The following is a 53,639-nucleotide window of genomic DNA, read 5'->3' as shown; positions in this document are numbered from 1 at the left end:
AGAAGTTGCTTGGCCATCAGTGCGTTTCCCGGTCTGGAGGTACGGCCGGACCATACCGAACGGTCCGGCCGTTATTTCGTTAGGCAGGCCTTGCCTTGCCTTGCGCCTGGTCGAGTTCCCGGCGAACCGCAAAGTGGTCGTCATAGTTCTCGGGCTTCAGGGCGAAGGCTTTCTGGCGCGGGATGCGGTTGGCGTTGATTTCATCGTACTTGAGGTAATAGGCCTTGTGCATCCGGTAGAACGGGATTTCAGGCCAGAGGTGGTGGATCAGGTGGTAATTCTGATAAACCAGCAGCGGGTTGAGCAACCATTCCCAGCCGAACCGCATGGTTGTCGCCATGTAAGGGTCTTCGTCTTGCGCGATGATCGCGGGATGATGTGGCAGGATGACGAAGACGATGGCGATGATGAACAGCGTGATCCGTGACGGCACGAACCACAGCATGAACAGTTCCCAGCCGAAGCCGAAGTAAATTGCCGCAACGAACAGCAGCGCGAGGAGCGAATAGAAGACAAGCAGTTCGGTGCCATGTTTCTTGCGCACGTTCTGACCATATTTGACGAAATACCAGATGTAGGCACCATCGAAGAAGGTCCAGCGGAATGGAACCTGCCACCAGGGCGATTCATGCTCGAACCGGTCGGGGTCTTTGGGTCCATTGGTATGCGTGTGGTGCTTGTTGTGGACCCAGCGGAGCAGGACCATCGGGGCATAGGGAAAGAGGAAGAACAAGCCGATCGCGCCGATCGATTCGTTGATCCAGCCAACGCTCGACAGCGACTTGTGCGAGGCGTCGTGGATCACGCTGAAAAGCAGATAGGTGACGAGGCCGTTTGAGATCGCACCGACCCAAAGCGGAAGCATAGCGTTCAGCGCCAGGTACCAGGTCGTTGCGATCCCTGCCATGGAAACGACAAACAAGAGAGCTGTCGGCAGGGCGAGAACGGGCGCCTTTCGCAACTCTTCGAAATGCTCTTCGGACGATCTGGGAAACGCGATTGCAGCCATTACCCGACTTCCTTTCCTCTCACTGGTTTTTAAGCGCCTGGTTGGGTTGACGCTCGGCCTCTTTGTCGCAATTGACTCAGATCATCCCCTTGCACGCGTTTGCACCTTACACTATTCGTTGGACAATATGCAACTCCTTTCCCATAATGCAAAGGGGCTTTGGGGCCGGGGAGTGGCTGGTGAAGGGGAATACCGATGAACGCACGCAAGGCTAGCCAGCTTACAGCTAAAGGTGATGAAATCGAACATCAGGCTAACGAGCGCTTGCCTCCCGAAGATTTGAGCGCGAATGATTCGCCGCGCAAGGCTATCCAGTCCGTGGAAATTGGTGTTCGCGTCCTCAGGGCCTTGATGGATTGCCCAAGGGATGGCGCACATCTGCGTGAAGTTGCCGAGAAATCGGGTCTGTCACGCAGCCAGGCACACCGTTACCTGCTGGCTTTTGTCAATACAGGCGTGGTCGAGCAGAATGTCCAGAATGGCCGCTATGCACTAGGTGAGTTTTCAGTTCGTATTGGCATGGCCGCGCTGGCGCGGGTGGAGCCGGTACGGATCGCTGGCGATAATCTGGCGAGCGTGCTGGAAGAACTGCAAACGACAGGGTTGCTGGCGGTCTGGGGTAATTACGGGCCATCGGTGATTCGCTGGATCGATGGCGGTCTGCCCCTGTTTACCAGTTTGCACGTCGGCTCTGTTTTGCCATTGCAGGCTTCGTCGACTGGCATCCTGTATTTGACCCATTGTTCACGAACTTTGACCCAGCCCGTCATCGAGCAAGAGCGCGCCAGCGGGCTGGTGGTTTCCGACGACGAACTGGAAAGGCAGATAGTCCAAGCGCGCGAGCTGGGATACGCGACCACACAGGGTACGGTTGTGCCTGGTCTCTCTGCCTTGAGTGTACCTGTGTTTGATTCCGCGAACAGGCTTGTTGCGACGATGAGCGTTCTCTCGCGAGTTCAGGACAAGCATTCTTATTCGAAGACGAAGATCGAAAAGATCCTTTCGGCGGCCATAGCAGCGAGTCGTGCGATCGGCTGGCAAGGATAGCTCCTGCGGCTTTACATCAGAAGTGGACGGGCCTCCATATTGGTGGACCGGCTTCATGGCGGGGGCGCTGCCAGGCCCGACCATCCGGAAGGTATGAACGTTGTCGCTGTCCGATAAAGAGCCAATCGGCAAACGGGAGTTCATCGCCATGATGGCGATGATCCAGGCATTGCAGTCACTTGGGTTTACAACGTTGCTTCCGGCTTTGGGTGCCATGGCAACCGATCTGGGAGCAAGCGGTTCAAACCAGCGGCAATGGGTCATCGGCACCTTCCTGATCTGCTCGGGCCTGTTTTCGCTCGTCCCGGGGACGATCTCCGACCGGCTTGGGAGGAGGCCGGTCCTGCTGGTTTGCATGGTTCTGTTCGCCCTGATCAATCTGCTTTGTGCTTTCGTGGCTGACTTTTCGGTCCTGCTGGCGGCCCGCGCGCTGCTTGGCTGTGCCTCTTCCGCCCTGACCGTCCTTCCTCTGGCGATCGTTCGCGACCGCTATCAGGGCGAAGACATGGCCAAGCTGCAGGCCTTTGTCGCGATGCTGTTTATGGCAGTCCCGACCCTCGCCCCAAGTTTGGGTTATGTGATCTTTACAGCGCTCGGCTGGCGTGCCGTCTTCATCGTCATCGGGGTGCTGTCGATGGGAGTGTCAGCTTGGTATTTCTTCCGCATGGAAGAAACGCTGCCGCTTTCCCGGCGGCAGTCTCATGGTGCGAGTGAATTGTTCGGCAACATCCGCCTCGTTCTGACAAATCGCCGGTCGATCGGTTACGTCATTGGCATGGCCCTGATTTTCGGCGCTCACTTCGGCTTCATCAACAGCTCGCAGCAATTGATCGGCGAACATTTCGGGGCCGGTGGGGCCTATTCGGTAATCTTTGGCTTGATGGCGGGCTCGATGATGCTGGCCAGCATTGCCAATTCCGCTATCGTACACCGTTTCGGCATCCGAGGGATCGGCCATGCCGCCATCCTGTGCCATTTCCTTGTGTCGATCGGCCAGATCTATGTGGCATCCCGACCGGGCGAAACCCTGCTTCAGTTCGTGCTTCTGACATCCGCGAACATGTGCTTGCTGATCACGGTCTTCATCAATTTCACTGCGATTTCCCTGCAGCCATTCGGCAAGGTGGCCGGGGCCGCGGCCTCTGTTCAGACGTTCTTCCGTTTGGTGCTTGGCGCGGGGCTGGGCGCACTGATCGGGCAGGCCTACAATGGTTCCCCGCTGCCTCTGGCCTATTCGTTCTTCGGGGTGGCGAGCGTGACCATCGTGCTTGTACTGTTCAGCGAAGGCTGGCGATTGTTCGGGGGACCTATACCGGTTCAGGCTGCGAACTGACTGCGCCGCCTATTCGTCTCCGACCGACTCGGGACTTCCCGGCGCGGCCAGATCCGAAACCATTCGCACCCCGTCGATCACGATCGGGCTGGCGACGCCTTTGCGCCCTCCGGCCATTGCGGCGAGGCCCCTGGCGATGACCTGTGGATCGGCGAACACTTCGTCGAGTTCGTTGATTGGTCCGGCTGGCACGCCAACCTCCTCAAGCGCGTCGAACAGCGCTTGTCGGTTCCACTGGGCCGTGCGCCCCTCGACCGTTGTGACCAGTTCCGCCCGGTTCGAGAGACGGGCAGGATTTGTGGCGAAGCGTGGGTCTTCATGCAGTGAACACCGCAAAACGCGGCACAAGCTGGCGAACTGGCCGTCGTTGCCGGCCGCAATCACCAAGGGCCCGTCAAGCGTGGGGAAGGCTTGATAGGGTGCCAGATTGGCGTGACCGTTGCCGAACCGGCGCGGCACATTACCCGATGTCATCCAGTTCATCGCCTGATTGGCCATGACAGTCACCTGGGTGTCGAGCAGTGCCATGTCGATGTGGGCGCCGCTGCCGGTGCGGTCCCGGCGGTTGAGCGAAGCGAGGATCGCCACCGTGCTGTACATGCCCGTGAACAGATCGGCCACGGCGATGCCCGCCTTCTGCGGTTCGCCATCGGGTTCGCCGGTCATCGACATCATGCCGCCCATGGCCTGGGCGATGAAATCGTAGCCTGCGCGGTGGGCGTATGGCCCGGTTTGTCCGAACCCTGTGATCGAGCAGGTGATCAGGCGCGGATTCAGTGCGGAAAGCGCGGCATGGTCAAGCCCGTACTTCGACAGCCCGCCGACCTTGTAGTTCTCGATCACGATATCTGCGCCGCTTGCCAGATCGCGAATGATGGCCTGGCCCTCCGCGCTGGCGATGTCGATTGCGAAAGACCGCTTGCCGCGATTGGTCGAATGGAAATAAGCCGCTCCCAAATTGGTGCCATCTTCTGCTGTCACGAACGGCGGCCCCCAATGCCGCGTATCGTCTCCTACGCGGGGCCGTTCGATCTTGATCACTTCGGCGCCAAGGTCCGCCAGCAGCTGTCCGCACCATGGGCCAGCCAGGATGCGGGCTAATTCAAGCACCCGGACGCCATCAAGCGGTTTGACCGGGTCACTGGAACGAGGCGTCTGCCAAGCCGGTTTTGCCATAGCCTCAGTTGCCGCCCTGTGCCGCGATACGCTCACGCCAGACCCGGAGTCCGTCGCCCGCGCCCTTGGCCATCGTGAAGCTGTCGATCCCGTTGGCGATGAAGCGGGCACCGCCATCGAGGAACTGCTGGACGAGGCGTTCGTCGCGCGAAAGGATCCCGGCCGGTTTGCCGGTTGAGACGATCCGCGCCAGTGCTTCGCCGGTCAGCTTGAACAGGGCATCGAAATTGATTGCGCCCAGCAAACCTTCGGTCGCGGCCAGGTCCGCAGGTCCAAGGAACAGCGCGTCGATTCCGTCCACTGCGGCGATCGCCTCAATGTTGTCGACGGCGGTCGCGGTCTCGATCTGGGCGATGATGCAAACCTGCGCATTGGCTTCTGCGACATAGGCAGGATAGCCACCCCAGCGCGCGGCACGGGCGCCGCCGAGGCCGCGTTCGCCTGCAGGCGGATAGCGGGACGCAGTTACGATGGCCTGGGCCTGTTCGGCGGTCTCGACCATCGGAACCATCAGAGTCTGCGCTCCAAGATCGAGAACCTGCTTGATCGCTACCGGATCGTGGCCGGCAATCCGGACGATCGCCGAACACGGCGGCGTCGCCTCGACCGCACGCAGCTGCGCGACGATGCCGGGCAGGGTTTGCGGGCCATGTTCGCCATCGATCAGCAGCCAGTCATAGCCATGGCCCGCGCAGATTTCGGCAATGTCTGGATGGGCCAGGGCCAACCAGAAGCCAAGCTGGACCGGACCTTCGCGCAAGGCCGCCTTGAAGCGGTTGACCGGTGTCTGCATTTTCGCCCCTTAAACGAACCGGAACCCGATTGAACCAAACTCGCCAAAATCGGCGTTGAAGACATCGCCCGGCGCCGCTTCGACCGGGCGCGTGAACGATCCGCCAAGCACGACTTCTCCGGCTTCGAGCCCTTGCCCCCAAGGCGCGAGCCGCCGTACCAGCCAGGCGACGCCGTTGGCGGGGTGGTTAAGCACCCCTGCCGCAAGGCCGGTTTCCTCGATCACCCCGTTGCGGCTGAGCAGGGCGCCGATGCGGCGCAGATCGAGCCCGTCGGGTTTCGCCGGCAGACCGCCGACGATGATTCCGGCATTGGCGGCATTGTCGCTGATCGTATCCAGGACCTTGCGCGCCACTCCGGTTTCGGCATCCTTGGGATGCACCCGGGTGTCTATGATCTCGATTGCCGGAGCCACATAGTCGGTGGCGCTCAGGACGTCGAAAATCGTCGTCTGTGCTCCTTCCAGGCGGCGCCCGAGCACAAAGGCCAGTTCGACCTCGACCTTGGGCGTGATGAACCGGGCGGTCGGCACGTCGCTGCCCTGTTCGAACACCATGTCATCCAGCAAGGTGCCGTAATCGGGTTCGGTGATTCCGGCTGCCTGCTGCATCGCGCGCGAGGTCAGGCCGATCTTGTGACCAAAGACGGCCCGGCCGCGCTCTCGCTTGAGATCGACCCAGGCCTGGTTGATGCGGTAGGCATCCTCGATCTGCATGCCTGGATAGCGCACGGAGAACGGCCGGATCCGTTCGCGGGTCTGCTCGGCATGGTCGAGTTCCTGCGCCAATTGCGCGACCAGTCGATCGTCGAATGTCTCGCCTGTCATGTGTCCTGCTCCCAATGCGCAACACTTGGGAAAACTCATTGCACAATGTCAAACGATATCTTAGGCTCCGGCAAAATTGACTGTGAACTCCGGCAAGGAGTCGCGCGAATATATCGTCAGGATCACATGGGAGAATGTCATGGCTGCTGAAGGGGTTATCAGGGAAGAAAAGATCACGGGCCGCGGCTTGACCTCGCACACCCTCTTGGCGGGCGATCCGTCCAAGCCGGCAATTCTGCTGCTTCACGGTGCGGGTCCGGGCGCACATGCCGCATCCAACTGGTATCACCTGATGCCGGACCTCGCCGAAAACTTCTTCGTGATCGCGCCCGACCTGATCGGTTTCGGCCAGTCGGTGATTCCCGATCCGTGGCCTGACAGCGTGATGGGCTGGATCGGCACCCGGGTCGACCAGTGCTTTGGCCTGCTTGAGGCGCTCGGTGTGAAGAAGGCCCACGTTGTAGGCAATTCGATGGGCGGCGCGCTGACCCTGCAAATGATGAGCGAGGAGCCCGACACAATCGACAAGGTGGTGCTGATGGGTTCGATCGGAGCCCCCGGCCCGCGCACCCCGGAACTGATCCGCCTGCTCTCGTTCTATTCCGACCCACGATATGCCCGCTATCGCCAGGTGATGCACAGCTTCGCCTACGATGCCGAGAAGTTCGAAGGCATGGAGGAAATCGTCGAGAACCGTTACAAGATCGCCACCGATCCGGGAATCATGAAGACCGCGGTCAAGATGATCGATTCGATGAAGAACGGCATTGAGACGCTCAACATGCCGCCCGAACTGCTGGGCAAAATGCCGCACGAAGTGCTGATCTTCCATGGCCGTCAGGACCGGGTGGTGCCGCTCGACACCAGCCTATACCTGATCCAGCATCTCAAGCATGCCGAACTGTACGTTCTCGACCGTTCGGGCCACTGGTCGCAGCTGGAACGGTGGGATGTCATGCGTCCGATGATGGAAATCCATTTCGGCGCCCGCACGTTCTAGGCGGTTGGCCTCGTTGCATGTCTGGTCAGCATTTTCACCAAGGTCCGCGATTGGGTACTTCGGCACGGTCGGACCAAGGCCCGGCCGTGCCGCCAGTGGGTGATGAAGCTTCAATTCAGGTGGAGCAGCACGCGGCGGCGTTATGGGACTATTCCTTACACATTTATGCCAAGCCGGGCGTGGCAGCTTCCTGCCTTGCCTTGCAGGATCAGCATGGGTGTGACGTCAACACGGTGTTGCTTTGCCTTTGGTTGGCAGGGGCGCGTTGCACCATTCTCGCTGTTTCGGACATCGAGGCCGCGCAGCACTCGGCAGCAACTGCGAATGAACGCTTCGTGCAACCGGTCCGTTCGGTGCGGCGCTGGATGAAGCAGTGGTGCCAATGTACGCCTGAGTCGGAAATTAACGCCGCAGCCTATGCGGCGCTGAAGACGGCAGAGTTGCATGGTGAACGTCTGGTCCAGTCCCAAATGCTCGCTGGGCTGGACCTGGACCAGTTGACCCGTGCCGAGTCGTCCGAAGCAGCAGTCCAGGCAAGCTTTGCCAACTATTGTACCTTGGCGAGCACATCTGGCGGAGTGGCAGAGGAACTGGGTGAGCTTGTTGCCAGAGCCTGGCATTGAGCCAGTCCTGCCTGTCGGGCTAATTGCATTTGAGGAACGGGATATGGATCGGTGCCTGGATGGATCAGTTGTCGCGATCACTGGTGCCGGGCGCGGAATAGGTCGCCAACTGGCGTTGTATTGCGCCGCGCAGGGGGCGGCAATTATCGTCAACGATCCTGGCGTGGCGCAGGCGGGCAACGGCGGCGATACCGCATTCGCTCAGAACACCGCTAACGACATCATCGGTGCCGGGGGCAAAGCGGCGGCCAACTTCGGTAATGTTGCAGATCCGGCGGAGGCGCAGAGCATTATCGAGGATGCGGTACGGAAATTTGGCCGAATCGATGCGGTCGTGAACAATGCAGGCATCTTGCGAGACAGCATCTGGCACAAGATGAGTCACGCGGACTGGACCAGCGTCATCGCGGTCAATCTTACTGGTGTCTTCAACGTTTCCAAGGCCGCCACGCCCTATTTTCGTGAACAGAAGGCGGGCAGTTTCGTTCATTTCACTTCGACGAGCGGTCTGATCGGCAACATCGGGCAGGCGAACTATTCGGCGGCAAAGTTGGCCGTCGTCGCGCTTTCGCAGTCTATCGCGCTCGACATGGCGCGAGTTGGCGTCCGCTCGAACTGCATCGCGCCTTTTGCGTGGAGCCGCATGACCTCGTCAATTCCCGCGACAACGCCTGCCGAACACGAACGTGTCCAACGGTTGCAATCCATGTCGGCAGACAAGATCGCGCCGTTGGTTGCCTATCTGGCATCCGACCTATCCAAGGACGTGACCAACCAGATTTTCGCGGTTCGCAAGAATGAAATCGCCCTGTTTTGCAAGCCCCGGCCGATCCGGTCGATGACCAAGGTCGAAGGCTGGACGCCGGAGGCAATTGCCCACGAGCTTGTACATTCGTTTCGCAGCAGCTTCGCGCGCGCCGATGAAGTCTCGGCGCATGTCTTTCCTTATGATCCAATCTGACAGGTAACCGATGAGCAACGCCGGCATGGATGCAGAAGTCTTCGAACAATTCTTGATACAGCTTGAACGCTTCGTGCGCGACCGGCTCATTCCTGTCGAGCGCAAAATTATTGAAACCGACCTCATCCCCGAAAACGTCCTCGAAGCGATGCGCGACATGGGTCTGTTTGGATTGACCATACCGGAAGAGCATGGCGGCGCCGGCATGAACATCAGCCAGTATATCCGCACCATGCACACGCTAAGTTATGCGATGCCGGCATTCCGCTCGATCATCTCGATCAATGTCGGCATGTTCGCCTCAGCCCTCAAGAATGGTGGAACAGAAGCGCAGAAGGCTGCATGGCTGCCGCGCATTGCCGCGGGTGAAATCGCCGCTTTCGGCCTGACCGAACCGGGTTCGGGATCAGATGCGGCGGGTCTGCAGACGACTGCGGTGCCGACCGGCGACGGCTGGCTTCTCAATGGCACCAAGCGATATATTACCAACTCGCCCTTTGCGAAGGTTGGACTGATCATGGCGCGGACGGCCATGGAAAATCTGCCCAAAAACGCCCATATATCGGCATTCATCGTCCCGCTTGACATACCCGGCGTGACGATCTGCAAGTCGGACAGGAAGATGGGCCAGTCGGGTAGCCATATCGCCGATATCGGGCTGGAAGATGTCCACGTTGGCAGCGAGGCTCTGCTCGGCGGCGAACTTGGCAAGGGCTTCGCATTCGCGATGATGAGCCTCGACAACGGCAGGATGTCGGTGGGCGCCGCAGCGACCGCTTATGCCCGCCGGGCGCTGGATAGCGCCATCCGATACGCGACCGAGCGCAAGGCATTCGGCGAGCCGATTGCCAACTTCCAGTTGATCCAGCAGATGCTCGCCCAGAGCGAGATCGAAATCTATGCCGCCGAATGCATGATGGACGATGTCACTCGGCGCGCCGACGCAGGCGAGAACATCTTGCGCAAAGCAGCGGCGTTCAAGGTTTTCGCGACAGAAATGTGCGGCCGCGTGGTGGATGCCTGCGTCCAGATCCACGGCGGTGCCGGCTATCTTGCCGAATACGATGCCGAACGTTTCTTCCGCGATGCGCGCATATATCGGATTTATGAAGGCACGACCCAGATCCTGCAACTCCAGATCGCTAAGCACATGCTGCGTGAATTTGCGGCGGCGAATTGACCTTCGTGGGTTGCACTTCATCCGCAGGCTGCACCATGGGCGGCCAGGGGGTTCATTCCGCCCCGCCCTGGCGCATGGCCAATTCGCCTGCGGGCCGGATCAAACGCCATGTATAATTTTCTCGATGGCCTATCGATCATTGAGGCATCGTCATTCGTCGCCTCTCCCACGGCGGGCCTTTATTGCGCGCAATTTGGCGCACAGGTGATACGCGTCGACCAGATTGGCGGCGGCCCCGATTACCGGCGCTGGCCTGTGACGGCGGCGAATGATTCGCTCTATTGGGAGAATCTCAATCGTGCAAAAAAGTCAGTCGCGGTTGATCTTCGCAGGCCTGAGGGGCGTGAAATAGTGCAGGAACTCGTGAGGGCAACCGGCCAGTTCATCACCAATTTTCCGGTGGATGGTTTCCTGTCCCATGCCCTCCTCGCGCAGGGGTGTCCGGATCTTGTCACCTTGCGGATAATGGGATGGGCCGATGGCTCGCCCGCGCTCGATTACACCATAAACAATGCCGTGGGATACCCTATGCTGACTGGAACGGGCCCCGATCCGGTCAATCATGTCCTGCCCGCATGGGATCTCATTTCCGGCGCATACGGAGCATTCGCCATGCTTGCCGCGATGCAGTGGCGAAGCACCAGTGGCGAAGGATGCGAGATCCGGCTGCCGTTGTCAGACGTGGCGATTGGCACGGTCGCCAACCTCGGTGGACTTGCAGAAATGCTCTATACGGGCCGGGATCGTCCGCGCCTTGGCAATGCAGTTTATGGTTTGTTCGGTCGCGACTTCACCACGCGCGACGGGGTGCGGACAATGATTGTCGTTGCCACGCATCGCCAGTGGGCCCATTTGCTGGGGGCGCTGGGCCTTTCCGAAGATGTTGCGGCCATCGAACAAGAGCGCGGTGTTTCTTTCGAACAGGATGACGGCCTCCGATATACCTTGCGTGACATGCTCTATCCCTTGTTTGAACGGGCGATCCGGTCGCGTGATTACGCCGATCTGTCTACTGCCTTCGATGCGGGGGGAATCGTCTTTTCGCCCTATCGCAGGATGCTTGATGCGGTTCACGATCCAGCGCTGGTAGCGAACAATCCGATTTTCGGGATGGTGCCAAATCCCAGCGGCTTCGACTATCCCGCCGCGGGCACATTCGCCACCGTTCCCCAAATGCACCGTCGGGATCCTTGTCCCGCGCCGTGCAATGGCCAGCATACCGAAGAAGTCCTGGCGGATCTGCTCTCGCTGCCTGCCGCCGAAATCGCCCGCCTGATCGACGCAGGTATTGTGGGCAACATGGCGAGTGGAGACCCGAAATGACCCTTCGTCGCGCAGCCATTGTCATGCCGATCCGCACTGCGGTGGGCAAGTTTGGCGGCTCTCTTTCGCCGATGACTGCAGGCGAGCTTGGCGCAGTCATCCTCAAGGCCCTGATCGAGCGCACGAAGATCGATCCCGCCCGGGTCGACGATGTCGTGTTCAGTCAGGGATATGGCAACGGCGAGGCGCCGGCCATCGGCCACTGGTCATGGCTGGCTGCCGACCTGCCGCTTGAAGTCCCCGGCTATCAGCTCGACCGGCGCTGCGGTTCGGGGCTACAGGCGATCGTCAACGCCGCGATGATGGTGCAGACGGGGATGTCCGACGTTGTTGTCGCCGGCGGGGTCGAATCAATGTCCAACGTCGAACATTATTCAACCGACCTTCGCGGGGGCAAACGTTCCGGCAGTATCACCCTTCACGACAGGTTGACGCGCGGACGCCTTATGTCTCAGCCGACGGAGCGTTTTGGTGTTATCTCCGGCATGATCGAAACGGCCGAAAATCTTGCCAGGGATTATGACATCAGCCGGGAACAGGCAGATGCCTATGCCGTGCGCAGCCACCAGCGGGCCGCGGCCGCCTGGGCGAATGGAATGTTCGACGACGAAATCGTGCCGGTTGTGGTGCCGCAAAGAAAGGGCGCGCCTGCCATCTTCGCACACGATGAAGGTTATCGCGGCGACGCGACGATGGCTTCGCTCGGCGCGCTGAAGGCGATTGAGGGCGGCGTCGTAACCGCTGGCAACGCCAGTCAGCAGAACGACGCCGCTGCCGCTTGCCTTGTGGTGGCCGAAGACAAACTCGACGAACTGGGGGTGGAACCGATCGCCTTTTATCATAGCTCGGCCGCGGCGGGCTGTGATCCCAGTCGTATGGGAATTGGTCCCGTTCCTGCAGTGCAACGCTTGTTCGCCCGCAGCGGCCTTGGCTGGGGCGATATTGATCTGGTTGAGCTGAACGAAGCCTTCGCACCGCAAGTCCTGGCGGTTCTGAAAGGATGGGGCTGGTCGGATGACGACGGCCGGAACGAAATCCTCAATGTCAATGGTTCGGGTATATCGCTTGGCCACCCGATCGGTGCAACCGGTGGTCGTATTCTTGCCAACCTTACCCGCGAACTTGTGCGCACGAAAGGCCGCTACGGTCTTGAGACGATGTGCATCGGCGGCGGACAAGGCATCGCCGCAATCTTCGAGCGCGCGGCCTGAAGGTGGCTGATCTGCGCCAGGCCCTGAACGCCGCGAGAGACTATCGCGACTCGGTCAAGGCAGCGTTGGGCGCGCGCTTGGTGTCCGGAAGGATTGATGAGGAGCAGCGGGCCGCGCACGGTTATGCCTGGGTGGCCACGCTTGTGGCTGCGCTTGAAGCGGTGCTCGAATGGTCCGAAGCCAGGGGCAGCAAGAATGACTTTGACGCCAGGATCGCCACTCTGGCCTTCGCTGAATGCATTGGCCAGATCGGTGGCGGCCTGCCGATGGGCCAGAACGAAATCTTCCGCCCCGGCGACCTCGGACTTGGCAGCGCTGCCCGCACGCTTTTCGACCGGTGCGTGGACCTACTCGATGTGGACTATGCTGCAACCAGAGGCGAAGTGGCTGCAGCCCTGGCCCAGGGGCAATGGCCAAGCGAGTCGCTCGATGATGCCGAAGCCGACACGATCCGCGAGCAATACCGTCGCTTCACCAATGCTGTCATCGTGCCCCAGGCTCACGGATGGCATCTGGCGAATGATCTGATCCCCGAGGCAGTGATTCAGGCCATGGCCGATCTCGGTACATTCGGAGTCTGCATACCCGAAATCTATGGGGGACTTGGCCTCGGTAAGCTAAAGATGTGCATCATAACCGAGGAATTGTCGCGGGGCTGGATTGGCGCGGGCTCGCTTGGCACGCGGTCGGAAATCGCCGGCGAACTGATCGGCTTGAACGGCACCGAAGCGCAAAAGGCCTGGTGGTTGCCCAGGATCGCAAGCGGCGAGGTTTTGCCGTCAGCAGCCTTCACCGAACCCGACACCGGATCGGATCTTGGCTCCATTCAAACCCGCGCACGGCACGACGGCGATCACTGGGTCATCAACGGGGCGAAAAACTGGATTACCCATGCCAGCCGATCAGATCTGATGACGATGCTGGTGCGAACATTACCTGAAGCCAGGGGTTACGCCGGGCTGTCGATGTTGCTGGTGCCCAAGCCTCGGGGCACGAGCGATGACGGTTTCCCAGCCCCTGGCATGACCGGAAGCGAGATCGAGGTCCCCGGTTATCGCGGGATGCGCGAATATGCCCTGCAGTTCGATGCCATGACCGCGCCGGCAGACGCCCTGCTGGGCGGCGAGGAGGGGAAAGGGTTCAAGCAGCTCATGCGTACCTTCGAGGGCGCACGCATCCAGACCGCCGCGCGGGCTATCGGCGTCGCGCGGCGGGCCATCGAACTGGGCCTCGACTATGCCTTGGTTCGCAAGCAATTCGGCAGGGCCATCGTCGGGTTTCCGCGCGTGTCGGACAAGCTGGCGATGAGCCTTGTCGATTTTGTGATGGCGCGTGAACTCTGCTATGCTGCCGCGCGAGCCAGGGATTCGGACAAGCGCTGCGATATTGAGGCCGGCATGGCAAAGTTGCTTGCCGCTCGCGCCGCCTGGTCGAACGCCGACGCTGCGCTGCAGATCCACGGCGGCAATGGTTATGCCCTTGAATACGAGATCAGTCGCATCCTTTGCGATGCGCGCATCCTCAACATTTTCGAGGGCGCTGCGGAAATTCAGGCTCAGGTGATTGCCCGCGGCCTGACCGGGGATGATATATGACCACCCAGCCGTACGTACAATGGCAAAGCTGGATTGGTCGTGAAGAATTGCGTCACGACTATCTGGAACCCGCTGCCGCACGACGGTGGCTGGCGACTTTCGACCGCGTTGCGCCGGCAGATGGCAGCGTGCCGCAAGGCTATCATTGGTGCCTTTGCCTGCCAGACGCGCCAACAGCCGCATTGAGCGTGGATGGACATCCGGTGCGCGGCGGCGAAAGCAGCTTCATGCCACCACTTCCTCAGTCGCGCCGGATGTGGGCATCGAGCAGGATCGAATTTCTTTCGCCGTTGCTCATCGGCCAGAAGGTGCAGCGCAGATCGCGGATCAATTCCATCGCCGAAAAGCAAGGCGCGACCGGCAAGCTTGTTTTTGTCGAGATGGCACAGGAAATCCACTGCAAAGGCGAAATCTTCGTTCGCGAAACCCAAGCGATCGTTTATCGGGATCCCATGCCTTTGGGGCCCGCAGAGCTGCCGCGGCCGCCTGACATGACCTTCGACGGATCTCGATGGGTTGCGCACCGCGCGCTGGTCCCCTCGGAAGCCTTGCTGTTCCGATTTTCGGCGCTGACCTTCAACAGTCACCGGATTCATTATGATCGGGCCTACACCTGCGAAATCGAGGGGTATCGCGGCCTCGTCGTTCACGGTCCGTTGACGGCGACACTGCTGCTGGAACTCGCCCAGCAGCACTTCGGCGACAATGCGCTTCGGTGCTTCGATTGCCGAGCGGTGTCTGCCGCGATCTGCGGCGAGGAACTGCATTTGGCGCTTCGCGCGAACGGTAATAGTGTTCAGTTCGTCGCCCATGCGCGCGACGGCCGTCCGATCATGGTTGCCAGCGCCACCCTTTGACCACCTTCCAGGGAAATTGAAAGTGACAATCGATCCGCAAAAATTGCTCAACTTTCGTATTCCTGCGGTTCGTCAGACCGTCACTCCACGCGATGCTGCATTTTACGCCTTATCGATCGGGATGGGGCGAGATCCTACCGACCTCGCGCAGCTGCCATTCGTGGATCCCCTTCGTGGACCGGTTGCCATGCCCGGCATGGCGCTCGTTCTCGCGAGTCCCGGGTTCTGGCTGGGGCACCCTGATTCCGGTGTGGATCCGGTTTCCGTCCTGCATGCCGGTCAATCCATGGTACTGCTTGGCCCGGTTCCGGCAACTGGCGAAGTCGAAAGCACAACCCGCGTCACCCACATTGTCGACAAAGGCGTGGGCAAGGCCGCGTTGATATTCACCGAAACCAATATCCGCGATGATTGCGGCACCTGCTTTGCCTGTCTTGAACGTACGATCTTCATTCGCGGCGGCGGCGGGTTCGGAGGGGAAGGCGAAGCTCCGCGAAGTTCGCCGGTACCCGTGGCGGAAGGCAATGCCGCTCTTGTCATTGACCTGACGACCGGTCCCGAACAGGCCCTGATCTATCGTCTAAATGGAGATCTCAACCCGCTGCACAGCGATCCAGCAATCGCGGCGCGCGCCGGGTACAGGATGCCGATATTGCACGGCCTGGGCACGATGGGCATCATCGTTCACGCCATCCTCCGCGGGCGGCTCGGCTACCAGACCGAGCGCCTGCGCGCAGTGCAACTGCGTTTCGCCGCACCGGTGTTCCCTGGTGAAACCATCAGAACCGAAATCTGGAATAACGGCGCTTTTCGGGCATCGGTGCTCGAGCGCGACGTCATCGTTGCAGATCAAGGGTTTTTCACAATCTCTCCGGATGAGGGCGATGCAGTTTCTTAGTCCTTTCGAACCTCAACACTTTCACGAAATCCGCGACGGTGTGCGCCGGCTTTGTGAAAAGTTCCCGGGTGAATATTGGCGCAAGCTCGACGCTGATCGCGAATATCCGACTTCTTTTGTCGATGCGTTGACGAGCGCTGGCTATCTTTCGGTACTTATACCCGAGGAATATGGCGGATCAGGTCTGGGCCTTTCGGCTGCAGTTGCCATCCTTGAGACGATTCAAGCGATGGGTTGCAACGGAGCGGCATGCCATGCCCAGATGTATAACATGGCCATCATCCTTAGACATGGATCGGATGAGCAAAAGCGCCTTTATCTGCCCGCGATCGCAAGCGGCGCACTGCGCTTGCAGGCTTTCGGCGTAACCGAGCCGGGAAGCGGCTCCGATACCACTGCGTTAAGGACGACGGCAGTTCGCGATGGGGACTATTTCGTGGTGAGCGGCCAGAAAATCTGGACCAGTCGCGCCGAACACAGCGATCTCATGCTGCTGCTAGCGAGGACTTCGCCGCGCGATCAAGTGACGAAGAAAACCGACGGTCTTTCCATATTCATCGTCGATATGAACCAGGCTCGCACCGCGGGTTCGCTAACGATCCGGCCTATCCGCACCATGATGAACCATGCCACGACGGAACTTTTCTTCGACAGGATGCGCATCCCGGTCGCCAATCTCTTAGGCAAAGAAGGCAAGGGCTTTCATTGCATCCTTTCGGGCATGAATGCGGAAAGAGTTCTTATTGCTGCCGAATGCGTCGGTGATGCGAAATGGTTCACCCGAAAATCCATTGCTTATGCCAATCAACGGGTGGTGTTCGATCGCCCCATTGGCATGAACCAGGGCGTCTCTTTTCCGATCGCGCGAGCCCACGCAAATATGCGCGCTGCCGAGCTCATGGTCCATGAGGCCGCGCGCCTTTACGAAGCGGGGCTTGAACATGGACCCGAGGCGAACATGGCAAAAATGCTTGCCGCGGACGTAGCAGTCGAAGCGGGCAACGCCTGCATCCAGACATATGGCGGATATGGCTTTGCTGAGGAATACGACATCGAACGGAAATTTCGAGAGGCCCGCCTTTATCAGGTGGCACCTGTTTCGACCAATCTCATATTGTCATTCATCGCAGAGCATGTCCTGAAACTACCGCGAAGCTATTGAGGCGGCCACCACGCTCCGTCGTTTCCGCTCACTCGACACAACGACTGTTGCTGCGACCAGGCAGCGCAACACTGAAGAAGAAAGGTGGCCTACCCTAGAATGCGGCAATGCCAGTGAGTGCTCGACCAAGGATGAGCGCGTGTACATCGTGCGCGCCTTCATAGGTGTTGACGGTTTCCAGATTCACCATGTGCCGCATGACTTGATATTCATCGCTGATGCCATTACCGCCGTGCATGTCTCGGGCATGGCGCGCAATATCAAGCGATTTTCCGACATTGTTACGCTTGACGAGAGAGACCATCTCCGGCGCGAACCTGCCTTCGTCCATTAGGCGGCCGACACGCAATGAGGCTTGCAACCCTAGCGCAATGTCCGTTTGCATATCGGCGAGCTTCTTTTGATAAAGTTGGTTGGCGGCAAGCGGCTTTCCAAACTGGTGCCGATCAAGTCCATATTGGCGGGCTGCGTGCATGCAATATTCCGCGGCGCCGAGCGCTCCCCAACTGATCCCATAGCGTGCGCGGTTTAGGCAATCGAAGGGGCCCTTGAGACCCTGGACCCCGGGGAGCAAGGCTTCTTCGTCAACCTCAACCTCGTCCATCAAGATCATGCCGGTGGTCGAGGCACGCAGGCTGAGCTTGCCCTTGATCTTGGGAGCGGAAAGCCCCTTCAGGCCCTTTTCAAGCACGAAGCCGCAAATGGCCCCATCATGTGCTTCGCTCTTTGCCCAGACAACAAAGACGTCGGCGAAAGGAGCATTCGAAATCCATGTTTTTATGCCGGAAAGGACATAGCCACCATCAATCCTCTTCGCGATTGTGCGCATGCCCGCAGGATCAGATCCCGCATCAGGTTCTGTCAGGCCGAAGCAGCCGATCAGCGAGCCTGCGGCTAGGCCAGGCAGATATTTAAACCGCTGTTCTTCCGAGCCGAAAGCAAAAATCGGATACATGACGAGCGAGCTTTGCACCGATGCCATTGACCGATAGCCCGAATCCACGCGCTCAATCTCACGCGCGATCAGGCCGTAGGAGACATAGCCAGCTCCAGCACCGCCATAAGACTGTGGGATCGTCGCTCCAAGCAAGCCGGCTTGTCCCATGAGTGGAAACAACTCTGCTGCATTCAGCTCTTCGCGGAAGGCATTGATGACCCGGGGCTGAAGTTCCCCTTGCGCGAAGCCATGAGCCGCATCACGCACCATTCGTTCTTCTTCAGTCAGTTGATCGTCAAAGTTGAAGGGATCGCTCCAATTAAAGCGTGCCATTTCAGTCATACATTCAGCTCGTCATATAATGAAATTAAGTTCATATCCCGTAATGGCGAGGAGTTCTTCAACCGTTACCGCGAGTTTTGTGATTTGGGCGATAAGACTGAAAGTGAAACAATCCACGCAAATACCCGCATGCGGTTGTAGCGAGCTGAAATTCCCAGGAAGGCTACGCTGCCGAGCACAAGGCCAACCGGGCCAGCGAGGAAAGCTGGACCGAAAGCGCTTTTGTGGTGCGGCGAGCGGAACCAGACAACAGCGTAACTAAGCGATCACTTGTGTACCGTAGCTATCGATAATGACGACTATCAAACACAAGGTGCGTGCTCACCAAAGCAACCAGCTATCCGCATACTCCGTTGGCACCCTAGCAATTTCAGCCTTACGAACCCTGTCGACCTTTTCCGCCCAGCTTGATTTGACCTCAAAGTGCCTTGTTTTTGGCGGGTTCGGCCTTTGCGGGGGGAAGCTTCTGCGCCACGATGTGATCGTAGATCTGCTTGATCTCCGCGTCCGACAATTCGGTCGGTCGGAACGGCGGCATTTCGATCAGGCCCTGGCGAACGACCGAATGTAGGTAATCGTAATCTAAGTCCTTGCGACCGATGAGCGAAGGCACCGGAGCACCTTTTTCGGCCAGCAGCATGGTGCCACCGTGGCCCGGGCCGGGGTTGTGGCAACCTGCGCAGTAACGCTCATAATTCTCCGCACCGTCCACCACTGATTCGCCTTGTGCGGACGAACAGGCAGCAAGTGCAGCGAAAAGCGAAAGGGCGAGGAACTTATTCATTTTACCTCCGCAGGCATGGCGACGCATCGGCTCAGACCGAGGCAAAGATCGAGTTGGGATCAAGCGCCTGCTTGACCCGCGCATGCAGGGCCGAGCGGCCACCCTTTTCATAGGTCTTGGCAACCGCCGCCCCCAGCCCGGGGTCGGTCAGGATCTGGCCGAAGCCGGCCTCGGCCTGCGCGGCGATCAGGGCTTCGGCGCAGGTCTTGGCCCGTACCGCATCCTCGCCCTTCCCGGCGGCATGGGGCAGCACCTGGCGATGGTTGGCCGAACGCCAGATCGCGGTGGTTTCGCCAACGAAGTCGAAGCCGTTTTTGGCACAGATATCGCGCGACAGTTCATAGAGCTTGACGGCTTCCTCGCCATCCACAGGGCTGACCGGGTTGACCGTAAGCGCCATGTCGCCGCTCCAGCCTGCTGTCCTGGCCGGGGGATCGGCCACCACACCGGTCATAGTGCCCATCCGCCAGGCCCACAGCTTGGGATCGATGCCCTTGCCATCGGTAATCACCCTTGCGCCGCTGATCGACGAGAACGCGCCCTTGACCATGTCCCACAGGATCGCGACGTTGCCGGGCAGGCCATAGAGCGAGCCGTAAAGGTTCCAGTAGCCTAGTCCGAGCACCTCACCAGCGGCCTTGACCGCGCTTGCCGCCATCGGCCCCTGGCCCTCAAAATCGGCGCGGCGCTTGCCGAGCAGGGCCGCTTCGTGGAGCGCATTGCCCACCGCGACGCCATTGGCCACCACCATGTTGAGCTTGAGCGGCCCGAGCACGTCCAACAACGCGCCCAGATCGTCCTCCTTGGGGACCGAGACCATGAAGGTCTGGTGCGCCGGGGGCTGCGGCATCATCCACATGCCCACCTTGGTCACCACCCCGAAATCGGACTGGGTGAACAGGCCATCGACCCAAGGGCCATAGCCGAACTTGAACAGCTGCCAGCAGGTGCTCTTGGGCATGGCGCCCATGCCGGTGCGCACCATCTTGCCATCAGCCAGCATGACCTCGAGCCCGCACTGCATCAGGAAATGATCGGAATAGGGGGTGTAGCCGGGGCGGCGGTTGATGAAACTGGCGGCCACGCTTTCATCGGGATTGCCGGGAAAGTCGACCCACAACTTAATTCCCTTTTCCTTGATGTGGGCATCGAGCTGGCGGAAGGTGACGCCCGGTTCGACAAGGCAGGTGGCCAGTTCGTCATTGACCTCGAGGACCTTGTTCATCTTCTGCAGGTCAAGCACGATCACCTTGTCCTGTACGGCTTTTTCAAGTCCGTAGGCGCCGTTGCAGACCGTCTGGACCACACCGCCGCTGGTGCGCGCAGCTTCCAGCACCTTGGCGAGCTGGGCTTCATCGGCCGGAAGCACCACGCCTGCCGGTGCCATCCCTGGGACAGCATAGCGGGCCAGGGTCTGCGGGCTGGTATCGACGGCGGCCTTGCCGAGTGCCTGGGCGAGGGTGCCGAGCGTGGCCGTCTGGCGGGCTTGATCGATCATGGCGTTGGGAGCCTTATTGCTGGAGAATCTTGGGATAACGCTGGAGATCGCCGGCATCGACGGCGAAATCGGCCGAGCGCACAGCCGGGTCGATAGCGCGGGCCGGTTCGCTGTCGCGCCAGGAAAAGTTGCAGGTCGGGCAGCGCAGGATCGTCCACACGACCGCGCCGTCCTGCCTGCCCTGATGATCGGTGACAGCGCCGCTCGATTTGCAGCGCCCGCAGACGGTGGTGGTCATGACAGGGCTCCCAGCTGCATTTCGCGGATCCGCTTGCTCAGGGCGTCGATCTCGTCCCCGGTCGGCGGGGTGACAAGGTGCGCTTCACCCACCGGATCGGGCGGGAGATAGCTGGTCGCGTCGATGATCAGGCGGTGCCCCTTGCCCGGGACCACTGCCGAAGGATCGATCGGCACGGCAGGCATGTTGGGCAGCACGATGATATCGTCCGCACGGGTGCGGGTCGAAAGCGCCCACATCACCTGGTTGAGATCGAACGGATCGACATCGGCATCGACCATAATCAGGTTCTTGAGGTACATCACGCCGTGCGGCGTGCTCAGCGCGCGCAGCGCGACCGTCTTGGCAAAGCCGGCCATGCGGTTCTTGACCGAGATGATCCCGGTCAGTCCGTGCTGGTAAAGCGCGTTGACCGCGGTGACTTCGGGGAAGCTCTGGCGCAGCTGGGCATAGATCGGGGCGGAGGTGTGCAGGCCGATCAGCGTATCGTGCTCGGTCCAGCCGCGCCCGATGTAAATGTTCTCGAAGATCGGATCGCGCCGGTGCGACACCGCCGTGACCTTGAAGATCGGCGCCTTGCGCACGCCGCTGTAGGAACCGGGGAATTCGCCGAACGGCCCTTCCAGCTCGCGTTCACCCAGTTGCAGTTCGGCCTCTATCACGATTTCGCTGTCGGCCAGGATGTCGATCCCGTTGCCCGATTTGGTCAGCCGGATTGGCGCGCCCATCATCGCCGAGGCATAGGAATATTCCGATTCCTCGTAGCCGATCGGGGTGGCAGCAAACACCGCAAGGCCGGGATGATTACCCAGCATGACCGCAATCTTTAGCGGAACGCCTTCCCGTTCGGCCGCCATGATCTGACGTCCCATGTCGTGGGAGGGGATCGTCATCAGGGTGAAGCTGTCCGGCCCTTGGATCTGCAGGCGATAGATGCCGACATTCTGCTTGCCGAAATTGTCTGGATCGAGCGGATCGCGCGAGGCGACCGAGGCCTTGCCGATGTAGAACCCGCCATCATATTCGTTGATCCGATAGACCGGCAGGACATCGTAAAGGTTGATGTCCTGTTCGATCCGGCATTCGTGCACCGGGGCCTGGGCTTCTGGGACAAAGCTGATTTGCGCTTCCTGATCGCCCCAGCGGCCGGCGATCTCGAAGAAAAGCTCGCGGATGGTCGTGCCTTTAGGTCGGCCCAGCAGCAGGGCGATATTGTCCCACGAACCATGGACGCCCACCGCCAAGCGCTTGCCGGGGTAACCGGTGATATTGTCGAATACGATCGCCGGCGCGCCGTTGGCATCGCGCGATGCGGCGACGGCTATGTTGCGCACGCCGGGTTCGGGCATCACCGCATCGCTCCAGGTGATCGCCTGGCCGGCATCCTCGAGCAGTTCGAGGAAGTCGCGCAGCGACGAGATCGAGCGGGCGCGGTTAGGGAGATCGTTCATGGTCATTCGTTCCCGCCTGTCAGTGTCCGCCCTCAGTCGCCGACTGGATCGTGACCCATTTCCATTCGGTCATGATCTCGAGATCGGCTTCGGTCCCTTCGCGCCCGAAACCTGACGCTTTGGTTCCGCCGAACGGGACGTGGGGCTCGTCGTGAAGGGTCGGCGCGTTGATGTGGACCATCCCCGCTTCGGCACGTTGGGCAAAGGCCAGAGCCTTGTCGAGATCGCGGGTGAAGATCGACGCGCTGAGGCCGTATTCGGTGTTGTTGGCGAGTTCGAGCACTTCCTCAAGTGTGTTGAACGGAAAGAGCGAGGTGACCGGGCCGAAGGTCTCTTCCTCGAACACGGTCATTTCGGCTGTAACGCCGCGCAGTACCGTCGCTGAGCATACGTTTCCGTTCCACTCAGCACCGGCTAGCAGTTCTGCGCCCTTGGACCGGGCATCGTCGATGTGGCGGCAGACCCGGTCGCGCTGGCGTTCGGAAATTATCGGGCCCAGCATGGTGGTAGGATCGCGCAGGTCGCCGCTCTTGGCGCGGCCTGTCGCGGCGGCGAAGGCCTTGGCGAACTGGTCGAAGATCGACTGTTCCACATAGATCCGCGAAGCCCCCATGCAGACCTGGCCCTGGTACATGAAGATGCTGAACAGCGCGGCGTTGACCGCCTTGTCCAGATCGGCATCGGCGCAGATCACCAGCGGGCTCTTGCCGCCCAGCTCCAGCGTGTACTTCTTGAGGTTGCGGGCCGCGATTTCGGCGATGTGCTTGCCGACGCGCGAGGACCCGGTGAAGGTTATCGATGCGACCTTGGGATGGCCGGTCAGCACGTCGCCGATCTCCGCGCCATTGCCGTAGACCACGTTGAACAAGCCGTCGGGAACGCCGGCCTCCTTCCACAATTTAGCGAGCAGATCGGCGATCATTGGCGCGGCTTCCGAGGGTAGCAGCACGAAGGCGTTGCCTGTGGCCAGGGCCATGGCCGACTGTTTGATCCCCTTGATCAGCGGCACGTTGAACGGGGTAATCCCGGCGACCACACCGACCGGCTGGCGCAGGCTCATGCTGAACCGCCCAGGGGTGTCCGAAGGGATCGTTTCCCCCCGAATCCGGCGCGGCACGCCGATCGCCGCGCGCAGGAAGCTGACCGCGAAGCGGGTTTCGAACCCGGCCTTGGCGATCGGCGAACCGATTTCGTCGACCAGCACGTCGGCGAATTTGGCGGTATCGCGCTCCATGATTTCGGCGGCTTTCGCGATCCACCCTTCGCGCACTGCGGCGGGCAGATCGCGATGCTGGAGATAGGCCTGATGCGCGTTCTCCACGGCGCGGTTCACGTCTTCCGCGGTGCCGGCGGGGACCCGGGAATAGACCGAATCGTCGACCGGGTTGAGATCGTCGAAATAGGCCCCGCCCGTTGCAGCCACGGCGGTGCCGCCAATCCAGTGCTCAATTTGCGTCATGGTCGTCAATCCTTGAAGTCTTTGTTCAGCCGGCCGTGTGATTGCGCTTGGTTGCGCATCGCCTGGGGCCATATCCCCTGCTTGCCGGGGGAGAGGATGCCGTTGGGGTCTAGCACGTCCTTGAGACGGTGGTGCAGGTCCCACAGCGCCCCATCGTTGTGCTTATAGGTCTTGGCGATCTGGTCCATGAAGGCGAGGTGGGTGCGGTATTCGCCGAAGCCCGCACCGGCTGCCTCGTCTACCAGCTTGCCGAACAGGTCATAGGCGCTCTTGCGCATGCCGTCGTCGGCGCGATCGTACATGATCATCAGGATGTGGTGCATGTCGCGCCAGCCGACCAGGAATTCGCCGATATAGTCGAACCCGAAATCGTGGCAGCGTTGCTTGATCAAGTTGTATTGGCTCAGCGCTTCCTTGCCGTCGGGTGCCGAGATTGGCGAAAAGTTGATGTGCCCGCCGCCGCCGATCCAGTTCATGATGCTGAACTCGGTCATGTTGGGTTCACCGCGCATCAGCTGGACGCGATAGTCCCAGGCGGGGTCGTTCTCGCGGTCAAGGTGCAGTTTGGCACCCGGAATGCTCATCATCGCTGCCTCGACGAGCTTCCAGTTGTTCTCGATGATCGGTGGCGGGCCATAGAGCGCTGCGTAGAAGTTCCACATGCCTAACCCATGATCCGACGCGATCTTTTTGCGGATCGAATCCGGGATAGGGCCCTTGCCGTCGAAGTAATGGCGACGCGTGGTCTTGGCGGACACTTCCCACAACAGATCGACCGCCACAGCGGCGTTCGGGATAACCTGGTTGATTTTCAGCGGCAGCACCGCATCGAAGATTGCGGCAAGGTCTTCCTCGCGCTCGTAAGTGATCATGAACGGCTTGTAGCCCGGCGGTTCGGGCATCAACCAGATACCCATCTTGGTCACAATGCCGAAATTGGACTGGGTGAACATGCCATCAAAATGCGGACCGGCGGCATGCTTGGTGGATTGCCAATGCTGCGACCCCTCGATCGCGCCCTGACCGGTGCGGACGACCTTACCGTCGGCAAGGACCACTTCCATGCCGCACTGCATGACGAAGTGATCGCCGTAGGGGGTGTAACCCGCGCCATGTTCAAGCGCGTTGCCCATGACGCCGCCCCAACCTGGTGCCGCAGGATCGACCCAAAGCTTGCTGCCGATCTTGCGCAGATGGCGGTGAAGCTGAAAATAGGACACGCCTGGTTCGACCAGCGCATAGCCGTATTTCTCGTTGACTTCGAGAATGCGGTTCATCCGCTTGAGGTCGAACATGACATAACCGGACTGGCGCGGGGCCGGGCCACCATAAGCGAAATTGCGGCCGTTGCCGAATGTCCAGATCGGCAGCTTGTAAGCGTTGAATACCTTCAGCGCCTGCTGAATCTGTTCCATGTTGGCCGGTGCCACGGCAGCCGAGGGCAGCATCTCGCCATCGGCCAGCGGTGAATAGGCGTCGCGATAGGCCGACAGCGGCAGTTCATCGACGAAGACCCATTCCTTGCCGACGATAGCCGCTAATTCGTCCAGAGCCTTGGTAAAGGTTGCGGCGTCGACCCCTTGTGGCATGCGCGTACTCACGACTGCTGTACTCCCACTTCGAATGCCCATGAAACCAGCATGCCGGGGCTCTTGCCACCGAGGCCGCAATGTCCTGACTGGCACCGCAGTTCGGCATCCTGGCGATCGCCGACGAGCGCATCCTGCATGTGGTGGGCAAGAACGCTGGGCCAGCCGACGCTGGCCCGCGCAAGCAGCGTTGGCGCGCCGACAGTCTGGTGTTCCCAGCGCAGCTTGCGGTATTGATGGGTCCACTGCAGTAGCGGGCGGGCGCCGCCGGCCACAAGGATCTGCCCGGCGATCATCGCCGCGGGATCGGAAGTAAGGCCGACCAGCACGCCTTCAACCGCTTCAAGTTCATGCAGCAGGCCGTTGAAGCTCCGGTCGATCCGGACAACCTGCGCTGCGCGCCCCGAATTGATAAAGGTTTCGGCAAATAGTCGACTTTCGGGAACGTGCGTCTCTTCGATGACGATGATCTTGCGCGGCCGCTGAGCAAAAGCGCTGCGGCCGATTCCCAGACCGGCAACGACAGCACCCACGGCGCCACCGCTCACGACGGTGCGACGGCTGACATCCCACGCCATTCTCAATTCCCTTCCATTTGCCCAGCACCCGAAACAAGGCTTGCCGCCTCTTTGCTAAGGCCTTGCCAGCGTTTCTCCGACTTCAAATGAAGCCCGAACAGATCCAGTACCCGCATGCAGCTGTGATCGACCACGTCGGCCAGCGAGGTCGGCCGCGCATAGAAAGCCGGCACCGGGGGGAAGATCATCGCCCCCATTTCGGTGCAGGCCGTCATGTTGCGCAGGTGCGCCAGGTTGAGCGGCGTTTCGCGGGTGATCATCACAAGGCGGCGCCGTTCCTTCAGCATCACGTCGGCCGCACGGGTGATAAGGTTGTCGGACAGGGCGTGCGCCACCGCGCCCAGCGTGCGCATCGAACAGGGCGCGATCGCCATGCCTTCGCACACGAACGAACCGCTGGCGATCGAGGCGCCGACGTTGCGGACGTTGTGCACCACATCGGCCAGTGCTTCGAGCCGGGCCTTGCCTTCGGGCAGTTCCTCGCGAATGTTGAGCAGCGCCGCCGGAGACATCACCAGATGGGTTTCCCAACCGCCCGTCTCGCGCAGTAGCTCAAGCAGGCGAAGGCCATAGACCGAGCCGGTTGCGCCGGTCATCCCCACGACCATGCGCTTCACGGCAGGACACTTTCCTGCGCGTTCTGGGCGGTCAAGGTAGCATAAGGCCTAACCCTGACGGGCATGCTGAATTCCGTCTCCCACTCTTTTGCCGACATCATACAATGCATTCCGCATTGAGCAACGAAAATCTTGACTCCTCGGGACCGCATTCCGCTTACACCGGACTCTCGTTCCGGACCCCAACACTGATGGTCTTCATCTCCAAGAATTCTTCAATACCGTGTCGCGAACCTTCTCGGCCAAGTCCCGATTCCTTGATGCCGCCAAACGGTGCGGTCTCGGTCGAGACGATGCCGCTGTTTAAGCCGACCATCCCGGTCTCAAGTCCTTCGGAAACCCGCCAGGCGCGGTCAATGTCGCGGGTGAAGGCATAGGCCGCCAGCCCCGAGCGCGTGGCGTTGGCAAGCGTTAGCGCTTCGACCTCGGTTTCGAAACGGAACACCGGGGCAACCGGCCCGAAAGTCTCCTCGTCCGCTAGCCGCATCGCCGGGCTCGCTCCGGTCAGAACAGTTGGTTGGAAGAACAGCTCTCCGGCCTCGTGTCCCTTGCCGCCTGTGACCAGCTGGGCACCTTGCGCCACGGCGTCGGCGACATGCCCGTGAACCTTGGCCAAGGCTGATGCGGTGATTAACGGTCCCTGGTCGGTTGCACCTTCAAGGCCGTTGCCGACCCGGAACGCGGAGACCCTGGCGGCCAGCGCCTCGACGAAGCGGTCATGAATGCCGCTCTGCACCAGGATCCGGTTGGCGCAAACGCAGGTCTGTCCGGTGTTACGGAATTTCGATGCGATCACCCCCTCGACCGCCTGATCGAGATCGGCATCGTCGAACACTAGCAGCGGGGCATTGCCGCCCAGTTCCATCGAAACCCGTTTCAGGGTGGTGGCGCATTGCGCAGTCAGCAGCTTGCCAACCGCGGTCGAACCGGTGAAAGTGAACTTGGTGACATCGGGATGGCTGGTCAGGACCGATCCGATCGCGGGTGCATCCCCGCAGACCACGTTGAACACGCCGGGCGGAATGCCCGCTTCGAGAGCGAGCTTTGCCAGAGCGCAAGCGGTCAGCGGGGTGAGTTCGGACGGTTTGAGGGTCACGGTGCAGCCCGCCGCCAGTGCAGGCGCGACCTTGCGGGTGATCATCGCGGCGGGAAAGTTCCACGGCGTAATGGCGCCAGCCACGCCGACCGGCTGACGGATCACGATAATCCGCCGCTCGGAACTGGCCGGAATGACCTCGCCATAGACACGGCGCGCCTCTTCGGCGAACCACTGGATGAAGCTTGCGGCGTAATCGACCTCGCCCAGCGCTTCGGCCAGCGGTTTGCCCTGTTCGGCGGTCATCAGCAGGGCCAGATCCTCGCGATGCAGCTGGACCAGTGCTAGCCAGCCCTGCAGCAGTCGGACACGCTCTTGCGCGGATCGCTTTCGCCAATCGGCATAGGTGCGGGAATTGCTTTCGATCGCCTGGCGAGTTTCGGCTTCGCCCAGTAGGCCAACTGTTGCGAGCGTCTTGCCGGTGGCGGGGTTCGTGACATCAAAGGTGGAGCTGGCTTCTACTGATTTCCCGTTGATGATCGACTGGTTGGTCAGAAAATCGCTGCGGTGGAGTGGAGGGATTGTGACAGCCAATGTCTGAACTCCTGTGGCCGCAGGACCAGATGCCAAGCGGATGTTGGTCGGTTAGGCGGTGCTTCCGAAGCAAGCACGTCCGAAACGGTGAGGACGGCAGCGAACCGCCGCCCTCTGCTCTTGCGTTAGTACTTGTAGGCCAGCTTAAGGAACCATTCACGCGGACGTGAGTAAGTTGCCAGCGCTGTCCCCGCGACGTCACGGTCGACATATCCGCCCTGAATATACCGCTTATCGGTCAGGTTAGTTACACCAGCTGTCACTGTAAAATGCTCGCTACTCTCAGTAAATGATGCGCTTGCGCCGAATACGCTATAGCCAGGCTGCTTTAATTCAGAACTGTTTAACGCATCTTTGTACGTTGTGCTCTGGTACGACCAATCGCCACGAAGAGTCAGCTTGCCCCTGTCTCCTCGATAAACATCGGCGTTGAAAGAAGCCGAGCCAGTCCACTCCGGCACGAAGGCAAACTTCGAATTGAGGCCTATCGGGAATGCCGCCGGATCGATTTCACGAAAATAAGCATCCAGATAACCAACACCGAATGTCAGTCGCAACCAATCGGCAGGAGCTGCTTCGCCTTCAATCTCGAAGCCCTTAATTCGACCAGTGCCAGCATTGCGCGCCCTAGGCGCGATGCCTTCGTTTACAACAACTTGGATGTTGCTGTAGTCGGAAAGAAACGCAGCGATATTAACGCGAAGTCGACGATCAAAAATCTCTGTTTTAAGACCTATCTCATAAGATTCTACAAATTCAGGAGTGAAAGAAGGGGCAACTTGCTCAGCAGGAAATATTCGTTGAGTAAATCCGCCGTTTTTGAAGCCTTTAGAATATGATGCATATGCGAGAACATCATCGCTAATCTTATAGTCCATTGAAATTGCCGGTGTCCACTCCTTCGCCTTTACAGCAACTTGAACAGCCGGCATCGTGTGGTTTCCGCCAGGGTTGGTGGCGGCAGGAGCGCATCCACCAGGTAGTGGGAAACCAAATAGTGGGCTGGCTGGGTCGGTCACTAGCAATGGCGTGGGTTGGCCAGTAACGCATTGGCTGAAAGCGATGAATACACCATCTGGATAGGGAAGAATTCCTGCCTGCCCGAGAGGTGCCGTGTAATCACGGTTAATAGTCTGGAACGACGGGTCAAAACGCTTTGTTTCGTCCGTGTAACGAATTCCCGGTGTTATGGAAAATCGGTCGGTTACCTTGAAAGTGGCCTGCAGGTAAGCGGCATAGCTGTCGTTGTCAATCTTGCCACCACTGAAGAAATCCGCAAACCCGAAGCGCAGATCATTCTTGTCCTGTCCTTTTTCTTTCAGATAGTATCCGCCGAGCACAAACTTTAACCGGTCGTTCAACAAACTGCCGGTCAGCTGCAACTCCTGTGATGCCTGCCATAAGTCGATATTGTTGGTCAGCTGCAGATAGGGATGGGGCGTGCCATCAAAGTCGAACTGGATTGTTGCCTTTTGGTCGCGATAGGCGCTGATTGATTTGAGGTTAATGCCACCGAAATCATAGTCGAGTGTCAGGTTGGTGCCCCACAAATCGAAATCCGACTGGTTTTTCGTGCCCGACCAAGTCGAGTCGATATTGCCAGTTACCCATTGGGTAGTTGCACACAGGGGATTGTTGACTGGGGCAAGCTGACCGTCCGCGCCACAAACACCGGCCCCCCCCTGTAGCTTGTTCCATGCATATGTAGAGCTTGGGAATGCTAAGGTCCGCCCATTCCGATTGACGATCTGAAGCAGGTTGGGCGATTCAAAAAGGTTAACTAAAGTAGATGCGGCCATCTCCTCCCGGCGGATGTTGATGTCCCCACTGAGATTGACCGTGAGTTTGTCTGTCGGTTCCCATTTAAAGGCGACACGCCCACCAAAGCTATCTTTGTTACCCTGGCGACCGCCATCGAACAGACGTTTCTGATAGCCGTCGCGCGTTTCATAGGAAGCAACAGCCCGCATCGCTAGGTTGTCGTTCAGCGGTACATTGATAATGCCCTTGAAATCGGCGCGATTGAACCGGCCGGTTGCCGCTTCGAGCTTCAGGTCGAAATCCTTCTGCGGCTCAACCGAATTGACCACGATCGCTCCGCCGATCGTGTTCTTGCCAAACAGCGTACCCTGCGGACCGCGCAAGACCTGGACGCTTGAAACGTCTGCCATGTCGAGTAGCGCTCCGACGGAACGCGCGACATATACGCCATCTACATAGACGCCAACGCCGGGATCGACAGTGATGTTGAAGTCGGTCTGTCCGACGCCGCGGATGAAAGCGGTAATCGAGGCACTCGAACCCGAGATGTTAGCAACCGGCGAAATGTTGACATTGGGAGCGAACTTGGCAACTTCCGCTACGTTGACGATCTGCTTTTCTTCGAGCATCTCACCAGTCATCGCCGTGATCGCGATGGGTGTTTCCTGCAGATTTTCAGAGCGTTTCCGAGCTGTAACAATAATATCACCAAGTCCTGAAACTGCTGTCTCGGATTGTGGGTTACTATCCGATCTGTCTTGTGCATACACATGGGTCGGCGCTAGCAGTAAGAGCGCGAGCATCGGGGGCGCGTTCGACAGCAGTAGATTTTTTATTTTTGGATGATTAATTTTCTTCATGGCATCCTCCTTGATTAAAGTTATTGTTTAAATTTTCGTTTCTATAGTTATTCCAATCTTACGAGGTTGTTCATAGAACCCGTCGGTTCCCAACGTTCCGGGGCGCACGGTTTGCAGCACCTTCTCGTTGGTCAGGTTCGTCACCCACAGGCCGACCTTGAAGGCTTCGCTTCCAGGCTGCCAATTGATCGAGAGGTTAGACAGGGTGTAGGGGCGCTGCGAGAATATGTTGGCGAAGTCGTAGTATACCCTGGAACTCCACAGCAGATTTCCGGCCAGAGTGACGCGCCCGTTGCCGACGTCATGGCTCCAATCAAACCCCACATTGCCCGACCATTCAGGCGCCCGGGTCATGACCTTGCCTGAAGCATCGTAGGGAGCAGCCACGTTGCCGGCGTAGTTGCCGTTGCCATTCACGATCGGCGTAAAGCCCTGGGCGTTGGGGAAATCCTTGTAGCGGGCATGGGTATAGGCAACCGCCGCACGCAGCCTTAGGTCGCGGACCGGATTGATGATGGTCTCAAACTCGCCGCCATAGATTTCGGCGTTGGCTGCATTCTGCAGGATGTATCCGGGACCGGTCGGAGCCTTCGACTGAAGTTGGAGGCCCTTGTAGTCGTAATAATAGGCGGCAAGGTTGGTGCGCAGCCATTCCAATGGATCGGACTTGATCCCGAATTCAGCCGCCTTGATGTTCTCCGGATTGACCGGGGTGCCGCTGATTCCCGCCATGTTGTATACCCCGCTCTTGAACGCGGTGCTGTAGGTGGCGTAGACGTTAGTCTTGTCGGTCACCTCATAACGGATACCGACTTTGTAGTTAAACTTTTTGAACGTTTTTGAAACGTCATTGACCAGCAATACGCCATTGTTACTTTGGCTAAACCAGCGCGTCTCGGTAGTGTATCGGCCGCCGAGCGTGATGAACAGGTTCGGCTGAACCTCATAGGTGCCTTCGGCAAAGACCGCGAATGAGCGTCCATCAAGCTTGGGTGTCAACGACGGCCCTGCCAAGGGCAGAGCTGGGTTGGTGGTGGTCCAAGGCTCGAGGACCGGGGCACCACCGCCGAACTGGTAGAAGTACCCGCCGACCAGCCACTGGAAGCGGCCGGGATTGGCCGAACTCAGCTTGATTTCCTGACTGCCCGACTCCGATTCAAACACTGCCGGAAAGTTCGACAGCTTTATGTTCGAGGCATCGCCATCGGTCGTCTGCCGCCAGCGCAGGTTGAGAAAACCGGTGGTGGTTTCAAGCAGGACGCTACCCAGATCGAGCCGGGTGTGCAGTGCCGCGCTCCAACGTGTGAGGTTGAGCAACGGCACCTCGGTCAACGAGGCCTGCCAGGCACGGGTCGGTACGATCACGCCCGGCCAATTGTTGCCTGCGGTGTTGCCATCCAGCGGCTGCGGCGAATTGGTGGTGCTTTCCTGGTTGAAGTATTCCCCGGTCAGAACAACCTTGAAATTGTCGGTCGGCTTGAACAGCAACTTGCTGCGCAGGTCGATGACGCGCTGGTTGCCCAGAGTGCCTCCACGGACCAGATCGTCGATGTATCCGTCGTTTTTGCGGAAAAGCGCGGCAAAGTCAGCCGCGACCTTGTCGCCCATTGGCCCGGTAAAATAGAGCCGGGCGTCGTAATCGCCGGCATCGCGCCTCATCCGGCCCAAGCGCAGCGAAGCCTTGCCGCGGAAGTCGAAGCTGGGATCGGGGGTGATGACGTTGATCAGTCCGCCGGTGGCATTGCGACCGAAGGTCGTGCCCTGCGGCCCGCGCAGCACCTCGACCCGCTCGACCTCGACCAGGTCGATCCAGTTGGCGGCCGATTCCGGTTGGTAGACGCCGTCGACGTAGGTTGCGATATTGGGTTCATCACCAACCGAAATGCCGGTTGAGCCGACGCCGCGTACGACCGGCTGGAAGACACCCATATTACGGCTGCCGATGAAGCCTGGCACAACCTGAGTGAGGGAGCGGACCGTTGAAACATCGGCGGAAGCAAGAGCATCGCCGGTAACCGCAGTAACTGCAACCGGCACGGTTTGCAGCTTGGCCTCGTGCCGAGTGGCGGTGACGATAATGTCACCTAGACCCGTGCTGGCAGGCTGGGATTCGTCCGTTTCGCTTGTGAAGTCTTGTGCTAAGGCCATCTGCGGCGTCAGCGCGGTCACTCCCAACAAGGCGACAAAAAAGCAATCATACCTTTTCATGCATCCCCCCTTGTGTAATCGAATTTTTTATTTTGACTTGTTCAAATACTCGGCAAGAAAATCCAATCGGTCATTCCCCCAGAAAACCTGGTCGTCAACGAACATCAGCGGCGCACCGTACACGCCGCGCTGGATCGCCTGGCTCCGGGCCTTGCGATATTCGTTCTGGCCAGTCGGCGATTCAACGAAGGCAATCAGCGCCTCAGCGTCGAGACCCGCTGCTTTGGCGCATGCGGCCAGCTCGTTGCGGTCGCCCGGATCGATCCCCTGGCCCCAGATCCGGCGGTAGGCATCGGTCACAAATGCCTCGGCCTTACCGTGCTCGCGGGCGAACAGCACCGCGCAATTCCAGTCTGCGCAAGCGAAGCTCGCCGGGAAGGTGAGGGGCACCCCATAACGTTCGGCCCAGCGCTCAAGGTCTGCCTTCATGACCTTGATCTTGGGCAAGACTTCGCGATTGGACGGGCCATAGTTGCCGGCGGCAATTTTGGCTTCAGGAATGTCAATCGGCCAGTATTCCACCGTGCTTCCCGCTGCCCGCGCGATCTCCGGCAGCTTGAGCTGGGCAAGGTAGCTGAACGGGCTGATGAAATCGAAGTAGAAGTCGATCGTGCGGGTCATGCCGGTTCCACCTCAAAGCCGACCATTTTGCGATAATTGTCCCAGAACCCGATGATCGCGCCCTCGGTGACGAGATGGTCGGCATCCTCGGCTCGACCGCCACCCATCGCGATGTAGGACGTCGCGCTTGCCTCGCCGACGATGGCGTTCTGGACGATTTCCACCGCTTCGCCGTCTTCCATCGAAATGAGTCCTGCAGGTCCGATCAGGTTAGCCTGTTTTAGCCGGATGGCCTGCATTTCCTCGTCGTCGTCCTGGTAGCCGAAATGGGTCCAGACCAATTCGAATTCGTCTGGGCCGTAAGTCACGGTCTGGCGTACGGCGAGCGTGTTCTGGATCTGCTGGAGGACGAGGTTGGGGTAGACCGCGAGGATCACCAGAGTGACATTGTCCGCGAACTCCTGCCGACCTTTCAGCAGCGACATGTCCTGCAGCTTGAATTCGGTGTCGAAGGTGCGGGAATCGCCGTAGGCCTGCTTGTCGGCGGCATCGTCGTTGCTGGCCGCGATCGAATAGAGCAGCGAGTGGCGTTTGTTGGCATCCATAAGCGCCTTACCGGTCTGGGTTGAGCGATACAGACCGAACGTGTTGTGGAATAGGTGCAGCAGGCTCGCGTGGTAGGGATCGCGGGTGTTCTCCGCGTAAAGCTTCCAATTCCCGCGGATGCGCTGGCGCTGGTCGCCCAGAACGGTGACGGGTTTGCACATGATCCGCTCGATCTGCTCGACCACGATCGGACCGAGGAAATCACGGCAGGATTCAACCGTTTCGGAGAAAGAAGCGAAGACCAGACCGTTGACCGATTCGGTGCGTAACTGTCTCAGATTGTGCTGGCTCATGTCAAAATCGCCAGGCATCCCGCCTTGCCCCTTGAGGCCGCGGCGGAAGGGCACGCCGATCAGCTTACCCTTCAGGTCGTAGGCCCACTGGTGGTAGACGCATTCCAGACTTGAGCGGTTGCCGCGCATTTCGCGGCAGACCAGGGCACCGCGATGGGCGCAGCGATTGACCACGACATGCACCGAGCCGTCGCTGTCGCGCGTGAGGATCACCGGCGTTTCGCCCACGAAGGTCGATTTGAAATCACCTGCCTTCGGAACTTCAGCTTCAAGTCCGACGAAGGACCAGCAGTCACCCTTAAAAATTTTCTCCTGTTCGCGATCATAGTACTGGCGATCGGTGAAAACGCGGTACGGAACCCGGCATCCGGCAGTGGACGGGGCTTGATCCAAGGTGTCTTGTTGCTGGGCAATGGACATGATTGGGTGCTTTCAACTTTGCAGCTAGATCGGGCGGACCATCATCGTATCGATGAGGTGGGTGTCGAAGATTGCGGTCTTGGAAAGGAAGCGCGAGCCAGCGCCGGAAACGTCGATTTGATCGACATATTTTCCGGAATTGTAGATCGACGTCTGACCGTCGTTGCGCGTCATCAGGACCACATAGTTGGTCTGTGTGGTGACGATCTGCCCGCTGGTCGACTTCACGCGGGTCGGACCGAGAATATGCCGGTAGCTGTGCGCGGGAAAGATATTGGCGCGGCGCAAAGAGACGATGCGATCGACCAGCATGCCGCGGCTGTCGCAGAACACCGCAGCCAGGTTCAGCGAACGATTGTGGTTCTCCGCTGAGATCACACTGTACTGGCACTTTTCTTCAAACAGGTTAGGCCATTCTTCCAACCGGTCGTCATCGATCAGTTCCGCATGAAGCGCATTAAGTTGCGCAGCGGCATGCTGAAACTGCATCTGCTCAAGGGTGGGAAGGCCCATCAGGCTGCTCCTTCGGGCTTCGTGATGCAGACCCAACCATCCTCGATTTCGACCGGATAGGACGCGATCGCCACTTGGCAGGGAAAGGCCTTGGCTGCGCCGGTCTTGATGTCGAACGAGCCGCCATGGAACGGACACTCGATGATGTCGCCATCCTGATATCCGTCGGTCAGCATGGCATTGCCGTGAGTGCAAAGATTGTCGGTAACGAAAATCTCGCCATCAACATTATATACTGCGAGGGCGGGCATTCCTTCGGCGAACGCCGCGACCGGCTCGCCGTCTTTTACGCCGGCAACTTCACAAAGGCGCAATTGGTTCGACATGATGGGGTTGTTTTCCTGTCAAGAATTGATTTACACGAAGATTGTCACAGCAGCGGAACGTCCATTCCGTAACCAGCAGCCTCGTTGCCATGACCGAAGATGTCACGGGTGTAGTATTCCTGCTGGCTCGGCGCCTGGCGCGCACCCCAGCCAAATTCCCACAGCCAACCCGACGGGTTAGCGCAGTAAAACGTCAGGGCCTGGTCGTTGGCGTGCTTGCCCAACTGGAGCGCGACGTCAATCTTCTTCGCACGCACAACGTCATGGGCCATGCCGAGATCATCGAGTTCGGTGTATTCGAACATCAGGTGATTGATGCGCTTTTCCATCGGCCCAAGACCGAAAGCAACAGAATGCTGTCGTTCGTTGCAGTGCATGAAGTAGGGCTGGGCAACCATGCCGTTCGGCAGATGAAGGTGGTATTCGACTGAACCGCGCAGACCCAGCAGTTCATAGAAACGAGCCGCCGCCTCGACATCGTCCTGGCGCAGAATGCAGTGCCCAACGCCTTGCGATCCGGTCAGGAACTTGCCGAACATCGGACGGCCAGGATGAAACGGCTTGTGCGTATCGACCTGGGGGCCGAAGAAGATCTCGGTCGGATTGCCGCCCGGATCGGCCAGCTTGAGTAGCCCGAGAACGCGGCGCTCGCGCGCTTCGGCTTCGGTGCCCACGGTGAAGGGGATTCCCGCCGCGCTCAGCTTTTCCTGCATCGCGGCGAATTCCTGCGGCCCGGCCACGCGCCAGCCCATGTAGGCCAGGTCATCGCTGCCATCAGCGTGCAGAACGATGCGGTGATGCCAAAGGTCCATCCGCAGATAGAGCCGATCCCCTTCGCCTTCATCGACGACTTCCATGCCGGCGACTTCGGCGGCGTAAGCGCGCCAGGCAGCGAGATCGGAAACGGAAAGACCAAGATAGCCGAGTTCGGTGACGACCGACATAGTTCAAACTCTCCCAATTCACCCCAAAACAGGGCCATTTTGCGATTTGCTGGCAACCTTGCTTCGATTCGAGCCGCCGGTTTCAGCCATTTCTGACCCACTACCTACCAGAACGTTTTTCATTGTGCAATACGTTGCACGAAATGATGGGATGAGGTAATCACCGTGTGCCATCTGCGGTTGATTCGCGGATGGTATTGGGTGCCCGACGCACAGAACGGGAGAGGATCGATGGAACTCAATGATAAAATCGGCGGCAGGATTGCCGACTTGCAGGGCTTGAAAGGGCGCATGCGCGCTTGGCTCAAGAAGGATCACGAGCGCGGGATCTTCCAGCTGGACCGCGCCGCTTTCACCGAAGCTGCGCTGTTTGAGCTCGAGATGAAGTACATCTTCGAACGGAACTGGGTCTACCTCGCGCACGAGAGCCAGGTTTCCAAGCCGAACGATTTCATCACCACGAAAATCGGCCGCGTCCCCATCCTTGTAACCCGGGACAAGTCCGGCGATGTCGGCGCCTTCGTGAATGCCTGTTCGCACCGTGGCGCGCGCCTGTGCCGCGAGCGGGCCGGCAACAAGCGCAACCACATGTGCCCGTTTCATGGTTGGACGTTCTCGTCCGGGGGCGACCTGCTGGACGTCACCGATGAGAGCATCGGGGGCTATCCGGAGGCATTCAATCGCGCCGATTTCGGGCTTCAACCGGTCGCCCGGGTGGAAAGCTACCGCGGCTTCATTTTTGCCAGCCTCTCCGCCGATGTCGTCCCGCTGGTCGATCACCTCGCCGGCGCGCGGGATTTCATCGATATCCTGGTGGACCAGTCGAAGTCCGGCGCAATGGAAGTTTTGCCCGGAACCAACCGCTACCGCTATCACGGCAACTGGAAGATGCAGGTCGAGAACGGGCTCGACGGCTATCACGTCATGACCACGCATGCCAACTACTTCATGACGGTTCAGCGCCGCGTCGAAGGCATTTCGAAGAACGAAACCAAGGCGATTAGCTTCAATGGCTTCACCGCGCGCGATGGCGGGTCGTTCTCGTTCCACAACGGACACACGGTGTTGTGGGCCGACTATGCCAACTTCATGGATCGCCCCAATTTCGAGATCATCGACTGGCTCGAAGAGTCCTACGGCGCCGAAAAGGCCAAGTGGATGAACAAGCGCATCCGTAACCTGCAGCTGTTTCCCAACGTCTTCCTGATGGACCAGACCAGCACGCAGATCCGCATCATCCAGCCGCTGGCCCTGGATGAGACCGAAGTCAGCACGGTGTGCATCGCCCCGGTCGGCGAAAGCCCCGAGGCGCGGGCCCTGCGGCTGCGTCAGTATGAGGATTTCTTCAATTCGACCGGCATGGCGACCCCGGACGACCTGACCGAATTCAACAACTGCCAGACCGGGTATGGCGCCGGCGAAGGCCGCTACAACGAGATGTCGCGCGGTTCGACGCGCTGGGACACCGGCCCGGGCAAGTTCGGCGAGCCGCTCGATTTCAATGTGGTGCTGAGCAGCCCGGCGGTTGCCGACGAAGGCCTCTATGTGGCGATCCATGACGAATGGCTCACGCTCATGGAAAAGGCCATCGACAGCGAGTGCAGCGAGCTTGCCGCCTTCCTTGAGCGTTCACTGGAGAAGGCACGATGACCGCATTCCATTCGCGCTGGCTGGCGGTTTCCCGCTTCATCGGTCAGGAAGCCATGGCGCTTGACGACAAGGACTGGGATGCCTGGCTGGCGCTCTATCACGAAGAGGCGGAATACTGGGTTCCAGCCTGGGACGATCACGAACGGCCGACTGCGGATCCGCAGAACGAAGTCTCGCTGATCTACTATCCCAACCGGGGCGGGCTTGAGGATCGGGTGTTCCGGATCAGGACCCGGCGCTCGGCGGCGAGCACGCCGCAGCCACGCACGGTTCACCAGTTCTCCCTGCTGTCTGCTGAGGAGAGCGATGACCAGGTGCATGCGCGGACGTCTTGGACCACGGTTTCGGTGCTGGAAGGCAAAGTCGCCACTCTCAGCGGGTGGGCCTTCTATGATCTCGAACCTCGGGATGATTCGTTCGTGATCCGCCGCAAGAAGACGGTTGTCGTCACCGATCTGTTCCAAGAAGTAGCCGATGTCTACAGCCTCTGAGCGGGTGCGCCCCGTCGTGGGGACGATGATCGGTGATCCCGCCGGGATCGGACCCGAAGTGGCTGTCAGGGCGCTGGCCGACGGTGCCGTACACACGGATTCGATCCCCGTGCTGGTCGGGTCTGCTGCGGCGGTAGAGCGGGCGCTCGATTTCACTGGCACCAAGGCACGGCTGCGGGTGATGCGCGGCTTCGAAAAACCCAGCGACGATCCCGCGATCATCGACGTCATCGATACCGGCGCGCTGCCCGATGGCGTTCTGCCCCTGGGCGAGGACACCGAGGCCGCCGGGCACGCCACCGCGCAATGGCTGGATGAGCTCGACGCGTTGGCCCGCGACGGTTCTTTCGCCGCCACGATCATGGGGCCGATCAGCACTGGTTCGCTTAAACTTGCCAAGAAGCTCGACAGGGTCATCAGCCCGACCCCGGGCGAAAGCTATCTGGTGCTGCTGACCGGGCCGCTCAGGGTTGCGCATCTCACCGACCACATGTCGCTGCGGCAAGTGATCGACGTCATTTCAGCCGATCTCGTCGCCACGGCGGTGGGGCAACTGCACGAGGCCATGCAATCGTGGGGCATCGCCCAACCGCGGATCGCGGTTGCCGGTCTCAACCCACATGCCATGGGCGACGAGGATCGCCTTGAAATTGCGCCTGGGATTGAAGCCGCGCGGGCAAGGGGCATCGATGTCGAAGGGCCTATCGCGCCTGACTCGGTCTTCCGCCACTGCATCGAGGGTCGCTACGACATGGTCCTGGCGATGTTCCACGATCAGGGCCACATCGCGGTCAAGACCTGGGGCTTTTCGGGCAATAGCGTGATCATCATGGGGCCGCCGTACCTGCACATGTCGGTGGCCCATGGCACCGCCTACGACATCGTCGGTACCGGCAAGGCCGATGCCGCGATGATGCTGAGCGCGATGCGCACTTGCGGACGACTCGCTTCGGGCCGCGGTTTCGAACAAGCTTAGGGAGAAGACCATGAACGCCGAAACCATGCCCGTCGCCGCGGGGTCGGAGCCGACTGCGGTCGATTACGCAGTCTATCACAGCCAAGCGATCTTCACTGCCGAACAGGAAAACATCTTTCGCGGACAGACCTGGTGCTACCTCGGCCTCGAAGCCGAGCTGGCCAACAGCGGCGATTTCCGTTCGACCCATGTCGGCAATACTCCGGTGGTGGTGACGCGGGCAACCGATGGCACCATCCATGCCTGGGTAAATCGCTGCGCCCACAAGGGCGCAACCGTGTGCCGCTCGCTGCGTGGCAACCAGGCCGACGGGGCGTTCGTCTGCGTCTATCACCAGTGGGCCTACGACGCGACCGGTGCGCTTGTCGGCGTGCCGTTCCGGCGGGGGCTGAAAGGCGTGGGCGGCTATTCGAAGGAATTCAATATGGCCGAGCATTCGCTGGAGCGGTTGCGGGTCGAGACATTCGGCGGCCTCGTGTTCGGCACCTTCAACCCGACCATCGCCCCGCTCGACGACTTTCTGGGTCCAGTGATGCGCAAATACATTCAGCGCGTCTTCCAGCGCCCGGTCAAGGTTCTGGGCTATGCGCGACAGTTCATGGCCGGCAACTGGAAGCTCTATTCGGAAAACAGTCGTGACAGCTACCACGGCGGTCTGTTGCACCTGTTCTATCCCACTTTCGGCATCTACCGCCAGAGCCAGGAAAGCGCGGGTCTGGTTTCGGACGAGGGCTACCACACCGTCTTTACCGTGTCTAAGCCCAAGGGCGATGTCGACTACGGCTCGTTCGGTGACGAGGCCAACCGCGAGATGCAGGGTGAGGCCAAGTTGCAGGACGAGCGCCTGCTGGCATTCCGCCCGGAGATCGCTGATGATGTCGGACTGCACATCCAGTCGATCTTCCCGTCTGTCGTTGTCCAGCAGATCCAGAACACCCTCGCCACCAGGCAGATCGTGCCCCACGGGACCGACAAGACCGAGCTGGTCTGGACCTATTTCGGCTATGCCGACGATGATGATGAAACGACTCGCCACCGCCTTCGCAACCTCAACCTGGTTGGACCGTCTGGGTTGATTTCGATGGAAGACGGCGAAGCGGTCGAACTGTGCCAGCAGGGCACGATCGGTGCCGAAGGCAAGCGCAGCTTTGTCGAGATGGGCGGGGACGATGTCCGACCGTCATACGCCCCGATGGGTATGGATGAAAATTCCGTGCGCGGGTTCTGGAAGGGCTATCTCGGGCTGATGGGCAATGCCTTGGCCGATCTCGCAGCGGAGGGCCGGGCATGAGCGTTGCAGCCGAAGTAGCGCAAGTCGCGCAAAGTGCGATCGACGATTTCAACGCGGCTTACGGGCTTTGCCTTGATGATGACCGGCTCGAGCAATGGCCTACGCTGTTCGTTGACGATTGCCTGTACCAGGTGATCGCGCGCGAGAATGTCGATAACGGCTTGCCCGCAGCTGTGATGTATTGCGACAGCAAAGGGATGCTGGCGGATCGGGTTGTCGCGCTGCGCAAGGCAAACGTCTTCCCCGAACATTTCAACCGGCACCTGATCGGGCGTGCGGTGATCACCGGCGCGGAAGGCAACCAGGTTTCTGCTGAAGCCAGCTATGTCGTCTTCCAGACCCGTAACGATGGTGAAACGCGTATCTACAATGCCGGCAAATATGTCGACTGGTTCGATCTTAGCGGTGGAACCGTTCGTCTGAAGAGCCGGACCTGCATCTACGACACGCTGCGAATCGCCACCCTGTTGGCGACCCCGATCTGAGCCGATCCCGCATTTCCTGGTTTGCCCAAAAGGAGACTATCCATGAAGCTGTTCATTAGCCCTGGTGCCTGCTCGCTCGCACCGCATATTGCCCTGCGCGAAACCGGTGCGGCGTTCGATGCGGTGAAGGTCGATCTGGCGACCCGCAAGGTAGAGACCGGAGACGATTTCCTGACGGTCAATCCGTCAGGCAAAGTTCCTGCGCTGACCCTCGACAGTGGCGAAACCCTGACTGAAAATCCTGCGATCCTGCTCTACATCGCCGATCAGAAGCCAGACGCGGCCCTGGCGCCTCGTGATGGCACGTTGGAGCGTTACCGCCTGATCAGCCGACTGAGTTTTCTGGGGTCGGAATTCCACAAGGCGTTCGTACCGCTTTTCACACCCGGCAGCAGCGACGAAGCAAAGCTCGCGGCCTCGACCGCCGTCAAGAATCATCTGGGTGCGCTGGACAAGGAACTTTTGGACAAGGAACACTATGCCGGTTCTGAATTCAGCGTCGCCGACATCTATCTGTTCGTGATGCTGGGCTGGCCGGCCCATGTCGGGATCGACATGAGCGCCTATCCCAACCTTGGTGCTTATTGCGGCCGGATCGCGCAGCGCCCGTCGGTTGGCGCAGCACTCAAGGCCGAAGGGCTCGTCTGATCGGGCATGCGCGAGGCGGCGATTTCTGCCGCCTCGCCGCATTCTTTATTTGCCAATGCGTTTGAAATAGTGCAATGAAAGCTACTGTAAGGTGTCAGTTCGCCGACTCGGTCCCGACACCATGTGGATACAAAATCAACGAAGCGGGAAAGGACTGGTTGGCTATCATGGCAAGCGCGACATTGGACACGAGCCGACCGGAAATCGCCAATTCGTTCGTCATCGGCGGAAGCTCGACCAATTATCATGACGTCGGCGAGGGCGATCCGGTCCTGTTGGTTCATGGTTCCGGGCCTGGCGTGACTGCATGGGCCAACTGGCGCCTGAACATTCCGGTTCTTGCTCAGGATTTCCGGGTCATCGCGCCCGACATGTTCGGTTTCGGCTATTCGGACAGCAAGGGCCGGATCGAAGACAAGCAGGTCTGGGTCGATCAGCTCGCCAGTTTTCTCGACGGATTGGGCATCGACAAGATTTCGATGGTCGGCAACTCGTTCGGTGGCGGGATCACGCTGGCATTCATGATTGCCCACCCCGATCGGGTGGAACGCGCCGTTCTGATGGGGCCTGCAGGGCTCAACTTTCCGATTACTCCTGCGCTCGACAAGGTTTGGGGCTACGTGCCGTCAGTTGAGGCCATGCGCGAATCGCTCAAGTACCTTGCCTGGGATCACAGCCGCCTGACGGAGGATCTGATCCAGTCGCGCTATGTCGCCAGCGCCCGGCCCGAAGCACATGAACCCTATCATGCAACGTTCGGCGGCGCCGACCGCCAGGCCAACGTGGCGATGCTCGCCAGCCGCGAGGAGGACATCGCCGCAATCGCGCACGAGACCTTGATCCTGCACGGGATTGCCGATCAGGTGATCCCGCTCGATTCTACCGTACGCTTGGCCACGCTGATGCAGCGGGCCGATCTGCACCTGTTCGCCGAATGCGGACACTGGGTGCAGATCGAGCGGATGGCAAGTTTCAACCGGATGGTTGCCGAGTTCTTTAAGCATGGCCTCAAGGCCTGATCGGAGAGGAGATTCTTCATGGCTTTGACTGGTGTAATTCGTCCTGGCTATGTCCAGCTCAGGGTTCTGGACTTGGACGAGGCCATTATCCACTACCGCGACCGGATTGGTCTAAACTTCGTCAATCGCGAGGGGGATCGGGCCTTTTTCCAGGCGTTCGACGAATTCGATCGTCACAGTATCATCCTTCGCGAGGCCGATCAGGCGGGCATGGATGTGATGGGCTTCAAGGTCGCCAAGGACGCGGACTTGGACCATTTTACCGAGCGCTTGCTCGATATCGGTGTCCATGTCGACGTGATCCCGGCGGGGGAAGATCCCGGTGTAGGCCGCAAGATTCGGTTTAACACGCCGACACAGCACGTCTTCGAACTTTACGCCGAGATGGCGCTGTCGGCCACCGGTCCGGCCGTCAAGAACCCCGATGTCTGGGTCGTGGAGCCACGTGGCATGCGTGCCACCCGCTTTGATCACTGTGCGCTCAACGGCGTGGATATAGCCAGTTCGGCCAAGATTTTTGTCGATGCGCTTGATTTCTCAGTCGCCGAGGAACTGGTCGATGAAACCAGCGGCGCCCGGCTCGGCATCTTTCTTAGCTGCAGCAACAAAGCACACGATGTCGCCTTCTTAGGCTATCCCGAAGACGGTAAGATCCACCATACCTCGTTCAACCTGGAATCCTGGCACGATGTTGGCCATGCCGCCGACATCATCAGCCGCTACGATATTTCGCTGGATATCGGGCCGACCCGTCATGGGATCACCCGCGGGCAGACGATCTACTTCTTCGATCCCTCGGGCAACCGCAACGAAACCTTCAGCGGCGGTTACATTTATTATCCGGACAATCCGCAGCGCCTGTGGCAGGCAGAGAACGCCGGCAAGGCCATCTTCTACTACGAAAAGGCGCTCAACGACCGCTTCATGACGGTGAACACCTGATCATGGACGGGGTGGTTTCGGTCCGGACAGTAGGCCACGAATTGGCGCTCAAGGCAGCGGCTGCCGCCGTTGCCATGGGTGCGGCGGCGGGCTGTCCGGTCGTTGCCGCGGTGGTCGGCGCGGGGGGAGACCTGGTCGCGTTCGTGCGCGCCAGCGGCTCCCCTTCGCCGTCTGCAAAGATCGCGCAGGACAAGGCTTACAGCGCCGCCAGCTTCCGCGTCCCGACGCCGGATCTCTATGCGATGGTTTCGGGCAATCCGGCCTTGCGCGACGGGATCGTCGCGCAGCCGGGAATAGCGATGTTCGGCGGCGGCCTACCGATCGAAATTGCCGGTGAATTCGTCGGTGCGATTGGTATTTCCGGCGGGAGCGAAGCGATGGACGTCGAGTACGCCAACGCCGGCCTCGCTGCGATCGGCGCAAGGCAATTCTGACGCCCCATGGGTTCTGGCAAAACGTAGGTAATATGCACCAATGACTTCCGTCTCCTCCTCTCCAATCACGGATACTATCCTGAACTTCATCGACGGGTCCTATCGCGAAGGCAGCGAGGGCAAGTCGTTTTCCAACGTCAATCCGGCCACCGGGGCCGAGATCGGGGTTGTGCACGAAGCAAGCCAGGCAGACGTCGCCGACGCCGTGGCTGCGGCCAAGGCCGCGCTTACCGGGCCGTGGGGCAAGATGACCACGGCCGAACGGGTCAAGCTGATCACCGCCGTGGCGACCGAGATCGAACGCCGAGCGGATGATTTCCTGGCTGCCGAAGTGGCCGACACCGGCAAGCCGCGTCATGTTGCGTCGCATATCGATATTCCGCGCGGAGCCGCTAACTTCCGCATGTTCGCCGATGTCGTCTCGACGATGCCGGGCGAAAGCTTCAACACGCCAACCCCCGATGGCGGCCAGGCGTTCAACTATACCGTGCGCAAGCCCAAGGGTGTGGTCGCCGTCGTCTGCCCGTGGAACTTCCCGCTGCTGCTGATGACCTGGAAGGTTGGCCCGGCGCTTGCCTGCGGCAATACCGTGGTGGTCAAGCCGTCCGAGGAAACGCCTCGTACCGCTGCCCTACTGGGCGAAGTGATGAACGCGGTGGGCATGCCCAAGGGTGTCTACAACGTCGTCCATGGATTCGGTCCGGGTTCGGCCGGCGAATTCCTCACGTCCAACCCCGATGTCGATGCCATCACCTTCACCGGCGAAACCGGCACCGGACAGGCCATCATGCAGAAGGCCGCGACCGGCGTTCGCGACATCTCGTTCGAACTCGGTGGCAAGAACCCGGCGATCGTGTTCGCCGATGCCGACCTCGACAAAGCGGTCGAGGGTCTGTCGCGCTCGGTCTTCCTGAACACCGGGCAGGTCTGCCTCGGAACCGAGCGGGTCTATGTCGAACGGCCGATCTTCGATGCCTTCGTGGCGCGGATGGCGGCGGCGGCGCAGGACTTCAAGCCGGGCGTGACCGGTGATCGCGCCTATCTCGGCCCTCTGATCAGCGCCGAGCACCGCGAGAAAGTGCTGGGCTACTATCGCCGTGCGGTCGAGGACGGGGCCACCGTGGTCACCGGCGGCGGCGTTCCTGAAATCTCGGGCGCGGAAGCCGGCGGCTTCTTCGTGGAACCGACGTTGTGGATCGACGTCGCCCACGGCGACACCGTGATGCGCGAGGAAATCTTCGGGCCGTGCTGCGGCATCTTACCGTTCGACAGCGAGGACGAGGTGATCGCGCTGGCAAACGATACGGTATACGGCCTGTGCGCCTCAGTCTGGACCGAAAACCTGTCCCGCGGACACCGCGTGGCGGCGGCGATGGAGGTGGGGGTGTGCTGGGTCAATTCCTGGTTCCTGCGCGATCTGCGCACGGCTTTCGGCGGGTCCGGCCATTCCGGCATAGGCCGGGAAGGCGGGGTGCACAGCCTCGAATTCTACACCGAGATCACCAACATCTGCGTAAAGCTTTAAGACGATGACTATCGACCCTAAAACCATCGAACAAGCGGCTCTGGCGCTGCGCGGCGCCGCCGAAAGCGGCACACCGGTCAGTCCGATCCGAGACCTGATTGCCGCCGGTGGCGTTGAGGCCGCCTATGCTGTGCAGGAATCCAACACCCGGCACTACCTGGCTAGCGGGCGGCGGCTCGTAGGGCGCAAGATCGGCCTGACGTCGCTTGCAGTCCAGCGCCAGTTGGGGGTGGACCAGCCCGATTACGGGATGCTGTTCGCAGACATGGACGTGCCGGAAGGTATCCCGGTGTCGCTTGATCAGGTCATCCAGCCCAAGGTCGAGGCCGAGATTGCGATCGTCGTTGGGCGGGATTTGCCCCACCCCGACATGACCACCGCCGAGATGATCCGCGCGGTCGAATATGTCGTTCCGGCAATCGAGATCGTCGACAGCCGCGTCGCCAACTGGGACATCAAGATCTGGGACACGATCGCCGACAACGCGTCGAGCGGACTGTTCGTGCTCGGCGCGGTGCCGCGCAAGCTAGATAGGCTGGATTTGCGCACGTGCGGCATGGTTATGGAGGTAAAAGGCGAACCGATTTCGGTCGGCGCCGGGATCGCCTGTCTTGGTAGCCCAATCACCTCTTCCCTGTGGCTGGCGCGGGTCATGGCGAATGCCGGGCGGCCCCTGCTGGAAGGCGACGTGATCCTTTCGGGCGCGCTCGGCCCGATGGCCGGGGTTTCTCGCGGAGATGTCGTTGAAGCGCGGATCAATGGGCTTGGCACTGTCCGAGCTACGTTTGCTGCTGACTGAATTGGAAGTGGAGGTTGGTCAAATGGCCAGGATGAAGTGCGCAATTATCGGTTCCGGCAATATCGGCACTGATCTGATGATCAAACTGCTCAAGGGCTCGGACACTCTGGAGCTGGCAGCGGTAGTCGGGATCGATCCGGCCTCGGAAGGCCTGGCGATGGCCCGCGAAAGGGGCGTGGCCACCACTCACGAGGGGATCGAGGGCCTGTGTCGGATGCCGCAATATGCCGATATCGGCATCGCCTTCGATGCGACTTCGGCCTATGCGCACAAGGCGCATGACGAGATACTCGCCCGCGACGGCAAGCTGATGGTCGACCTGACACCGGCAGCGATCGGTCCGGCGACCATCCCGCCTGTCAACCCCGCGGTCGATGCGACCGTTCGCAACATCAACATGGTGACCTGCGGCGGCCAGGCTACGATTCCGATCGTCGCGGCGGTCTCGCAGGTGGCCAAGGTGCACTATGCGGAAATCGTCGCGTCGGTTTCGTCGCGCTCCGCCGGTCCCGGCACCCGTGCCAACATTGATGAGTTCACCCGCACCACCGCGCGGGCGATTGAGACTGTCGGCGGTGCGGCCAAGGGCCGGGCTGTGATCATTCTCAATCCCGCCGAACCGCCGATGATCATGCGCGATACGATCTTCACGCTGTCGGAAATGGTCGATGAGGAAAAGGTGCGCGATTCGGTCCTGGCGATGATTGCCAGGGTGCAGTCATACGTGCCGGGCTACCGGCTCAAGCAGGACGTGCAGTTCGAACGCTTCGGTTCGAACCGGCCGCTCAAGATCCCCGGCTACGGTGAATTCGAAGGCCTCAAGACCAGCGTGTTCCTCGAGGTCGAGGGCGCGGGCGATTATCTGCCCAACTATTCCGGTAATCTCGACATCATGACCGCTGCCGCCAAGGCGGCAGGCGAGAGCTTGGCCAAGACTCATATGGAAAAGATCGCAGCATGACCTTTGATCCAACATCTGATCGGCTCTACATCCAGGACGTGACCTTGCGCGACGGGATGCACGCCATCCTGCATATGTATGGCACCGACAGCGTGCGCACGATCGCCAAGGCGCTTGACGAGGCAGGGGTGGATGCGATCGAGGTCTCGCACGGCGATGGCCTGAACGGTTCGACCTTCAACTATGGGTTTGGCGCCCATACCGACTGGGACTGGATCGAGGCTGCCGCTGATGTCATCCAGAACGCGGTGCTGACAACGCTTCTGGTGCCCGGCATCGGCACCGCCGAAGAACTCAAGCGCGCCTATGCCATGGGGGTGCGCTCCGTGCGCGTCGCGACCCACTGCACCGAGGCCGACGTCGGCAAGCAGCACATCGGCATCGCGCGCGATCTGGGCATGGACGTATCGGGCTTTCTGATGATGAGCCACATGATCGAGTCCGAAGCGCTCGCGCAGCAGGCGCTGCTGATGGAAAGCTATGGCGCGCATTGCGTCTATGTCACCGACAGCGGCGGGGCGCTCGACATGGATGGCGTGATCGCACGTCTCCAAGCCTATGACCGGGTGCTCAAGCCTGAAACCCAACGCGGCATCCATGCGCACCACAATCTGTCCTTGGGCGTGGCCAATTCGATCGTCGCCGCGCAGACGGGCGCGGTGCGGATCGACGCGAGCCTTGCCGGGATGGGTGCGGGAGCCGGTAACGCACCGCTCGAGGTGTTCATCGCCGCCGCCAACCGCAAGGGCTGGAAGCACGGCTGCGACGTGATGGCGCTGATGGACGCGGCGGACGACATCATACGCCCGCTTCAGGACCGTCCGGTGAGGGTCGATCGCGAGACGCTCAGCCTGGGCTATGCAGGCGTCTATTCAAGCTTCCTGCGCCATGCGGAAAAGGCAGCGGAACAGTACGGAATCGATACCCGCGAGATCCTCGTCGAATTGGGCAACCGCCGGATGGTCGGAGGCCAGGAAGACATGATCATCGACGTTGCGCTTGATCTGATCAAAGCTAAGGCCAACTGAGATGGACAGGCTGGCGAAATACGCGGAAATGCTCGACTCTGCACAGCGTGAAGCAACAGCTACCCCGCAAATCACCCCTGTGGACACCGCTTTCACGGTGGAAGAGGCCTATCAGGTGCAGAAGCTCTCGGTCGATCGGCGCCTGTCGCGTGGCGAACGGCGCATCGGCGTCAAGATGGGGCTGACCAGCCGGGCCAAGATGTTGCAGGTCGGCGTCGACGAAGTGGCCTGGGGCAGGCTGACCGATGCGATGCTGGTCGAGGAAGGATCCGCCCTTTCGCGCGCGCGCTACGTCCACCCCCGGGTCGAACCGGAAGTCGCCTTTCTGATGAAGGCCCCGCTGGTCGGTAAGGTGACTGCCGCCGCTGCGCTGGCAGCAGTCGAAGCGATCGCCCCGGCGATGGAGATCATCGACAGCCGTTACGAGAACTTCAAGTTCGCGCTCGAGGACGTGATCGCCGACAACACTTCCTCGTCGGGGCTGGTGATCGGATCCTGGCACGATCCCCGGATCGATTTTTCGAATCTGGGCGTGATCCTCGAAATCGATGGCGAAGTGGTACAGGTCGGGTCGACCGCGGCGATCCTTGGCCACCCCATCCGTTCGCTGGTTGCTGCGGCCCGGCTGGTTGCCGAAGCGGGCGAACAGATCAACGCGGGTGACATCGTCATGGCTGGCGGCATCACCGCCGCGCCCAACCTGGCTCCCGGCCAGACCGTGCGGACGACCGTGCAGAACCTTGGCGCGGTCATGTTCCAGGTGGAGGCCTGATATGCCGATCATCGAGGTCAACCTGCTCGAAGGGCGCCCGCCGGAAGCCAAAGAGCGGCTGATCCGGGCGCTGACCGATGCTGCCATCGGTGCGATCGGGGCGCCGCGTGAGTCAGTTCGCGTCATCCTTCGCGAGATGGACCCAGCGCATTTCGCGGTGGGGGGGGTAAGCTTTGCGGCGAAGGCCGCTGCCGCGCAGCCCCGAGTCGAAGAAGATTGGTCGAATGAGGCTTGAGCCCTACCAGATCCGGATCCTCGGAGGGGGGCAGTTCGCTTGCCCCGAGGGTGAACGCGTACTGATCGCGATGGAGCAGTTTGGTTCCAGCGATATAGGAGTGGGCTGCCGTGGCGGTGGTTGCGGGTTTTGCCTGGTTCGAGTTGTTGAAGGCGAATACCGGACCGGCAAGATGAGCACGGCCAAGGTTTCTGTCGCCGACCAGGCAAAGGGATACGCCCTGGCCTGTCGGATCTATCCGATGGATGACCTAGTCATCGAAGTTCTATGAAAACCAAGGGAGAGTTGTCATGGCTACGCAGTTGAAAAGTACAGAAAACGACTACGGCATTAAGTCCGAGTACGGCCATTATATCGGCGGCGAGTGGATTGCCGGGGACAGCGGCAAGACCATCGATCTACTCAATCCCTCGACCGGCAAGGTGCTGACCAAGATCCAGGCCGGCAATGCCAAGGACATTGAGCGTGCGATTGCCGCTGCCAAGGCTGCTTTTCCCAAGTGGTCGCAAAGCCTGCCCGGCGAGCGCCAGGAGATCCTGATCGAAATTGCGCGCCGGCTGAAGGCACGCCAGTCGCACTACGCGACGCTCGAAACGTTGAACAACGGCAAGCCGATGCGCGAATCGATGTTCTTCGACATGACCCAGACTATCGGTCAGTTCGAGCTGTTCGCTGGCGCGGCCTATGGCCTGCATGGCCAGACGCTCGATTATCCCGATGCGATCGGCATCGTTCACCGCGAACCGCTCGGTGTCTGCGCGCAGATCATCCCGTGGAACGTACCGATGTTGATGATGGCGTGCAAAATCGCACCAGCGCTGGCATCGGGCAACACTGTCGTTCTGAAGCCGGCCGAGACGGTCTGTCTTTCGGTGATCGAATTCTTCGTGGAAATGGCCGATCTGCTGCCGCCGGGTGTGATCAACGTCGTCACCGGCTATGGTGCGGATGTGGGCGAGGCGCTGGTCACCAGCCCCGATGTCGCCAAGGTAGCATTCACCGGTTCGATCGCCACTGCCCGCCGTATTATCCAGTATGCCTCCGCAAACATCATCCCGCAGACGCTCGAGCTGGGCGGCAAGTCGGCGCACATCGTGTGCGGCGATGCCGATATCGACGCGGCGGTGGAAAGCGCTACGATGTCGACTGTGCTCAACAAGGGTGAGGTCTGCCTGGCCGGTTCGCGCCTGTTCCTGCACCAGTCGATCCAGGACGAGTTCCTGGCCAAGTTCAAAACCGCGCTTGAAGGCATCCGCCAGGGCGATCCCCTCGATATGGCAACCCAGCTTGGCGCCCAGGCGTCGAAGATGCAGTTCGACAAGGTAGAAAGCTACCTGCAGCTCGCAACCGAGGAAGGGGCCGAAGTTTTGACCGGCGGCACCCGCGCCGATGCTGCAAATCTGGCGGGTGGCAACTTCATCAAGCCGACGGTGTTCACCAATGTGAAGAACACAATGCGCATCGCGCAGGAGGAGATCTTCGGGCCGGTGACCACTGTAATCAGCTGGAACGACGAAGCCGACATGATGCAGCAGGCCAATGCCACCACCTACGGCCTGGCCGGCGGCGTGTGGACCAAGGATCTTGCCCGCGCCCACCGGATCGCGCGTCAGCTTGAAACCGGCACGGTCTGGATCAACCGCTACTACAACCTTAAGGCCAACATGCCGCTGGGCGGTTACAAGCAGAGCGGCTTCGGGCGTGAATTCAGCCATGAAGTGCTGAACCACTACACCCAGACAAAGTCGGTCGTGGTCAACCTTCAGGAAGGCCGCGTCGGGATGTTCGATCAGTGATCGAGAACCCGCGATCTTCGGGAGGAACGATGTGACTGCAAGGCTCGAAGGACAAGTGGCGCTGCTAACCGGCGGCGCCACAGGGATCGGTGAGGCGGTCGTCGCGCGCTTTATCGAAGAAGGTGCCAAGGTTGGCGTCCTGGTCAGGGATGCCGCTCAGGCCGACTTGGTGCGTACGCGGCATGGCAACGCAGTAGTCGTGATTGAGGGCGATGTCCGCAATTATGTCGACAACGAAAAGGCAGTCGTCGCAACCGTGGCTGCATTCGGCAAGCTTGACGTGTTCGTCGGCAATGTCGGGATCTGGGATTTCATGACCCCGCTTGCGGACATGGAACCCGAAAAGCTCTCGGAAACGCTGGACGAGATCTTCGGCGTCAACGTAAAGGGCTACTTCCTTGGCGCCCGTGCCGCAATTCCGGAGTTGCGTAAGACCAAGGGCAGCATCATCTTTACTGCCTCGACTTCAAGCTTCTACACCGGCGGTGGCGGTACGCCCTATGTGGCGTCGAAGCACGCCGTGCTGGGCCTGATCCGCCAGCTCGCCTGGGAACTAACCCCCGACGTCAGGGTCAACGGCGTGGCGCCAGGCGGCACCCGAACGCCGCTGGGCGGTACCCATGCGGGCGGAACAGCCGATGTTCACATGGAAGATATGGAAGGGCTCGACGCGATGATTGCCGGGATGACGCCGCTCGCGCGGATCGCCGAACCGGATGATCACTCCGGCCTCTATGCCTTGCTCGCCTCGCGTCGGGACTCGGCCTACATGACAGGAACGGTTTTGCTCAGCGACGGTGGAATCGGCATCGGCAAACGCCCCGGAAGCTGAAGCGGCTTAGATCTCTCCACCCTTGGCGGGTGCTCGATTCGTCGAGCGCCCGTCTTTTTTTACGTGCGATTGCTGCGATCAAGAAAGCGGTCGGCCGAAATGACCGAACGTGAGAGGCCGGCGGCAAGCAATTGCGCTTCGGCAAAGTCGATCATCGCCGGTGGGCCACACAGATAGGCTTCGTGCGCCGCCAGGTCTGCAACGCCCGCAATCTGCTCGGTGATCAGCCCACGCGCTCCTGCCCAGTCGCTGTCTGGCTCTTCATCCGACAAGGCCGGGACGAATTCGAAAGGGGCCATCCAGCGTTGACGAAGGGCCGCAATTTTGTCGAGGGCATAGAGATTGGACTTACGGCGCGCACCGTACAGCAGGTGCACCGCCCGGTCTGCGCCCCGGTCGAGCGCCTGCTCCAGAATCGAGATGATCGGCGCTAGACCACTACCCCCGGCGATGCAAAGAATGGGGGCAGTGCTGTCCTTGAGGGCGAATTGCCCATAGGGGGCGGTAACCTTCAGCTCCATTCCGGTGCGATCGGTGCAGAACAGCCAGTCGGTAAATGCGCCGCCCGGAACGTGCCGGATGTGAAAATGCAGTTGCTGGGTGGGTTCACCAACCGTCGCGAAGGCGAATGAATAACTGCGTGCACCTTCGATGCCGGGAGCGGTCAGATCAGCGTATTGTCCGGGAGTGAAGGCCAGTGGCCGATCCAGTTCGATGGTCAGCCCGATTATATCCTCGCATAGCCGTTGTGCGGCGACGATGGTGCCGCGATATGTAGCAATGGCGATCCCTTGCGAGAGTGGCGCATCAACCGCGATTGTCAGATCCGAGCGCGGAATGGCCTGGCAGGCGAGGCGAAAGCCGCTGCGCAGTTCGTCGCCCTCAAGTGCAAGGGCCGACGGGCTCAATTCGCCGATCTTGCCAGACACGAGCTTGAACTTGCAGGTACCGCACGAGCCAACCTTGCAATCGTGCGGCATGGCCAGACCCGCGTCCAGCATCGCTTCAAGAAGTGTCTTGCCCGCCGGTATGTCAAGCGTGGTCGGCGATCCTTCCACGGTTACGGTGTTCATCTTGGATTTGCGCAGGAAAGAAAACATTGTCGGGTTTTTCCGAAATGGGCGGGCGGAATCTGCAGTTGCAGATT

At 60.2% G+C, this 53,639-nt stretch carries 52 protein-coding genes; 30 read left to right on the top strand and 22 right to left on the bottom strand.

Features of this window, described 5'->3' with window-relative positions; all coding sequences use genetic code 11:
• Positions 1 to 79 precede the first annotated feature (79 nt).
• Positions 80 to 1,009: a fatty acid desaturase gene (locus SAB01S_RS16660; RefSeq protein WP_008828096.1), complete on the bottom strand. Its 930-nt coding sequence runs from the start codon at positions 1,007 to 1,009 to the stop codon at positions 80 to 82.
• Positions 1,010 to 1,204: 195 nt separating this feature from the next.
• Between SAB01S_RS16660 and SAB01S_RS16655 the strand changes: the two genes are divergently transcribed.
• Together SAB01S_RS16655 and SAB01S_RS16650 are read left to right on the top strand one after the other, a co-directional pair.
• A complete protein-coding gene (locus SAB01S_RS16655) occupies positions 1,205 to 2,056 on the top strand; it encodes an IclR family transcriptional regulator (protein ID WP_083951411.1) in 852 nt (283 codons plus the stop codon).
• A 100-nt stretch (positions 2,057 to 2,156) separates the two neighbouring features.
• Positions 2,157 to 3,389: a multidrug effflux MFS transporter gene (locus tag SAB01S_RS16650; RefSeq protein WP_024018974.1), complete on the top strand. Its 1,233-nt coding sequence runs from the start codon at positions 2,157 to 2,159 to the stop codon at positions 3,387 to 3,389.
• Positions 3,390 to 3,398: 9 nt separating this feature from the next.
• On the opposite strand, the gene SAB01S_RS16645 is transcribed toward SAB01S_RS16650, so the two are convergent.
• Genes SAB01S_RS16645 through hpaH form a run of 3 tightly spaced genes read right to left on the bottom strand, consistent with a single transcriptional unit; the run spans position 3,399 to position 6,183 of the window.
• Positions 3,399 to 4,565: a CaiB/BaiF CoA transferase family protein gene (locus SAB01S_RS16645; RefSeq protein WP_024018973.1), complete on the bottom strand. Its 1,167-nt coding sequence runs from the start codon at positions 4,563 to 4,565 to the stop codon at positions 3,399 to 3,401.
• 4 nt (positions 4,566 to 4,569) lie between these two features.
• Positions 4,570 to 5,358, bottom strand: coding sequence for an HpcH/HpaI aldolase family protein (locus tag SAB01S_RS16640; RefSeq protein WP_008828100.1), 789 nt, complete (start codon positions 5,356 to 5,358; stop codon positions 4,570 to 4,572).
• 9 nt (positions 5,359 to 5,367) lie between these two features.
• Positions 5,368 to 6,183: a 2-oxo-hept-4-ene-1,7-dioate hydratase gene (gene hpaH, locus SAB01S_RS16635; RefSeq protein ID WP_008828101.1), complete on the bottom strand. Its 816-nt coding sequence runs from the start codon at positions 6,181 to 6,183 to the stop codon at positions 5,368 to 5,370.
• 139 nt (positions 6,184 to 6,322) lie between these two features.
• Between hpaH and SAB01S_RS16630 the strand changes: the two genes are divergently transcribed.
• From SAB01S_RS16630 to SAB01S_RS16585, 10 genes are all read left to right on the top strand, one after another.
• Positions 6,323 to 7,183 carry an alpha/beta fold hydrolase gene (locus SAB01S_RS16630; protein ID WP_008828102.1) on the top strand — a complete coding sequence of 287 codons (861 nt, stop codon included), beginning with the start codon at positions 6,323 to 6,325 and terminating at the stop codon, positions 7,181 to 7,183.
• Between the two features lie 95 nt (positions 7,184 to 7,278).
• A complete protein-coding gene (locus SAB01S_RS16625) occupies positions 7,279 to 7,806 on the top strand; it encodes a TIGR02444 family protein (protein WP_229710705.1) in 528 nt (175 codons plus the stop codon).
• 43 nt (positions 7,807 to 7,849) lie between these two features.
• The gene (locus SAB01S_RS16620; RefSeq protein WP_062734405.1) at positions 7,850 to 8,767 is read left to right on the top strand and encodes an SDR family NAD(P)-dependent oxidoreductase; all 918 of its coding nucleotides are present in this window, start codon (positions 7,850 to 7,852) and stop codon (positions 8,765 to 8,767) included.
• A 10-nt stretch (positions 8,768 to 8,777) separates the two neighbouring features.
• Positions 8,778 to 9,947 carry an acyl-CoA dehydrogenase family protein gene (locus SAB01S_RS16615; protein WP_008828105.1) on the top strand — a complete coding sequence of 390 codons (1,170 nt, stop codon included), beginning with the start codon at positions 8,778 to 8,780 and terminating at the stop codon, positions 9,945 to 9,947.
• Between the two features lie 108 nt (positions 9,948 to 10,055).
• Positions 10,056 to 11,270, top strand: a complete 1,215-nt coding sequence (locus tag SAB01S_RS16610) for a CoA transferase (RefSeq protein ID WP_008828106.1) — start codon at positions 10,056 to 10,058, stop codon at positions 11,268 to 11,270.
• Entirely contained in the window at positions 11,267 to 12,481 is a 1,215-nt protein-coding gene (locus SAB01S_RS16605) for an acetyl-CoA C-acetyltransferase (protein ID WP_008828107.1), read from the top strand. Before SAB01S_RS16610 ends, SAB01S_RS16605 begins: the two co-directional genes overlap by 4 nt.
• Positions 12,482 to 12,483: 2 nt before the next feature.
• Positions 12,484 to 14,076 (top strand): acyl-CoA dehydrogenase family protein, encoded by a 1,593-nt coding sequence (locus tag SAB01S_RS16600; RefSeq protein WP_008828108.1) that lies wholly within the window; start codon positions 12,484 to 12,486, stop codon positions 14,074 to 14,076.
• Entirely contained in the window at positions 14,073 to 14,933 is an 861-nt protein-coding gene (locus SAB01S_RS16595; RefSeq protein WP_024018969.1) for an HTD2 family dehydratase, read from the top strand. The genes SAB01S_RS16600 and SAB01S_RS16595 overlap by 4 nt, the downstream gene beginning before the upstream one ends.
• 22 nt (positions 14,934 to 14,955) lie before the next feature.
• Positions 14,956 to 15,831: a MaoC/PaaZ C-terminal domain-containing protein gene (locus tag SAB01S_RS16590; protein WP_037517491.1), complete on the top strand. Its 876-nt coding sequence runs from the start codon at positions 14,956 to 14,958 to the stop codon at positions 15,829 to 15,831.
• On the top strand, positions 15,818 to 16,993 hold the full coding sequence (locus tag SAB01S_RS16585) for an acyl-CoA dehydrogenase family protein (RefSeq protein ID WP_031308881.1): 1,176 nt from the start codon (positions 15,818 to 15,820) through the stop codon (positions 16,991 to 16,993). Before SAB01S_RS16590 ends, SAB01S_RS16585 begins: the two co-directional genes overlap by 14 nt.
• Before the next feature lie 94 nt (positions 16,994 to 17,087).
• Here the strand turns inward: SAB01S_RS16585 and SAB01S_RS16580 are convergent, their stop codons facing one another.
• From SAB01S_RS16580 to bphC, 17 genes are all read right to left on the bottom strand, one after another.
• The gene (locus tag SAB01S_RS16580; protein WP_083951409.1) at positions 17,088 to 18,272 is read right to left on the bottom strand and encodes an acyl-CoA dehydrogenase; all 1,185 of its coding nucleotides are present in this window, start codon (positions 18,270 to 18,272) and stop codon (positions 17,088 to 17,090) included.
• A gap of 418 nt (positions 18,273 to 18,690) precedes the next feature.
• The gene (locus SAB01S_RS16575) at positions 18,691 to 19,056 is read right to left on the bottom strand and encodes a c-type cytochrome (RefSeq protein ID WP_008828113.1); all 366 of its coding nucleotides are present in this window, start codon (positions 19,054 to 19,056) and stop codon (positions 18,691 to 18,693) included.
• A gap of 31 nt (positions 19,057 to 19,087) precedes the next feature.
• Positions 19,088 to 20,611: an FAD-binding oxidoreductase gene (locus SAB01S_RS16570; RefSeq protein WP_235219029.1), complete on the bottom strand. Its 1,524-nt coding sequence runs from the start codon at positions 20,609 to 20,611 to the stop codon at positions 19,088 to 19,090.
• A complete protein-coding gene (locus SAB01S_RS16565) occupies positions 20,568 to 20,792 on the bottom strand; it encodes a non-oxidative hydroxyarylic acid decarboxylases subunit D (RefSeq protein WP_008828115.1) in 225 nt (74 codons plus the stop codon). Before SAB01S_RS16565 ends, SAB01S_RS16570 begins: the two co-directional genes overlap by 44 nt.
• Entirely contained in the window at positions 20,789 to 22,243 is a 1,455-nt protein-coding gene (locus SAB01S_RS16560) for a non-oxidative hydroxyarylic acid decarboxylases subunit C (protein WP_226869789.1), read from the bottom strand. The genes SAB01S_RS16565 and SAB01S_RS16560 overlap by 4 nt, the downstream gene beginning before the upstream one ends.
• 19 nt (positions 22,244 to 22,262) lie before the next feature.
• Entirely contained in the window at positions 22,263 to 23,702 is a 1,440-nt protein-coding gene (locus SAB01S_RS16555; RefSeq protein ID WP_008828117.1) for an aldehyde dehydrogenase family protein, read from the bottom strand.
• Positions 23,703 to 23,707: 5 nt separating this feature from the next.
• Positions 23,708 to 25,291, bottom strand: a complete 1,584-nt coding sequence (locus SAB01S_RS16550; protein WP_008828118.1) for an FAD-binding oxidoreductase — start codon at positions 25,289 to 25,291, stop codon at positions 23,708 to 23,710.
• 8 nt (positions 25,292 to 25,299) lie between these two features.
• A complete protein-coding gene (locus tag SAB01S_RS16545; RefSeq protein WP_008828119.1) occupies positions 25,300 to 25,869 on the bottom strand; it encodes a hypothetical protein in 570 nt (189 codons plus the stop codon).
• A 2-nt stretch (positions 25,870 to 25,871) separates the two neighbouring features.
• Positions 25,872 to 26,477, bottom strand: a complete 606-nt coding sequence (locus tag SAB01S_RS16540) for a UbiX family flavin prenyltransferase (RefSeq protein ID WP_206377528.1) — start codon at positions 26,475 to 26,477, stop codon at positions 25,872 to 25,874.
• Between the two features lie 166 nt (positions 26,478 to 26,643).
• A complete protein-coding gene (locus SAB01S_RS16535; protein WP_008828121.1) occupies positions 26,644 to 28,116 on the bottom strand; it encodes an NAD-dependent succinate-semialdehyde dehydrogenase in 1,473 nt (490 codons plus the stop codon).
• Positions 28,117 to 28,241: 125 nt separating this feature from the next.
• Positions 28,242 to 30,737 (bottom strand): TonB-dependent receptor, encoded by a 2,496-nt coding sequence (locus tag SAB01S_RS16530; RefSeq protein ID WP_046765868.1) that lies wholly within the window; start codon positions 30,735 to 30,737, stop codon positions 28,242 to 28,244.
• Between the two features lie 27 nt (positions 30,738 to 30,764).
• A complete protein-coding gene (locus SAB01S_RS16525; RefSeq protein ID WP_024018963.1) occupies positions 30,765 to 32,945 on the bottom strand; it encodes a TonB-dependent receptor in 2,181 nt (726 codons plus the stop codon).
• A gap of 27 nt (positions 32,946 to 32,972) precedes the next feature.
• On the bottom strand, positions 32,973 to 33,566 hold the full coding sequence (locus SAB01S_RS16520; RefSeq protein ID WP_008828124.1) for a 2-hydroxychromene-2-carboxylate isomerase: 594 nt from the start codon (positions 33,564 to 33,566) through the stop codon (positions 32,973 to 32,975).
• The gene (locus tag SAB01S_RS16515) at positions 33,563 to 34,825 is read right to left on the bottom strand and encodes an aromatic ring-hydroxylating dioxygenase subunit alpha (RefSeq protein ID WP_008828125.1); all 1,263 of its coding nucleotides are present in this window, start codon (positions 34,823 to 34,825) and stop codon (positions 33,563 to 33,565) included. The genes SAB01S_RS16520 and SAB01S_RS16515 overlap by 4 nt, the downstream gene beginning before the upstream one ends.
• Before the next feature lie 24 nt (positions 34,826 to 34,849).
• On the bottom strand, positions 34,850 to 35,338 hold the full coding sequence (locus SAB01S_RS16510; RefSeq protein WP_008828126.1) for an aromatic-ring-hydroxylating dioxygenase subunit beta: 489 nt from the start codon (positions 35,336 to 35,338) through the stop codon (positions 34,850 to 34,852).
• Positions 35,338 to 35,664, bottom strand: a complete 327-nt coding sequence (locus tag SAB01S_RS16505) for a non-heme iron oxygenase ferredoxin subunit (protein WP_008828127.1) — start codon at positions 35,662 to 35,664, stop codon at positions 35,338 to 35,340. Before SAB01S_RS16505 ends, SAB01S_RS16510 begins: the two co-directional genes overlap by 1 nt.
• 44 nt (positions 35,665 to 35,708) lie before the next feature.
• Complete coding sequence (bphC, locus tag SAB01S_RS16500; RefSeq protein WP_008828128.1) at positions 35,709 to 36,608, bottom strand: biphenyl-2,3-diol 1,2-dioxygenase; 900 nt, start codon at positions 36,606 to 36,608, stop codon at positions 35,709 to 35,711.
• Between the two features lie 231 nt (positions 36,609 to 36,839).
• Here bphC and SAB01S_RS16495 point away from each other — a divergent pair, with 231 nt between their 5' ends.
• The 18 genes from SAB01S_RS16495 (at position 36,840) to hcaB (ending at position 52,492) form a co-directional block, all read left to right on the top strand.
• On the top strand, positions 36,840 to 38,258 hold the full coding sequence (locus SAB01S_RS16495) for a Rieske 2Fe-2S domain-containing protein (RefSeq protein ID WP_008828129.1): 1,419 nt from the start codon (positions 36,840 to 36,842) through the stop codon (positions 38,256 to 38,258).
• The gene (locus SAB01S_RS16490) at positions 38,255 to 38,749 is read left to right on the top strand and encodes an aromatic-ring-hydroxylating dioxygenase subunit beta (RefSeq protein ID WP_008828130.1); all 495 of its coding nucleotides are present in this window, start codon (positions 38,255 to 38,257) and stop codon (positions 38,747 to 38,749) included. Before SAB01S_RS16495 ends, SAB01S_RS16490 begins: the two co-directional genes overlap by 4 nt.
• A 25-nt stretch (positions 38,750 to 38,774) precedes the next feature.
• Entirely contained in the window at positions 38,775 to 39,725 is a 951-nt protein-coding gene (locus tag SAB01S_RS16485; protein ID WP_008828131.1) for a PdxA family dehydrogenase, read from the top strand.
• Between the two features lie 10 nt (positions 39,726 to 39,735).
• Positions 39,736 to 41,016, top strand: a complete 1,281-nt coding sequence (locus SAB01S_RS16480) for an aromatic ring-hydroxylating dioxygenase subunit alpha (protein WP_008828132.1) — start codon at positions 39,736 to 39,738, stop codon at positions 41,014 to 41,016.
• Positions 41,013 to 41,501 carry an aromatic-ring-hydroxylating dioxygenase subunit beta gene (locus tag SAB01S_RS16475; protein ID WP_008828133.1) on the top strand — a complete coding sequence of 163 codons (489 nt, stop codon included), beginning with the start codon at positions 41,013 to 41,015 and terminating at the stop codon, positions 41,499 to 41,501. The genes SAB01S_RS16480 and SAB01S_RS16475 overlap by 4 nt, the downstream gene beginning before the upstream one ends.
• 42 nt (positions 41,502 to 41,543) lie before the next feature.
• Positions 41,544 to 42,149, top strand: coding sequence for a glutathione transferase GstA (gene gstA, locus SAB01S_RS16470; protein ID WP_008828134.1), 606 nt, complete (start codon positions 41,544 to 41,546; stop codon positions 42,147 to 42,149).
• Between the two features lie 167 nt (positions 42,150 to 42,316).
• Positions 42,317 to 43,168: an alpha/beta fold hydrolase gene (locus SAB01S_RS16465; protein WP_008828135.1), complete on the top strand. Its 852-nt coding sequence runs from the start codon at positions 42,317 to 42,319 to the stop codon at positions 43,166 to 43,168.
• An 18-nt stretch (positions 43,169 to 43,186) separates the two neighbouring features.
• The gene (locus SAB01S_RS16460) at positions 43,187 to 44,110 is read left to right on the top strand and encodes a catechol 2,3-dioxygenase (protein ID WP_024018961.1); all 924 of its coding nucleotides are present in this window, start codon (positions 43,187 to 43,189) and stop codon (positions 44,108 to 44,110) included.
• Positions 44,111 to 44,112: 2 nt separating this feature from the next.
• Positions 44,113 to 44,544 carry a GlcG/HbpS family heme-binding protein gene (locus tag SAB01S_RS16455; RefSeq protein ID WP_037517470.1) on the top strand — a complete coding sequence of 144 codons (432 nt, stop codon included), beginning with the start codon at positions 44,113 to 44,115 and terminating at the stop codon, positions 44,542 to 44,544.
• A 40-nt stretch (positions 44,545 to 44,584) separates the two neighbouring features.
• The gene (locus SAB01S_RS16450; RefSeq protein WP_008828138.1) at positions 44,585 to 46,069 is read left to right on the top strand and encodes a 2-hydroxymuconic semialdehyde dehydrogenase; all 1,485 of its coding nucleotides are present in this window, start codon (positions 44,585 to 44,587) and stop codon (positions 46,067 to 46,069) included.
• Between the two features lie 4 nt (positions 46,070 to 46,073).
• Positions 46,074 to 46,868 carry a 2-keto-4-pentenoate hydratase gene (locus SAB01S_RS16445; protein ID WP_008828139.1) on the top strand — a complete coding sequence of 265 codons (795 nt, stop codon included), beginning with the start codon at positions 46,074 to 46,076 and terminating at the stop codon, positions 46,866 to 46,868.
• Between the two features lie 22 nt (positions 46,869 to 46,890).
• Positions 46,891 to 47,829: an acetaldehyde dehydrogenase (acetylating) gene (locus SAB01S_RS16440; RefSeq protein ID WP_008828140.1), complete on the top strand. Its 939-nt coding sequence runs from the start codon at positions 46,891 to 46,893 to the stop codon at positions 47,827 to 47,829.
• Complete coding sequence (gene dmpG, locus SAB01S_RS16435) at positions 47,826 to 48,857, top strand: 4-hydroxy-2-oxovalerate aldolase (protein ID WP_008828141.1); 1,032 nt, start codon at positions 47,826 to 47,828, stop codon at positions 48,855 to 48,857. The genes SAB01S_RS16440 and dmpG overlap by 4 nt, the downstream gene beginning before the upstream one ends.
• A gap of 1 nt (position 48,858) precedes the next feature.
• On the top strand, positions 48,859 to 49,629 hold the full coding sequence (locus tag SAB01S_RS16430; RefSeq protein ID WP_024020833.1) for a 2-keto-4-pentenoate hydratase: 771 nt from the start codon (positions 48,859 to 48,861) through the stop codon (positions 49,627 to 49,629).
• A 1-nt stretch (position 49,630) separates the two neighbouring features.
• A complete protein-coding gene (gene thmT / locus SAB01S_RS16425; RefSeq protein WP_008828143.1) occupies positions 49,631 to 49,864 on the top strand; it encodes a 2-hydroxymuconate tautomerase in 234 nt (77 codons plus the stop codon).
• Positions 49,854 to 50,135 (top strand): 2Fe-2S iron-sulfur cluster binding domain-containing protein, encoded by a 282-nt coding sequence (locus SAB01S_RS16420; protein ID WP_008828144.1) that lies wholly within the window; start codon positions 49,854 to 49,856, stop codon positions 50,133 to 50,135. Before thmT ends, SAB01S_RS16420 begins: the two co-directional genes overlap by 11 nt.
• Before the next feature lie 19 nt (positions 50,136 to 50,154).
• Positions 50,155 to 51,660 carry an aldehyde dehydrogenase family protein gene (locus tag SAB01S_RS16415; protein WP_008828145.1) on the top strand — a complete coding sequence of 502 codons (1,506 nt, stop codon included), beginning with the start codon at positions 50,155 to 50,157 and terminating at the stop codon, positions 51,658 to 51,660.
• Between the two features lie 31 nt (positions 51,661 to 51,691).
• A complete protein-coding gene (hcaB, locus tag SAB01S_RS16410) occupies positions 51,692 to 52,492 on the top strand; it encodes a 3-(cis-5,6-dihydroxycyclohexa-1,3-dien-1-yl)propanoate dehydrogenase (RefSeq protein WP_031309914.1) in 801 nt (266 codons plus the stop codon).
• 59 nt (positions 52,493 to 52,551) lie between these two features.
• Here the strand turns inward: hcaB and SAB01S_RS16405 are convergent.
• Positions 52,552 to 53,639: 2Fe-2S iron-sulfur cluster-binding protein (locus tag SAB01S_RS16405; RefSeq protein WP_245646511.1), on the bottom strand; the 1,088-nt coding region annotated here is incomplete at its 5' end.

The organism is Sphingobium abikonense NBRC 16140 (genome assembly GCF_001598335.1).
Taxonomy (GTDB): domain Bacteria; phylum Pseudomonadota; class Alphaproteobacteria; order Sphingomonadales; family Sphingomonadaceae; genus Sphingobium; species Sphingobium abikonense.
This window is presented reverse-complemented; position numbering and strand designations above follow the sequence as displayed.

Coding starts and splice junctions, on each gene's coding strand:
- SAB01S_RS16430 (WP_024020833.1), top strand. CDS start 48,859: ATGGACAGGCTGGCGAAATACGCGGAAATGCTCGACTCTGCACAGCGT.
- SAB01S_RS16640 (WP_008828100.1), bottom strand. CDS start 5,358: ATGCAGACACCGGTCAACCGCTTCAAGGCGGCCTTGCGCGAAGGTCCG.
- SAB01S_RS16645 (WP_024018973.1), bottom strand. CDS start 4,565: ATGGCAAAACCGGCTTGGCAGACGCCTCGTTCCAGTGACCCGGTCAAA.
- SAB01S_RS16585 (WP_031308881.1), top strand. CDS start 15,818: ATGCAGTTTCTTAGTCCTTTCGAACCTCAACACTTTCACGAAATCCGC.
- SAB01S_RS16465 (WP_008828135.1), top strand. CDS start 42,317: ATGGCAAGCGCGACATTGGACACGAGCCGACCGGAAATCGCCAATTCG.
- SAB01S_RS16630 (WP_008828102.1), top strand. CDS start 6,323: ATGGCTGCTGAAGGGGTTATCAGGGAAGAAAAGATCACGGGCCGCGGC.
- SAB01S_RS16480 (WP_008828132.1), top strand. CDS start 39,736: ATGAACGCCGAAACCATGCCCGTCGCCGCGGGGTCGGAGCCGACTGCG.
- SAB01S_RS16415 (WP_008828145.1), top strand. CDS start 50,155: ATGGCTACGCAGTTGAAAAGTACAGAAAACGACTACGGCATTAAGTCC.
- SAB01S_RS16555 (WP_008828117.1), bottom strand. CDS start 23,702: ATGACGCAAATTGAGCACTGGATTGGCGGCACCGCCGTGGCTGCAACG.
- SAB01S_RS16615 (WP_008828105.1), top strand. CDS start 8,778: ATGAGCAACGCCGGCATGGATGCAGAAGTCTTCGAACAATTCTTGATA.
- SAB01S_RS16545 (WP_008828119.1), bottom strand. CDS start 25,869: ATGGCGTGGGATGTCAGCCGTCGCACCGTCGTGAGCGGTGGCGCCGTG.
- SAB01S_RS16440 (WP_008828140.1), top strand. CDS start 46,891: ATGGCCAGGATGAAGTGCGCAATTATCGGTTCCGGCAATATCGGCACT.
- bphC (WP_008828128.1), bottom strand. CDS start 36,608: ATGTCGGTCGTCACCGAACTCGGCTATCTTGGTCTTTCCGTTTCCGAT.
- SAB01S_RS16505 (WP_008828127.1), bottom strand. CDS start 35,664: ATGTCGAACCAATTGCGCCTTTGTGAAGTTGCCGGCGTAAAAGACGGC.
- thmT (WP_008828143.1), top strand. CDS start 49,631: ATGCCGATCATCGAGGTCAACCTGCTCGAAGGGCGCCCGCCGGAAGCC.
- SAB01S_RS16570 (WP_235219029.1), bottom strand. CDS start 20,611: ATGCCGGCGATCTCCAGCGTTATCCCAAGATTCTCCAGCAATAAGGCT.
- SAB01S_RS16455 (WP_037517470.1), top strand. CDS start 44,113: ATGGACGGGGTGGTTTCGGTCCGGACAGTAGGCCACGAATTGGCGCTC.
- SAB01S_RS16550 (WP_008828118.1), bottom strand. CDS start 25,291: ATGCCACAAGGGGTCGACGCCGCAACCTTTACCAAGGCTCTGGACGAA.
- SAB01S_RS16460 (WP_024018961.1), top strand. CDS start 43,187: ATGGCTTTGACTGGTGTAATTCGTCCTGGCTATGTCCAGCTCAGGGTT.
- SAB01S_RS16515 (WP_008828125.1), bottom strand. CDS start 34,825: ATGTCCATTGCCCAGCAACAAGACACCTTGGATCAAGCCCCGTCCACT.
- SAB01S_RS16605 (WP_008828107.1), top strand. CDS start 11,267: ATGACCCTTCGTCGCGCAGCCATTGTCATGCCGATCCGCACTGCGGTG.
- SAB01S_RS16655 (WP_083951411.1), top strand. CDS start 1,205: ATGAACGCACGCAAGGCTAGCCAGCTTACAGCTAAAGGTGATGAAATC.
- SAB01S_RS16530 (WP_046765868.1), bottom strand. CDS start 30,737: ATGAAGAAAATTAATCATCCAAAAATAAAAAATCTACTGCTGTCGAAC.
- SAB01S_RS16420 (WP_008828144.1), top strand. CDS start 49,854: ATGAGGCTTGAGCCCTACCAGATCCGGATCCTCGGAGGGGGGCAGTTC.
- SAB01S_RS16450 (WP_008828138.1), top strand. CDS start 44,585: ATGACTTCCGTCTCCTCCTCTCCAATCACGGATACTATCCTGAACTTC.
- SAB01S_RS16610 (WP_008828106.1), top strand. CDS start 10,056: ATGTATAATTTTCTCGATGGCCTATCGATCATTGAGGCATCGTCATTC.
- SAB01S_RS16495 (WP_008828129.1), top strand. CDS start 36,840: ATGGAACTCAATGATAAAATCGGCGGCAGGATTGCCGACTTGCAGGGC.
- SAB01S_RS16540 (WP_206377528.1), bottom strand. CDS start 26,477: ATGGTCGTGGGGATGACCGGCGCAACCGGCTCGGTCTATGGCCTTCGC.
- SAB01S_RS16520 (WP_008828124.1), bottom strand. CDS start 33,566: ATGACCCGCACGATCGACTTCTACTTCGATTTCATCAGCCCGTTCAGC.
- SAB01S_RS16580 (WP_083951409.1), bottom strand. CDS start 18,272: ATGACTGAAATGGCACGCTTTAATTGGAGCGATCCCTTCAACTTTGAC.
- gstA (WP_008828134.1), top strand. CDS start 41,544: ATGAAGCTGTTCATTAGCCCTGGTGCCTGCTCGCTCGCACCGCATATT.
- SAB01S_RS16490 (WP_008828130.1), top strand. CDS start 38,255: ATGACCGCATTCCATTCGCGCTGGCTGGCGGTTTCCCGCTTCATCGGT.
- SAB01S_RS16575 (WP_008828113.1), bottom strand. CDS start 19,056: ATGAATAAGTTCCTCGCCCTTTCGCTTTTCGCTGCACTTGCTGCCTGT.
- SAB01S_RS16660 (WP_008828096.1), bottom strand. CDS start 1,009: ATGGCTGCAATCGCGTTTCCCAGATCGTCCGAAGAGCATTTCGAAGAG.
- SAB01S_RS16620 (WP_062734405.1), top strand. CDS start 7,850: ATGGATCGGTGCCTGGATGGATCAGTTGTCGCGATCACTGGTGCCGGG.
- SAB01S_RS16565 (WP_008828115.1), bottom strand. CDS start 20,792: ATGACCACCACCGTCTGCGGGCGCTGCAAATCGAGCGGCGCTGTCACC.
- dmpG (WP_008828141.1), top strand. CDS start 47,826: ATGACCTTTGATCCAACATCTGATCGGCTCTACATCCAGGACGTGACC.
- SAB01S_RS16510 (WP_008828126.1), bottom strand. CDS start 35,338: ATGGGCCTTCCCACCCTTGAGCAGATGCAGTTTCAGCATGCCGCTGCG.
- SAB01S_RS16560 (WP_226869789.1), bottom strand. CDS start 22,243: ATGAACGATCTCCCTAACCGCGCCCGCTCGATCTCGTCGCTGCGCGAC.
- SAB01S_RS16445 (WP_008828139.1), top strand. CDS start 46,074: ATGACTATCGACCCTAAAACCATCGAACAAGCGGCTCTGGCGCTGCGC.
- SAB01S_RS16485 (WP_008828131.1), top strand. CDS start 38,775: ATGATCGGTGATCCCGCCGGGATCGGACCCGAAGTGGCTGTCAGGGCG.
- hpaH (WP_008828101.1), bottom strand. CDS start 6,183: ATGACAGGCGAGACATTCGACGATCGACTGGTCGCGCAATTGGCGCAG.
- SAB01S_RS16475 (WP_008828133.1), top strand. CDS start 41,013: ATGAGCGTTGCAGCCGAAGTAGCGCAAGTCGCGCAAAGTGCGATCGAC.
- SAB01S_RS16525 (WP_024018963.1), bottom strand. CDS start 32,945: ATGAAAAGGTATGATTGCTTTTTTGTCGCCTTGTTGGGAGTGACCGCG.
- SAB01S_RS16595 (WP_024018969.1), top strand. CDS start 14,073: ATGACCACCCAGCCGTACGTACAATGGCAAAGCTGGATTGGTCGTGAA.